Below are 45000 nucleotides of genomic sequence, written 5' to 3' on the forward strand. Positions count from 1 at the left end.
ATCCTCCAAGGCTAAATACTCCTGACTGACCGATAGTGAACCAGTACCGTGAGGGAAAGGCGAAAAGAACCCCTGTGAGGGGAGTGAAATAGAACCTGAAACCGTGTACGTACAAGCAGTGGGAGCCCTTCGGGGTGACTGCGTACCTTTTGTATAATGGGTCAGCGACTTACATTTTGTAGCGAGGTTAACCGTATAGGGGAGCCGTAGGGAAACCGAGTCTTAACTGGGCGTCTAGTTGCAAGGTGTAGACCCGAAACCGGGTGATCTAGCCATGGGCAGGTTGAAGGTTGAGTAACATCAACTGGAGGACCGAACCCACTAACGTTGCAAAGTTAGGGGATGACCTGTGGCTGGGGGTGAAAGGCCAATCAAACTCGGAGATAGCTGGTTCTCCCCGAAAGCTATTTAGGTAGCGCCTCGGACGAATACTACTGGGGGTAGAGCACTGTTTGGGCTAGGGGGTCATCCCGACTTACCAACCCCATGCAAACTCCGAATACCAGTAAGTACTATCCGGGAGACACACGGCGGGTGCTAACGTCCGTCGTGAAGAGGGAAACAACCCAGACCGCCGGCTAAGGTCCCAAAGTTCTGGTTAAGTGGGAAACGATGTGGGAAGGCTCAGACAGCTAGGATGTTGGCTTAGAAGCAGCCATCATTTAAAGAAAGCGTAATAGCTCACTAGTCGAGTCGGCCTGCGCGGAAGATGTAACGGGGCTCAAACCAGGCACCGAAGCCGCGGATTCACACTTATGTGTGAGTGGTAGGGGAGCGTTCTGTAAGTCTGCGAAGGTGTATCGAGAGGTATGCTGGAGATATCAGAAGTGCGAATGCTGACGTAAGTAACGATAAAGGGGGTGAAAAGCCTCCTCGCCGGAAGACCAAGGGTTCCTGTCCAACGTTAATCGGGGCAGGGTGAGTCGACCCCTAAGGTGAGGCCGAAAGGCGTAATCGATGGGAAGCAGGTTAATATTCCTGCACGACTTGTAATTGCGATGGGGGGACGGAGAAGGCTAGGTGGGCCAGGCGACGGTTGTCCTGGTGAAAGTGCGTAGGTGGTGTTTCTAGGCAAATCCGGAGACACAACACTGAGACACGAGACGAACGCACTACGGTGCGGAAGCCATTGATGCCCTGCTTCCAGGAAAAGCCTCTAAGCTTCAGATTACAAGTCATCGTACCCCAAACCGACACAGGTGGTCGGGTAGAGAATACCAAGGCGCTTGAGAGAACTCGGGTGAAGGAACTAGGCAAAATAGAACCGTAACTTCGGGAGAAGGTTCGCTCTTGACAGTGAAGTCCCTTGCGGATGGAGCAGTTGGGAGTCGCAGTGACCAGATGGCTGGGACTGTTTATCAAAAACACAGCACTCTGCAAACACGAAAGTGGACGTATAGGGTGTGACACCTGCCCGGTGCCGGAAGGTTAATTGATGGGGTTAGCGCAAGCGAAGCTCTTGATCGAAGCCCCGGTAAACGGCGGCCGTAACTATAACGGTCCTAAGGTAGCGAAATTCCTTGTCGGGTAAGTTCCGACCTGCACGAATGGTGTAACCATGGCCATGCTGTCTCCACCCGAGACTCAGTGAAATCGAATTCGCCGTGAAGATGCGGTGTACCCGCGGCTAGACGGAAAGACCCCGTGAACCTTTACTACAGCTTGGCACTGAACATTGAACCTACATGTGTAGGATAGGTGGGAGGCTTTGAAGGCGTGACGCCAGTTGCGCTGGAGCCGACCTTGAAATACCACCCTTGTATGTTTGATGTTCTAACGCAGGCCCATAATCTGGGTCGCGGACAGTGCCTGGTGGGTAGTTTGACTGGGGCGGTCTCCTCCCAAAGAGTAACGGAGGAGCACGAAGGTTGGCTAATCCTGGTCGGACATCAGGAGGTTAGTGCAATGGCATAAGCCAGCTTAACTGCGAGACGGACAGGTCGAGCAGGTACGAAAGTAGGTCATAGTGATCCGGTGGTTCTGAATGGAAGGGCCATCGCTCAACGGATAAAAGGTACTCCGGGGATAACAGGCTGATACCGCCCAAGAGTTCATATCGACGGCGGTGTTTGGCACCTCGATGTCGGCTCATCACATCCTGGGGCTGAAGTCGGTCCCAAGGGTATGGCTGTTCGCCATTTAAAGTGGTACGCGAGCTGGGTTCAGAACGTCGTGAGACAGTTCGGTCCCTATCTGCCGTGGGCGTTGGATGATTGAAGGGAGTTGCTCCTAGTACGAGAGGACCGGAGTGAACGAACCTCTGGTGTTCGGGTTGTCACGCCAGTGGCACTGCCCGGTAGCTAAGTTCGGAATCGATAACCGCTGAAAGCATCTAAGCGGGAAGCGAGCCCTGAGATGAGTCATCCCTGACCCCTTGAGGGTCCTAAAGGGCCGTTGGAGACCACAACGTTGATAGGTGGGGTGTGTAAGCGCAGTGATGTGTTGAGCTAACCCATACTAATTACCCGTGAGGCTTAACCATACAACACCCAAGAAGTGTTCTGGGCCTTGTAGCGAATGAGTGAACTACTTACAAATTCAGTGATAATGACAAAGCAAACTAGCCAAGTCGTTATTCACGTCAGCTTTCTGGATTAAAGAATTTGCCTGGCGGCCATAGCGCCGTGGAACCACCTGATCCCATGCCGAACTCAGAAGTGAAACGCGGTAGCGCCGATGGTAGTGTGGCATTCGCCATGCGAGAGTAGGACACTGCCAGGCACCCAATTAAACAGCATTGTGAAATATCACGGTGTTGGCCGAGAGGATGACACCTCGTTGAAACGGCAGACAATTTAGCAAAAAGCTAACCAGACAGCGGAGCGGTAGTTCAGTCGGTTAGAATACCGGCCTGTCACGCCGGGGGTCGCGGGTTCGAGTCCCGTCCGCTCCGCCACTAATTTGAAGGCCTTCCCGATTGGGAAGGCCTTTTTGCTATGGGCGATTTTTGCCCACTGATCCACATATTGCACACCAGAACCAACACAAAGCTCTGTCTGACTACTGGGCTTTGGTGTTTTTAGCGTGTTAAACAGCCAGTGTTAGCATTTATCTGCAGGAAGAGAACTAAAACCCTGTCATCTCCTCCATTTTCTATCTATATCAAGCTCTTATCTGATGGATTACTGACCATTTTAACTGGTTTACTTTTGGCCAAACTCTGTTCATGGCGCGCGATTAGGGTTGTATCTCGTTTATAACTCGGTAGAGTAAGGGCATCTTGAGTTTGCCTGTCCCGCATCGAGTTTGCCGGGTTTCAGGTGTAACTTGGCCAGTTTTTATCAACCTTAAGTCAGTGGTATCGATATGGAACAAGTAAACAAGTCCACCTTCAGCGATGTACTGGAATATGTGCGTATGTCCCGTCGCCAGAACAAACTCAAGCGTGAAATCGCGGATAACGAGAAGAAGATCCGTGACAACCAGAAGCGTGTACTGCTGCTCGACAACCTGAGCGACTACATCAAGCCGGACATGAGCATTGATGATGTGCAGGCGATCATTGCCAACATGCGTACCGACTATGAAGAGCGCGTGGATGATCACATCATCAAGAACGCCGAGCTCTCCAAAGAGCGTAAAGAGCTGAGCACCAAACTGAAGGGCATGAGCTCTCACAAGTAAGCGTACCGCTTTCGCTCAAGAGACACCGGCCACTGGCCGGTGTTTTGTTATCAGCTCGGATCTCTGCCACTCCTGCAACAATCGGCTCCCCTTTTTAGAATTGCCCTGTTACCATCACTACAGCGCAGTCAATAGTTTCAAGCCATTGACTTGAAAAGACTAAGCTTGAGTGAAACACAATAAATTGCGCAACCATGGTGGGGCTGATATGGGCGCATCAGAACAGACGGATTTGACACAAGTGGCATCTCAAGATTCATCTGTCCAGACCACGGACGGGAACCCAAAGCGCAAGCGCCGTCACTGGTGGCGTTGGCTGTTCTGTTTTCTCTTTTTATTGTGCCTGGGGGTGGTGATCGCTCTGGTTGGCTATGAGATGAAAACCTCGAAGCTGCAATCCCAGGAGATCTCCCGCTATGCCGCCAAGCTCACCTATCAGGTCGAGCCAGGCCAGAGCAAGCAGATCGCCTTCCCTGAGGATGGCCCATTCGACAAGCGGCTCGGCTATGTGCAATTGCCGATGATGCAGGAGCGTCTGCTTCAGCGGGGCTATGAAGTCAGCAAGCAGGTGCATTTCTCCGACGCACTCTATGACTATGCCAGTCGTGGCTTCTTCGTGCCCTATACCGAGAAGGTGCAGGCCGGTTTGACGCTGCACGATTGCCGCGCCGAGCCCTTCTATCAATTCAAGTATCCGACCCATCACTATCCGGATTTTGACTCCATTCCGCCGCTCGTCATCCAGTCGCTGCTGTTTATCGAGAACCGCGACTTGCTGAGCAACGAAGAGCCATTGGCCAACCCGGCGGTCGACTGGCCCCGTTTTGCCAAGGCCGCGCTCTCCCAGGTGGGCAAGGCGCTCGATATGCAGGATCAATCTGCCGGTGGCAGTACCCTGGCGACCCAAGTGGAGAAGTATCGCCACTCGCCAGATGGGCTAACCCTGTCGCCGACCGAAAAGATCCGCCAGATGGCCTCTGCCAGTGTGCGGGCCTATCGTCTCGGGCCGGAAACCCTCGAAGCGCGCAAGCTGGTCGCCTGGGCCTACCTCAACTCGGTACCGCTCTCGGCCGCACCGGGATACGGTGAGGTGCATGGTTTGGGGGATGGGCTCTGGGTCTGGTTTGGTGCCAGTGTCGATGACGTGAACCGTCTGCTGGATCCCGCCCGCAACCAGAATGCACCACTGGCCGAGCAGGGGCTCGCCCTGCGTCAGGTGGTCTCGCTGATGATTGCCCACCGCCGCCCCTCTTACTATCTGGCTCAGGGGCGAGAGGCTCTGGCCACCCTGACCGACAGCTATCTGCGCCTGTTTGTGCAGGAGGGAATGATCACGCCACCTCTGATGGAGGCGGCGCTCAAGGCCAAGATTACGTTTCGTGACTTCCTGCAGTCTCCGGCTATCACCCGGGTGAACAATAACAAGGGGTTGCAGGTTGCCCGTACTCGCCTGAGCCGTCAGCTTGGGGTGCAGCTCTATGACCTCGACCGGATGGATCTGACGGCCGATACCAGCCTCAATATGCCGCTGCAGAACGAAATATCCCGTTATCTGCAACAGCTGGCCGACCCGACGTTTGCCGCCGAGGTAGGACTGTTTGGTGAGCGCCTGCTCTCGCCGGAGAAGACGGGCGATGTGCGCTACAGCTTCACTCTGTTCGAGAAGTCGCCGGAAGGATTCAAGGTCCGGGTCCAGACCGACAACACCGATCAGCCGTTCGATATCAACGAAGGCTCCAAGCTGGAGTTGGGCTCAACCGCCAAGTTGCGGGTGCTGACTACCTATCTGGAGATCGTGGCCGAGTTGCACGACAACTATGCCGAGATGCCGGTCGAGAATCTGCGCAAACTGGCAGCCGTCTCTCAGGACAACCTCAGCCGCTGGGCCATCTCCTATCTGATGACGGCTCAGGACAAGAGCCTGCCGGTGATGCTGGAAGCGGCGCTGGATCGCAAATACTCCGCCAGCCCCAACGAGGGGTTCTTTACCGGTGGCGGTATGCATACCTTCAACAACTTCCGCCGCGAGGATAACGGGCGTATTCCCCCGATCCGCGATGCGCTGCGCGAGTCCATCAACCTGCCGTTTGTGCGGCTGATGCGCGATATCGTGCGCTACAGCCTCTACAAGGAGGGGAATCGTGCCCAGTTGCTCAAGGATGACAAGGATCCCCGTCGTCAGGAGTATTTGGCCAAATTTGCCGACAAAGAGGGTCAGACCTATCTGCTGCGCTTCTGGCGCAAATATCGCGGCAAGACCCCCGAGGAGCAGCTGGATACTTTCCTCGATGGTCTCAAGCCAAACGCAGTACGTTTAGCGGCGGTTCACCGCTACCTGATGCCGGAGGCTAATGAAGCGGTATTTGCCGCCTTCCTGGCGGAGCGGTTGCCACGCGAGAAGCTGAGCGCGAAGCGGATCAATCAGCTCTATGTCAGCTATGGCCCGGGCAAGTATTCACTGCCAGATCAGGGCTACATCGCCCGTGTTCACCCGTTGGAGTTGTGGCTTCTGGCCTACCTCAAGGAGTTTGACAAGGCGACCTTTGCTGACGCGGTGGCAGCCAGTCGTGACGAGCGGCAGGAGGTCTACAGCTGGCTGTTCAAGACCCGCCATCGCAGTGCCCGTGACAGCCGGATCCGCACCATGCTGGAGGTTGAAGCGTTCCTTGATATCCATCAACGCTGGGCCAAGCTCGGGTATCCGTTCGACCATCTGGTGCCTTCGCTAGCGACTGCCTTGGGCAGCTCCGGCGACCGTCCGGCTGCACTGGCCGAGCTGATGGGCATTATCCAGAATGGCGGTGTCCGCTCGCCAACCTTGCGTATCGAGCATCTCTCGTTCGCCAAGGGGACACCCTTCGAGACCGAGTTTGAGCCGCAGCACACCGAGGGCACCCGGGTTATGCCGGCAGAGGTGGCGGCAGCTCTGCGCAGTGCGCTCTCCAAGGTCGTTGAAGGGGGCACGGCAAGACGTATCGCCGGAGCCTTCGCCCTGCCGGATGGCACTGTGTTGCAGATGGGGGGCAAGACCGGAACCGGGGATAACCGGATTGAAACCGTGGGCCGTTATGGCAACGTGACCAGCTCGCTGGCGCGCAACCGCACCGCAACCTTCGTTTTCTATCTGGGTGAGGATCACTTCGGTACGTTGACCGCCTATGTACCGGGTAGCCAGTCCGACAAGTTCCGCTTCACCTCGGCGCTGCCGGTGCAGGTGCTCAAGGGGATGGCCCCCCTGCTGATGCCTTACCTGCAACCGGGCTCCCATACCCAGTGTCTGGCGAACCCGTGATACGAGCGAATTGCCGCTAATCACGCAGATAACAAACCAGAGAAAAAAACGGGGAGCTGACAGCCTCCCCGTTTTCTTTTCCACATCTGGCGGCCCGATGGGATCAGACGTTCAGTACGAACTGCTCGATCACCTGAGCCACACCCTCTTCATCGTTGCGGGCGGCGGTGTGCTGGGCGAGATCCTTGATCTCGTCGGTGGCATTGCCCATCGCAACCCCGAGACCTGCGTACTCGATCATGTGGCGATCGTTGCCTGCATCCCCGACGCAGATCACCTGATCGGCGGTCAGGCCCAGGTGCTCGGCCAGCGCGGCGACGCCAGTTCCCTTGTTGCTGTGCTTGTTCATGAACTCGAGGAAGAAGGGGGCGCTCTGTACCACGGTATAGCGCTCATAGAGCTCTGCAGGCAGTCGCTCGATGGCGCGGGAGAGCTGGGGCGGCTCGTCGATCATCATCACCTTCATGATCTGCTCGTCGGCAGGCAAGGTGGCGAAGTCGATCAGATTGATCGGCATGCCGATCAGGCGGGATTCGTGCTCGGTGTAGGTGCTGACACGGGGGCTGATGAGGCCCTGGGTGACCGAGAAACCATGGACGTTCACCTCCAGCTCGTCAGCCAGTTTGGCGACGGCGCTGGCGTCACTGCCGGTCAGCAGCTGGCTGCGGATGATGCGCTGATCGGCCACCTGCTGCACCAGGGCGCCGTTGTAGCAGATGACGTAGTCATGCTCTGTGGTGAGGCCGAGTTCTTCCAGATAGCGGCTCATCCCTTCCAGCGGGCGGCCGGAGGCCAGTACTACGGTTACCCCTTTGGCGCGCGCGGCGCTGATGGCGGCGTGGGTGCGGGGAGTAATCTGGCCCTGCGGGTTGAGCAGGGTGCCATCCATATCCAATGCGATCAGCTTGTACATCTCTCACTACCTGAGTCTGGGTGGCCCGCCCGGTGGGGCCAAGGAAGTGGCGAGTGTAGCGAAAATCGGCGGCGGGATCACGGCCGGTTCAGCGATGGATCCGTGCCTGTTGACCTATTTGTGCCCCTTATAGGGGTTCATCAGCAGCTGATCTTCGCGGATGCAGAAGTGGATCGGGCCATGTTCGATATCGACCCGGTTGTGGTGGTGAGCCATCTCCACCTCGACCCCGGGGAAGAGGTGCTGGGTCGCGATGATGTCCATGTCAGCCATCAGTTTCTGCAGCTCTTCACGGTTGGCGGCTAGCTGATCTTCCAGCTGGCGCAGCTCGAGTTGGTGACGCTCACGGATGGGTTTCAGTTTGCGCAAGGTATCCGGATTGCGCTTGTCGCTGGGTAGTTGCACCAGCCGCATCACCAGCGCCTTGATCTTTTCCAGCTGCTCCAGACACGCCTGTTGCTGCTGCTTGAGTTGATGCTCCTGCTCCTTGTGGGTGAAGTAACCGCCGAGGATCTGCAGCCGGGTCTGATTACCGGCACTGGCCCCCAACACGGGTGAGATGATGAGGCGATTGGCAATGCTGAGGCCACCCAGCAGGTTGCCTTTGCGCATTCCGCCGTCACCCACCTTGATATCCTGTCCGCTGCGACTGTAGCAGTGGCTGAGCTGGCTCTGGATCTGGATATCCCCTCCCGCTTCCAGTTGGGCATACTGGGCGTAGCTGGCGTGAATTTCCCTCTGGGCATTGAGCTTGCAGAGAAACTCCCCCTGATCGTCACGGCGGCCAATGATGCCGTGGCGCACTGTGATGGTGCCCCCCGCCTCGATCCACCCCCCCTCGATAAAGCCACCGATGACGATGTCACCGCTGACCGAAATCTTCATGCCCGGGTTGACGTCGCCGCTGACGATTAATCCCCCTTCAAAATCAATGTGGCCGTGGCGGGCATCCACCCGTTTGACGCTGAGCACCTCATCCACCTTCATGCCCGCTTTCTCCTGACAGGGCAGGCCAGCCCGACTGGCAATCAGCAGGTCGGGATCGTCGGGGGAGAGGAAGGTGCCCTCGCCAGCACTCATCGGACTGTCTTTGCCATCTTTGGCGGGCAACTCCTGGCCGGTTACGGTAAAACCGGGCACTCCTTGAGTGGCGGGATGGCGGCGCATCAGCGGAGCGCCGGCCTTGACGGTGACGATGGAGCCGAGATCCCGCAGGTCGACCCGGTCATGATCCAGCTCCCTGGGTTTGAGGATCCGTTCAGCCGGGGTCTCCACCAGTCGTTCATATCGGGAGTCCTGACCATTGATGGCAGGCTGGCCGCGGGCGATGACCAGTTTTAGCTGGCTGCCGGGGGCTGCCTCCTTGGCCGACAGGATGGCGGCGGTGAGCAGTTGTTCACTTACCCCCTGTTTGATGTCGCTGAGGGAGATAGCCTCTTGCAGCTGTTCGTGCGTCACATACAGGCCTCCCCAGTCAGCGGTGATCTGGGCCGTGGCGCTCATGCGGTCCTTCTCCACAATCACGGCGAGTCGGGCATCCTGACGTTTGCCGACAGGGATCGGGTGGGTGGGCACGGGGGCGGCAGGGTTGGTGAGCAGGGCATTGAGCAGGCTGATGGCCTGCTTGATCCCGTCGGGCAGTGGCTGATAGCGGCGACAGTTGGAAGCGAGCAGCAGAGCCTGCACATCCCGTTCTGCAACCGGTTTGGTGAGACCGGCGGCAATCCGTAGGCAGACCAGTTCCATATCGTTTGATAGCAGCAGCCACTCTTTGCTTAACACCGTATCTCCTTGCCAGGTGGGGAGGGTGCGCTCAGCTTGCCCCTCTACTGTCATTACATCTCTCAATGCCAAATAAAGCGAACCACCGACGGTGAGAGTGGGCAGTATTCAGATATTTCTTCTGAATGGTCAATAGATTGAGGTCAAATCGGTGATGACGGCCGGATAAATATGGGTACTGTTTGGCAATGGCGTGAAAAGGCGGATCGCAGCGCCAGCGACATAGGGTCGCTGGCAGGGGAATGGCGGTTGTTATCAGCTGCGCTGAGCTGTTCTGGCCAGGGTGAGGTAATCGCCGAGCACCGGTTCGCCCAGCAGATAGCGGCGCAGCATGTCGAGGGCGGCAAAGGCGAGGATCTTGCGGCGGCTCTCCGGGTCGGGGTGGCTGACCTTGAGGGTCTGGCCGAACGAAAGTTCATCGGCGCAGAGCAGCAAAGGCACGCCTTCAGGGCCTGCCTGGCCGATTGTCAGACTCACGCCCTTGGTGGAGCCCGCCAGCTGGTCGAGCTCGCAGCTCAATGCGTGGCTAAAACTGGCTTCCAGCGCGGCGTGTTCATGGCACATGGCAAGCAAGGCTCCCCGGCTCTCACATTCATACAGAGCGAGTGGTTTCTCTCCCTGCAGCGCGAGGATCTGCTGCGCCGGTTCCGTATCCCCGTGGCCAACCAGCCAGGGGCGGATCGTGCTCAGCAGCCGGTGCTCGGCGCTCTCCATATCAGCGGCGCTGGCGCCGTGGCCGATCAGCTTCAGCTCGATAAGGGGCATGGCGGAGCGGTAACCCAGCTCGATGCCGGTGGGCCAGGGGGCGGCATCCAGCAGGTCGCTGAGGGCCGATTCCGAGACGCCAAAGGTGTAAAAGCGGCGCAATTCGGTATCGGTTTGTGCCCCGGCCAGCGCCTTGAGGCGTGGCAGAATCTGTTCGCGCACCATTTGCTTGAACTCGAATGGAACGCCCGGGGTGAAGAAGAGCTGGCTCTGGCCCTGATCGCCGATGTGAGTGACCACAAAGCCGCAGGCGGTGCCAACCGGGTTGTCGAGGATCTCACATCCCTGCGGCAGCCAGGCCTGTTTGGCATTGCTTTGTGCCATGGGGCGGCCACGGCTGGCGTAGCGGGCCGTGATGGTGGCGAGCCAGTCTGGGAAGAGGGTGAGCGGCAGGTCAAAGGCCTCGGCGGCGGCCAGAGCGGTGAGATCGTCGGCGGTGGGGCCGAGCCCGCCGCACACCAGCACCACCTCGGCGCGGCTAGCGCTCTCTTGCAGCAGCGCTTTCAAGTCGGCGAGGTTGTCCCCCACCGTCAGGCGACGGCGCACCTGCCACCCCTGTTCCAGCAGCAGGGCGCTGAGCCAGGCCGCGTTGGTATCGACCACCAGACCCGTCACTATTTCGTCTCCGGTACTAATGATCTCGATACGCATGGCGGGCTCCTTGGGTTAAACGGGTGACAACGGTTGGCCTCGGGCCAGCACAATCAGGCTTTGTTGTGCTCGAAGTAGTAGCTGATCCGGGTCCGCGGATTGAGATATTCGAACACGGCGGGTGGCAGCCGTTTAGGGTGGATCACCTTGGCGATCGTCAGCTCGGCCTGCTGCAGATCGATGATGGCGGCTTCCTGGCGGGGAATGCGCGGATCGTAGACCAGCACCGAGGGGTAGAGCAGGCGGGAAGCGTTGACCGACATCACCAGCCCGACCTGGCCGTTGGAGAGTTGCACCACGCTGCCGGGGGGATAGATCCCCATCAACCGGATCAGCATGCTGAGGTACTCCGGATTGAACTGCGCTTTGCGCTGCTTGTAGAGACCGCTCAGGGCCGAGTAGGGCACCTTGGCCTGTATGTGGCAGAGGTTATCGTACTCGTTGATCAGCGACACGATCTGGGTCAACGGGTCGAGCTGGCCACCCTTGAGCCCTTCCGGCCCGCTGCCATCGAGATATTCGTGGTGATGGAGCACGATCCCCTTCGCCTCGGCCGGAAACGCCTTGGCCAGATTGAGCAGGTCGAGGCCATAGCGCGGGTGCTGAGCCATCAGGTTCTGCTCCGGCTTGGTCAGTGGCTCGGTCTTGCGCAGGATCTGGCTCGGGATCTTCAGCTTGCCGATATCGTGGAACAGCGCCCCCATGCCGATCTGACGGATCTGATCGGCCGACATGCAGCACTCCTTGGCCAGCAGCATGCTGAGCACGCTCACGTTGAGGGAGTGAAAGTAGAGGTTGTTGCCATCCTCACTGTCGGAGACCAGATGCAGCACCATCTCGTCCACCGCGAGCAGTTGCTCGGTCATGGCGTTGACCAGCTCCTGTGCCTCGCCGATAGCATTGAGGGGGCGGGACTGGATCTTGCTCATCACGCTGCGCACCTGTGCCAGCGACTGCTGGAACTGCTTCTCGCACTGCTGCAAATTGCGGCGATACTGTTGCAACTGCTCTATACGCTGATCCTTCTCCTGCTGCATTCGGGCTTGCCGCAGTGCGGCGTCTGCGCTCTCTTGTGGCTGAGGCTGTACCTGATTGAGGGGCTTGGGCGGAACGTCGCTCTTGTCGGGAATGATGGTGACCAGTTTCAGCCCGAGCCGGCGGATCAGCTCGATCTCCTCTTCACTTTTGATCTTGAAGCTGGAAAACAGGAACGGGTGTTCGCGCCACCCCAGTGGCAGGGAGACATAGTTGCCGACTTGCAGTCGATCTACGGAAATCTTGATACCGGTCATTATCTTGGAAGCAGGAGACACACTGAGCCGTATGCTAGTCAAAGGTGGGGGTGAATACAAAAGGTATCTGATGACAGGGCGGGAGCTTTATTATAGGCTTCTGGATGTCCAGACATATTTACCGATGCAGTACAGGGAGTAAGCATGCCGATCAAGATCCCGGATCAGTTACCCGCCGCCGAAGTGCTGGGGCAGGAGAACATCTTCGTGATGACGGAATCCCGGGCCGTCACCCAGAACATCCGCCCGTTGCGGGTGTTGATCCTCAACCTGATGCCAAAGAAGATTGAGACCGAGATCCAGCTGATGCGGATGCTCTCCAACTCGCCGCTGCAGGTGGATGTGGATCTGCTGCGTATCGATGATAGGGAATCGAAAAACACGCCGCAGGCCCACCTCGAGAGCTTCTATCACGACTTCGAGCAGGTGCGTGGCAACAACTACGACGGGATGATCATCACCGGGGCGCCGCTCGGGCTGGTGGAGTTCGAGGAGGTGGTCTACTGGCCGCGCATCGTCGAGATCATCGAGTGGTCCCATCAACATGTCACCTCCACCCTGTTCCTCTGCTGGGCGGTGCAGGCGGCGCTCAAGGCGCTCTATGGCATGGAGAAGCAGACCCACGGCGAGAAGCTCTCCGGGGTTTACCGCCACCACCGGCTCGATGAGCACGAACCGCTGCTGCGCGGTTTCGATGACGAGTTTGTCGCGCCGCACTCCCGCTATGCGGCATTCGACGGAGACCTTATCCGCGCCCATACTGACCTGCAGATTTTTGCCGAGTCAGAAGAGGCGGGGGTCTATCTGGCGGCGACCAAGGATTGTCGTCAGGTATTTGTCACCGGGCACCCGGAGTACGATGCGCTGACGCTGGACGGGGAGTATCAGCGGGATCTGGCGGCGGGGCTCGACCCGGCCATACCGGTCAACTACTACCCGAATAACGATCCGGGCCGGACGCCGCGCGCCAGCTGGCGCAGTCATGGTCACCTGCTGTTTGCCAACTGGCTCAACTACTACGTCTATCAGCTCACCAGCTATCGGGTGGAGGATATCGGCAAGGTCTTCACCTACGGCCAGGGTGGCAAGTAGTTAGTCGCCCTGTTCCAGCCGCTCGGCCAACTGGTCGAGCCATTGACGGTGTGTGGTCAGGGTGAACGCCTTGGGTCTGTGAGCCTTGATGGCGGCCATCGCCTCTTGCTGCGGCTGGCCGAGGATCATCAGCAGCGCGGCGGCGACCAGACCGGTGCGTCCGCTGCCCCCTTTGCAGTGGATGACCAGATGCTTGCCATCCCCCAGCAGCTCGCGCAACTGTGGCAGCGCCTGTTGCCAGGCGGCCTCGAAGGCGGCATCGGGGGCCAGATCATCCTTGATTGCCAGATGGAACCAGCGCATCCCTTCGTGCTCTACCTGCTGGCCGAGCTGCGCCAGTTCGAGTCGGGTCAACTCGGCGCTCGTCATCAGGGTCACCACCCCGTGGGCACCGGCCAACCGCAGCTGATCGAGCGCCAGGGTCAGCGGCACCTGCTGGGTGCCGGGGCAAGGGGTCAGCAGCAACTGGCCGTCGACACGGGGAACCTCAAGGCTCCAGAAGGGGTGAAACGGGTGCATGGCGGATCCTCGCGTGGTGGCTGCAGGGCTGCGGCCGGTGCATGGCGCCAAGGATAGGCGGGGCAGGGGGGATGTCAATGGCCGTTGTGTTTGCCCCGGTTTACGGGCAGAGTCTAAAAAACTGAGCGGTTCAAGGAGTTAAGATGAGAAACCTGGATCAACTGGATTTGGATATCCTGGCCCATCTGTTTCGGGATGCGGGCATGACTAACAAGGATCTGGCCGCGCTGGTGGGCGTTGCCCCCTCCACCTGTCTGGAGCGGGTGCGCAAGCTGCAGCAGGATGGCGTGCTCAAGGGCGCCCACTGCGAAGTGGATTATCAGGCCCTCGGTGGTCACATTCAGGCCATGGTCTCCCTGCAGCTGGCCCGTCACAGCCGCCAGATCATCGATGCATTTCGCGACGCCATTCTGGCGCTGCCTGAAGTGATCAGTCTGTTTCACATGGGCGGAAAGGATGATTTTCTGGTGCACCTGTGTGTCTCCGATACCGAGCACCTGCGCAACTTCGTGTTCGATCACTTCACCTCCCGCGAAGAGGTGGTGCACCTCGAAACCTCGCTGGTGTTCGAGCACAAATTCAGCCGCTCCCTGCCCTGTTTTACCCAGTCATAATGGCCAGTGAGTCGGCCGGGTGAGCAGAGAGAAAAAACCGCCGATTGGCGGTTTTTTCTTTTCGGCTATCTGGTCAGCATCAGCGCCATCGGGCATGGGCGGCTCAGTTGGCGGCGGTGCGCTCATCCTTTGCCGTCTGATACAACCCTTTCTGATAGGCCATGCTGCCCCACAGGGCAAGACCAAGCGCATCCTCCTTCAAGGCGTCCGGTTGCGCAGCCGGGGTCAGCTTCTCGCGGGCATCATCGTAGACATAGCCTTCCGCCGGGCGCTCCGGTTGCAGGATCACCACATCCTTGCCGCGCATCAGGGCGAAGTTCTTGTCGTACTGCATGATGGCGCGCCCCGGCCAGTCGGCGGGCATGCGGGTCAGATCCTTGCCGAGCATGGGGTAATCGGCACTGATCCCCATCAGGGAGAGCAGGGTCGGCGCCATGTCGATCTGGCTGACGATGCGCGGATCCTTCTTCGGCGTTATGCCGTCACCGACGATAACGCCGGGGATATGGAAGCGGGGGATGGGCACCAGACTGGCGCCACCGACCCGGCTGTCGTGGTCGGCGATGACCAGGAACAGGGTGTCCTGCCAGTATTCGGACTGTTTCGCCTTCTTGAAGAACTCACCGATGGCGTAATCCGCATACTTGGCCGCGTTGTTGCGGGTCTGCTTGGGCTGCTCATAGAGTTTGATGCGATTGTCCGGGAATTCGAACGGATCGTGGTTGCTGGAGCTGAACACCAGACTGAAGAAGGGTTTACCCTCTTTGTGCAGCGCCTTGAAGGTCTCGTCGGCTTTGGCCATCAGATCTTCATCGGAGGCGCCCCATGAGCCCTTGAACACCGGATTGTCGAAATCCTTCTGCTCGACGATGGTGGTGAAGCCGTTACCGAGGAAGAAGCTGCGCATGTTGTCGAAGTGGCTCTCGCCGCCATAGATAAAGCTGGTGTCGTAACCCCGCTGCTTGAGCAGATCCGCGATGGTGAAGAAGTTGGTCTGGCTCTTGCCGAGTTTGACCACTGCCTGTGCCGGAGTCGGCGTGAAGCCGGTCAATACCGCCTCGATACCGCGCACCGAGCGGGTGCCGGTGGCATAGAGCTGCTCGAAGGCCCAGCCCTGCTGCGATAGGGCATCGATATTGGGGGTGAGCGGCAGGCCGCCGAGGGAGCCGACAAACTGGGCGCCCAGGCTCTCCTGCAGCAGGATCACCAGATTCTTCGGTTTGCCCTGGAAGCTCGCCTCGTTGAAAGTCTGGCTGGGCAGCAGATCGGAGTTGAAATCCCTGGCCGGACGGCCACTCTCCTTGCGTACGACGTTGAGTACCTCCTGCTCGGTCATCTTACCGTAAAAGCGGCTGACATCCTCCTCGGCGCCCATCTGCTTGATGGCAAAGAAGAGGGAGTAGGCAGAGTTGACGGTTAGGGCGTTGACCAGCGGATCCTCGGCAAAGGCGACCATGGCGGGGTTCAGAGCACGATGGCCGAAACTGGAGCGGGCACCGAGAAAACCTATGGCCAGAATGAGCAGGGCGAAGGCCGGACGCAGATACCAGCGAGGGAAGCTAAGACCACGCACCAGACGGCCGCTCAGCCACCAGCCACCGGCCAGCACGGCGCCACTGAAAAGCACAGCCAGCAGCAGTTCGCCCTTGCGGCCCGCCCACAGCATGGAGAGCACCTCTTTCGGATAGATGAGGTACTCCACATAGAGGCGATTGGGGCGCACGCCATATTCGGTGACGAACGAGGGGGTGGAGATCTCGAGGAACAGCATCAGCCAGAGCCCGACGGTCAGCCACACTCGCATCAGTTGCAGCCAGCCGCGACCGATGGTGTGGGGGCCTGCCAGCAGCAGGGTGAGCATAGCGGGGATACCCCAGATCCAGCAGAGGGTGGCAAAATCGACCCGGATCCCTTGCAGTAGCATCTCTTGCCAACCGGCCACGGCATCCACCCGTTCCAGTTGCCAGAGACCAAGGGCGAGCCGGCTGAAAGAGAGAGAGAGAAGCGCGATCGCGCAGAAGACGGCGAAGGGCCAGAATGGGCCGAGTCGCTGTTTTAGAGCTGTCATGTTTGTTCCTGAATGAGACTGTAAATGTCTGTCCACAGACGTTTTTGACTTCTAGTCAGGTTATGACAGATCGAACGGGTTAAGGTTGCATTCAATTTTGTTAAAAGTCGTCATTAATACATTTATCATCTATAAATGTGATGTCGCGCAGCGAATGAGCACAGCATAACCTGTTGGATAAAATGTGAGCGACTGCGCGTATGGATGGGGGCCGGATGTTTATAATTGCCGCGAATTCTCTTAATCGGAGCCGAAGAGATGCCGGTCTTTATCGATGTCGAGTATTTGCGGGGATGGCGCCTGTTTCTGGTGTTATCGGATGGCACCACGGGTGTGCTGGATCTGACCCCCTGGCGAACCCAGCCGCTGTTTGCAAAGCTGGAGAGCGAGCGTCACTGCGCTCGGGTCTTCATCAACCGTCACCACCAGCTGGAGTGGCCCGTCGGATGTACCTTGTCCGCCCACGAGGTCTATCACCTGATCTCTCCCATCGATGAGCGGGAAGCCTTCCGCTAATCCCCATTTTTTGTGAACAAACGCCAGATTCATGTCACTGAAATAATTGCCATTCTTCCTTTCTTAGTCCACTTGGGTAAAACCTGCCTAGCCCCGAGCCGGGCCGTTCCTACTGGCTCTCGGTCAACTACCGTTTTGCCTCGGCAGGCGTGCTCTAACCAGTTGAGTCAGATAACGTTTTCAGTCACAGACACCGCTGTGAGGGCATCGCTATCATGGTGAAAAACAGGCGTATCAGACGCCTGCTCTCACAGCGGGAACATAACAATGAAACAGGGAACGTTACGCTATGGCGGCCTGCTCGGGGCCGCCCTGTTACTTGCAGCTTGCGGCGGTAGCGGTAGTTCAGGCGGGGAGAGCTCTCCCCCCGTCGTCAATCCGCCGGTCACCCAGCCTCCGGTCAGCACGGCCAGTCGTGCCTGCTACGGCGATGATCAACCCGCCTGCAACCTGCGCATCTATCAGGTGATGGTGGAGTCGTTTGCCGATGGTGACGGCAGTGCCAACTACGGCGTCGGCTATGGCCCCTCCCAGCACAACGGCGATCTGCAGGGGATCATCGACAGTCTCGACCACATCAAGAGTCTCAACGTCAACGCCATCTGGCTCACCCCGGTGTTCGACTCCTGCGCGGGGCAAGGCGGCGATAACAAGCTCGATGCCACCGGCTACTTCGCCTGCGACTTTTTCACCGTAGATCCCAATTTTGGCAGCAATGCCAAGCTCAAACAGCTGGTGGATGCGGCGCACCAGCGCGGCCTCTATGTCTTCCTCGACGGGGTGTTTGGCCACGTCAACAAGGTGGGGGTGAGCAAGCCCTCACCAGAGGGGCGTCTGCCAGCCCTTACCAGCGGCGGTGCGGGTTATCCTGGCCAGCTGGTGGATTACAGCAAGCCGGAGAGCCTCGCCTACTTCAAGGAAGTGGCCCGTTACTGGGTCGAGCAATACGGCATCGACGGCTGGCGCCTGGATCAGGCCTATCAGTTGGGGCTGGATGATTGGCGCGCCATTCGCAGCGAGGTGGAGCAGGCCAGCGCAGCGCGCAAGGCGGCAGGGCAGCAGTGGGGCACCCTCGGCTATATGGTGGGGGAAGTGTGGAAGGGGGCTGACGACATTCGTGCCCAGGCTTACGGCAGCAGCGACAATCCGGCGCTCTCCTCGGCGTTCGACTTCCCGCTGCGCTACGGCATCGTGCAGGCGCTGGCGGTGGAGGAGTCCGGCAAGGGCGGGCAGGGGGCCAGCGTGCTCGATGCCAGCTGGAACAGGGTGGAGAACTACCCGAATCACGCCATGCCCAACCTGATGCTGGGCAACCACGATCTGGTGCGTTTCGGCGATCTGCTGGAGCGTGGCAACTTCAAGTCGGCCGAGTACTGGCAGCGCCACAAGGCGGCCTTCAGCTTTATGGCGGCCCGCTCCGGCCCCATCACCTTCTACTATGGCAAGGAGTTTGGCGACGAGGTGCCGGGCTTTGCTGCCAAGGTCAGCGGTGACTGTGCGGCGCAGGGCTTGTGCGACGATCATGTGGCCCGCAGCGATGGCAAGGTGCCCGGTGTGACCGGTTTTGTGCCAAGTAGCGAACAGGTAGAGCTGAAAGAGTGGCTCGCCCAGCTGCTGGCGATGCGTGCCGCGCACCCCGCTCTCTATCAGGGAGAGCGAGTCAAACTGGTGGCCGAGGGCAGTCTCTATGGTGACATCAAGCAGACGGCGGGGGAGCAGATAGTCTACCTGCTCAACCTCTCCACCACGGCGCTCAGCTACAACCTGCCGACGGGCAAACTGCGCAGCGGCAGCGCGCTGGTGGATCTGCAAAGCGGCGAGAGTCTGGCCATCGGCGGCGGCAGCGTAACGGTGGAGATAATGCCCTTGAGCGGACGTTTCCTGCGTCTGCAATAAGTCAGCCACAGCACGCTTTGATATGAGAGAGGGTCCCATCGCGGGGCCCTCTCTGTCATTGTGGGGGACAAAGTCATGGCGGGATTATGCGGTGGTCTGGCCCCGGTTTTCCAGCCGCTGGCGGAAGGCGCGGGCCAGTCGCTCGTAGAGATCCTGCGCCTCCTTGTCTTCGATATCGCCGCGGATCCAGGGGTTGTCGACGATCTCCAGCAGCACGCAGTCGCGTCCCTGCTGGCGCAAATCGACCCCGAACAGGCCATTGCCGAGCTGATGGACGGCGCGGCGGGCGGTCTGCAGTGCCCGCTCCGGCACCTCGTTAAGCGGCACCGCCTCGATGCGGCTCATGTCGAGGGGGTGTTTGCGGCGGCGAATGCGGTTGCCGGGTTCGGGCCGATAGCGGCGACAGGCAAACAGCGGCGAGCCGTCGAGAAAGCCGATGCGCCAGTCGAACTCGGCGGGGATCCGGCTCTGCACCAGCAGCAGGGCGGAGCGGCCCAGCCCCTCGTCCAGCAGGTGGGCCAACTGTTGTTCGTCGCTGGCCATGGCAAGATCGCGCCCCTGCGCCCCGTCGGGTACCTTCACCATCAGCGGCAGGCCGAGCCGCTGCACCAGCTCGTCGACGTGGTGGCGGCCGCGGCGGGTCACCACCATGGTGGGCGGCATGGGCACGCCGCTGCGCACCATCAGCTCGTAGAGATAGAGTTTGTTGCTGCAGGCCAAGATGGCGCGGGAGCTGTCGATCACCGGCATCTTCAGTTGCTCGGCGCGGCGGGCAAATTCGAAGGTGTAGTGGCCGACCGCGGTTTCGGCCCGCAGCCAGAGGGTGTCGAACTCCGGCAGCCGCTCGATGGCCGACGGTGGCAGGATCTCGGCCCGGATGCCCTGGGCGGCTGCAGCCCGGATAAAGCGCTCCAGCGCCAGCCCATCACTGCTGGCACGGCCATCATCGGGATCGACTAGAATGGCAAGCTGGTAGAGCGGCGCCGCCTGCGCCTCGTCACCGGTCCCCACCAGTGCCTGAGCGTGGTGCAGCATCAACTCTTTCTCGCTCTGGCTCAGCTCCAGTGGCGACAGGCTCTGCTGCTGGCGCACCGACCAGCCGTGGCGGCCGCGCTTGAGGGTCAGCTCCTGCAGCGGCAGTTGGCTCAGGCCATAGTAGTAGCGGGCCAGCCCCGCCAGCTCGCTCTGTTCACACTGGCCGAAGATGGCGCGCACCCGAATCCTGTCCTCGCTCTGCTGGGCCAGCCATCCTTGCGCCTTGCGCCACAGCTTGGCCGGTGGCTGCTGCGGTTGCAGTCGGCTGATGGCCTGCAAACCCGGCAGGCAGTGGTGGCCGCGGGCCTGGGCCAGCAGCGAGCAGTAGTAGCCTGCGCTCAGGTGCTCCAGATTGCGGCAGAGGTTGATGATGCGGGGTCGGCCGCCGGTGGTCGGCACCCCATGTTGCAGATAGGTGCGGGCGGTCAGCAGATAATCGGCATGGCAAGGCCAGTCGCCCAGCTCTTCGACGATGACATAGGTACTCATATTTTCGGCTCCACAGATCAGACTGCCTGAACAGGCAGGATCCCCAGTGGGCTTCGATGCACCGACAAGCACGACAATGGCGCGAGGGGAAACAAGAGGTTACAGTGCCTAATATGACGCCTTGGTAACTTGTGATACAAGTCGCATTTTGGGTGCTGAAGATAAATAACCGAACAAGGACTCCCCGTGTTGACCGTACGTGCGGCCCGAACCGATGATCTGGGCGCCATCGTTAATCTTGAACGCTACTGTTTTCCCCCTGAAGTCGCCTTTGGTCGCAGCCGCTGGCACTATCTGCTGGCCCACGCCAAGGGGCGGACCCTGTTGCTGCTGGATGAGAAACATCAGCTGATGGGCTATCTCTGCCTGCTGGAACACAGAGGCTGGGATCGGCTGGTCATTCAGGCGCTGGCCATTCGTTGGACGGTGCGCCGTCTGGGCTGGGCCCGCCGTCTGCTGGAGCAGGTGATCCGCGAGGGCAAGGCCGCTGGCTGGGGGGCGATGCGTCTCGAAGTGGGGGATGCCAACGAAGAGGCGCAGGCACTCTATCAGGGATTGGGTTTTCGTCCCCAGCAGCGGTTGGCGGACTACTATGGCCGCGACCAGCACGCCCACCGGCTGGTGCTGCCGCTGGTGAGCGACGAGGAGCGTGAGCGGCGCAGAGTGGCTCGCACTCAGGCGCGCAAGCCCTCTGCGCAGGCCAACCGACAGTGTTGAACGAGCAACATCGAGGAGCAGCATGAGCTGCGACAACTGTCTTGCCACCGCCATCAGGGCCAAGCTGGGGCGCTGCCCGGTCTGCGCCGGCCAGACCTTTGCCATCGGCCTGATCGGCTGGCTGGTCTGGTGGTGGTGCGGTGCCGATACCTCGGTCAACGCCCTCACCGGCCTGCTGTTTGCGCTGGGCGGCTCGGGCCTGTTGCTGCTCCATCTGGTGGTATTTGTCTGGCGCAAGGCGACCGGACGTGAATTGAGTGATGAATGAATCTGAATAGATTCAAACAGATAAATAACAATATCGGTGTAGATATGGAGGTTCAGATGATAGCAATGGTAACGGGCGCCTCGTCCGGTTTTGGTGAAGCCATCAGCCGCCAGCTGGTGCAGGCGGGCTATCGGGTGATCGGTACCGGTCGCCGCGCCGAGCGGCTGGCCGCGCTGGCTGACGAGCTGGGCGAGCAGTTCCTGCCGCTGGCGTTCGACGTGCAGGACAAGGCGGCCACCCGTGCCGCCATTGCCGGTCTGCCAGCCGCCTGGAGCGAAGTGGATCTGCTGGTCAACAACGCCGGTCTGGCGCTGGGGCTGGAGCCGGCCCACAAGGCAGACCTTGAGGACTGGGAGCAGATGATCGCCACCAACATCAGCGGTCTGACCCTGCTCACCCGCCTGTTGCTGCCGGGCATGGTGGCGCGCAATCGCGGCCATGTCATCAACATCGGCTCCATCGCCGGCACTTACCCCTATCCGGGCGGCAACGTCTACGGCGCCACCAAGGCGTTTGTGAAGCAGTTCAGCCTCAACCTGCGTGCCGATCTGGCGGGTACCGCCATCCGCGTCACCAACGTGGAGCCGGGTCTGTGCGGCGGCACCGAGTTTTCCAACGTGCGCTTCCACGGTGACGACGCCAAGGCGGCCTCCGTCTATCAGGGGGTGGAGGCGATCCAGCCGGAAGACATCGCCAATACCGTGCTCTGGGTGAGCCAGCAGCCCGCCCACGTCAACATCAACAGCATAGAGATCATGCCGGTGGCGCAGACCTTCGGCCCGTTCAATATCAGCCGCCGCTGATCGCGGCAGGTGATGGAAACAAAAGAGGCTCCCTTGGGAGCCTCTTTGCGTTGGCGAGCCGATTACAGACTCATGATCTTCTTGAACTCCTCCTCCGAATACTTCTTCTCACTGCTCTTGGTCAGGTCGGTCATCAGCTTGTAGCGCAGATCTTTGGCCATCTGATAGGTCTGCTCCAGCTGGCCGTAGGAGTAGTCGGCGGCCAGCCCGATGGTGGTGGCCTTGTCGTTGGCGTAGGCCTGCTTGAGGCTCTTATCGAGCAGCGCGACCTCCTTGTAAAGCTTGGTGCTCTCCTTGCTCCAGACGTTTCGCAGCAGCGGCAGGTATTTGTCCGGGTTGGTGTTGGCCAGTGCGGTCAGGCTGCGGAACTGCCAGTAGGCGGAATCATCGGAGTAGCTGTCGCTACCGCTGCGATAGGGCAGGGGATAGGAGTCCAGCGTGTTGTAGAGCGGCACCATCACCGATTCGGCCAGCACGCCGTAGCTTTGCCAGATGAGCCCCTGCAGCTCTTTGGGCATCTCCTTGCGCAGCTGGATAACGTGGGATTCGAGCTGGCGATCGACCCGGATCGGCCGCTCCGCCTTGCCCGCCAGCGACGTGCCGTCATAGGTGGCGCTTAGCAGCCTGGTCACGTCCGGCACTGCGATGGGGGCATCCGGCTTCATAAAGAGCGGATATTGTGCCTGTCTGGTCGGTTGCTGGTGAGAGGCGGTCAGCATTTTCTGGCCGAGCCACTCCCGATCCACGTTATACGGGTCAGCGATGACCCCGAACGCCTTGGCGAAGTTGAACTCTTTCGGGTCGGCGTTATCCAGCAGTTTGTGTTCGCGTACAAACTCCAGCAGTTTGGGCGAGTGCAGCACATCGGCGCTGTCGAGAGCGACGCCGTGGATGCGCAAACCGTTGGCCACCATGGCGTAGCTGTCGTCCGGCACCCGCACCGCGATCCAGTGGTGGCCGGAGCCGATCTCCATCAACCAGGCCTCGTTCACATCCGCCAGATAGAGGCTGTTGCCCTCACCGGCGCCATATTGCTCCACATAGCGGCCGAGCAGCTCAACCCCCTCTTTGGCCGTTTTGGCCTGCGGCAGGATCAGGGTGGGGATGATGGCTTCAATCACTCCCTTCTCGATCAGCGGATCGGCTTTCTGGGCCTTGTCGTTGACCTCGGCACTGGTGGTGGCTGAAATGGCGACGTTGAACTCGTTGATGCCGCGCTCCTCGTAATACTTGCCGTCCGGGTCGCTGGCTGTGGCATCCCAGTCACGAATGGCGGAGTAGGCGAAGAAGGCCTTGGGCATCGGCACTTCCAGCCCGTTGCCCAGTTTCCAGACTTTGCCCTCGTTCTGTTGTGCCGGGTGGAAGGCGAGGTATTTGTTCCAGTTGTTGACGCCAAAATCCTCGTTTCTGGCGATCATCACGCTGCCATCGGCACTGGCCCCCTTGCCGACGATAAGGCCGGTACAGGCATCGGCACTGCTGCCAAGCAGGGTGAGCAGGGTGGCGGAGAGCAGACTCAAGGTGTGTTTTTTCATAGGTGTACCCGAAGGGTTGCGGTGAGTGAGAGTCAGACGAGGGGATGAGGTGTGGGGAGGCTGCAACTCCGAACTGGCAGCGGAGTGAGCACGACAGATTGGTCTGCCTGTTATTGGTTTTTCGAACAGATCATCCATGACACGGCTGGCTGGTTGTGATGTGCGCCAAAATTGTATTCCTGAGTGGTTGTTTGTTTTGTGATCGTACTGCTGTTCCTGACTTTTCTCTGGCGCCGTGACGAGCAGACGGCGAAATGTGCCAAAACAGCGGGAATCGGCAGCAGATGAGTCATGATTCTGACGCCAACTTGCGTGAGGGACGTGGTGAGATCCGCCATATCTCTGGATCTCGCACTATCTGACAAATTGGCCTGTAACTTGCTGGTTTAATTGATAATGGTGGGGCCTGACGCCCCATGTGACCGGATCAGCCCGTGCCCATTGCCACAGATGCGCACCGAATTGGAGTCCCCATGGATATCAAACCCTACAGCCAGCAGCTTGCCCAGAGCGCATCCAACAACCGTGCCCTCGCCACCCTCAACAGTGCCGGAAGTGGCGGTCAGGGTGGTGGCTGGGAGGAGATGGTCAGCCTCTCCACCCAGCGCATGACCGGTCAGGCCCAGCAGGTGCTCACCTACGAACATCTGGCCAAGAACAACAAGCTGCCGCCGGCGCTGGATATGAGCTCCGACAAGGGGGGCGTGGTGCAGCAGCTGGTGGACAAGGCGCTCGGGTTTGATCGCAAGAAGTTCAACGAGATAGAGGACAAACTCAAGACCATCGCCGACAACAAGCAGCTGACGCCGGAAGAGCGGGCGGAGCAGAGCAAGCCGCTCAACGAGCAGCGAGAGACGATGCTGAAAGAGGCGATGGATCGCCTGACCGGCAAGAAGAGCTCATCCACAGATGAGGCCAAAACCGCCTGATCATGCCGTTGTTCTGATATCTACCCGGTCGGCACCGATGGGCCAGTGTCGACCGCCGATGGGCAAGCTTCTGCCACCTCTTTTGACCTCACCTCCTCACAGGCGCACAATGTCCCCGCTCTGTTCAAGTCGAGGATTCCGCCGTGTACAACTTTCAATATGCCAACCCTACCCGCATCTGTTTTGGTGAGGGGCAGATCGCCAGCCTGCCGGAGCTGATCCCGCCCGGCAGCCGCCTGCTGGTGCTCTATGGCGGCGGCAGCATCAAGCAGAACGGCGTCTATGAGCAACTGACCCGGGCGCTGGAAGGGGTGACGTGGCAGGAGTTCTCCGGCATCGGCGCCAATCCCAGATACGAACTGTTGATGGAGGCGGTGGCGCTGGTGAAGCGCGAGCGCATCGACTTTTTGCTGGCGGTTGGTGGCGGCTCTGTGGTGGATGGCACCAAGTTTGTTGTGGCGGCGGCCTGTTATGAGGGGAGCGACCCCTGGGATATCTGCGGCAAACAGGCGAGCGTGCACAAGGCGCTGCCGATGGGCTGTGTGCTGACCCTGCCCGCCACCGGATCCGAGAACAATCCCACCGCGGTGGTGAGCCGCGGGGATGTGAAGATCGCCTTCAGAAGTCCGCTGGTACAGCCGCAATTTGCGGTGCTCGATCCGGCGACCACCTACAGCCTGCCTGCCCGCCAGACCGGCAACGGGGTGGTGGATGCCTTCATCCATATCACCGAGCAGTACCTCACCTTCCCGGTGGGGGGCGATGTGCAGGATCGACTGGCGGAAGGCCTGTTGCAGGTGCTGGTGGAGAACGGCCCCAGGGCGCTGGCAGAGCCGACCAACTATCAGGTAAGGGCCAATCTGATGTGGGCCGCCAGTCTGGCGCTCAACGGTCTTATCGGTTGCGGGGTGCCGCAGGATTGGGCCTCCCACGCCATTGGCCATCAGCTGACGGCGCTCTACGGGCTCGATCACGGCCAGAGTCTGGCGGTGGTGCTTCCCTCATTGCTCCGTGAGCGGGCGAGCCAGAAGCAGGACAAGCTGGCCCAGTTTGCCGAGCGAGTGTGGCATTCGCCGCGCGAAGACAAGGCCCTGTGCATCGAAGAGGCGATCATCCGTACCGAGCAGTTCTTCCAGAAGATGGGATTGGGCACCCGGCTGGCCGACTATGGCCTCAGCGAAAGCTGCATTGCGGCGGTCTGCTCCAACCTCAAGCGGGTGGGGCGCACCGCGCTCGGTGAGCAGCAGGATATCGACCCGGATCTGGTGGCGCGCATTCTCGCCCGGGCGCTATAAGCAGGTGACGATGGTTTTTGCCGGGTGATTCACTTCCCCAATAAAGAGGGCCGCATGTTGCGGCCCTCTTGCATGACGGGTTAGCCGATCACTCGGTGCGCGCCTTGAGATAACCGGCGTAATCCGGGATCTGTACGCTGAACGCTTGCCGCATATGGGGGCTGTCCATGATGAAGTCGGCGGTCGCTTCGTTGGTGGCGACCGGGATGTTCCAGACCGCCGCAAGGCGCAGCAGCGCCTTCACATCCGGATCGTGCGGCACCGCATTGAGGGGATCCCAGAAGAAGATCAGCACATCGATCTTCCCTTCGGCGATCAGGGCGCCGAGCTGCTGGTCGCCACCCATGGGGCCGGAGAAGAGGCAGGTGATGGGCAGTTGTGCCTTCTTGCCGAGCATGGTGCCGGTGGTGCCGGTTGCATAGAGGTGGTGCAGCTTGAGCTCCTCCTTGCGGCGCATCACCCAGTTCAGCAGAGGGGTCTTCATGTTGTCGTGAGCCACCAGTGCCACCCGTTTGTGGGGCGCCATCTCGCGTGCAATCTGTTCCATGGAAATCGTCCGTAGCATTGTTATTGGCAGAGAGTCGTATCCTAATCGAAAGCCATGACAGATGCTGTGTCGGGCGTATTAACTGTGATCCTGTCGAAAAGTTTTCGAGGCATGGCGACTCAAATATGGCGGCCAAAATGAAGAGACCCGCGCTGGCGGGTCTCTCTGCTTGCTGGCCTGCTGGCTCAGGAGCCGTGGTGCAGTTGCGACTGCTGATAGTTTTCCAGCCCGATGCGATCGATAAGATCGAGCTGGGTCTCCAGCCAGTCCACATGCTCTTCTTCATCCTCCAGGATCTCCTGAAACAGGTCGCGGCTGATGTAGTCTTGCACCGACTCGGCGTAGGCGATCGCTACCTTGAGGTCGGGGATGGCATCCATCTCCAGCGACAGGTCGCAGCGCAGCATCTCTTCAACGGTCTCGCCGATGCGCAGCTTGCCCAGATCCTGCAAGTTGGGCAGCCCTTCGAGAAACAGCACCCGCTTGACCAGCTCATCGGCGTGTTTCATCTCGTCGATAGACTCGTGATACTCCTTGTGTCCGAGCGCCTTGAGGCCCCAGTCATCGTAGATGCGGGCGTGCAGGAAGTATTGGTTGATGGCAATCAGCTCATTGGCCAGCACCTTGTTGAGGTGGGCAATGATCTTGGGATCTCCTTTCATCGACAGTGCTCCTTGGTTCGTGCCTGAGGCTTCGATCGTTAGAGCTTAGTCCAGAAAAGTGACAACAGGAGGTCTGGCGAGCCAGCTCGCCTGAGAGAAGGGGTGACCCGGTTGGCGGGTCGCATCAGAAAAGAGGTGTCCGGATCAGGCCACTTCGTAGTAGAGCACGGGTTGATCCTGCTCCATCTTGTCGAGCTCGGCTGCGATGATCTCCATGGTCATGCGCACGCATTTGCCACACTGGGCGCCCACCTCGAGCGACTGCTTGAGCTGGCGGAATTCGCTTTTACCTGACTGCACCGCTTTGCGGATCTGGGTATCTGTGATGCCGCGGCACAAACAGACGTACATGATGATCACCTCTTGTAGAATGGAGTGAAATCTAAATGAGAATGTTTCGTAATGCAAATAACCATTGGTAATAAGATCCCCTGCTTGCCACTGTGCAACCCCTTGGGGACAATGCTGGCAACCAGAGGAGATCACCATGCTCAAGAAACTGTTCAGTGCCCTGTTCGGGGGCGAGCCAGCCAAGGCACCGGAAGTCACTCCCACCGAATATGCCGGCTATCTCATCTATCCGGAGCCGATGGCCGAAGGTGGCCAGTACCGACTGGCGGGCCGCATCACCAAGGAGCTGGACGGCGTGATGCAAACCCACCGTTTCATTCGCTCCGATCTGTTTGCCAATCCGGCCGATGCCGAGCGCTTCATGGTGCAGAAGGCCCACACCTTTATCGATCAGATGGGGGAGCGCATGTTCGAGCCCCGCAAACCGGCTGACAGCCAGGCTTCATGACTCCGTCAGAACTCAACAGCCTGCGCGAGGCGTTGGCCCGCGCCGGTGAGCGGCGCCTGATCTGGCTGGAAGGGGAGGAGGCCGAGTGCATTGTCCGCGCGCAATCCCTGCTCGGCGAGCGCATCTTCTGGCTTGGCGCCGGGCCCGAGTGTTATGCCCCGCAGCCTGCCGCCAAGGCGCTGCAGCGGCTCGGTCAGGAGTGCGACACGCTGGTGTTCAACGCCTTCAGCGGCTTTCATCCCGACGCTTTCGGGGCGCTGGCAGGCACTCTGCGCGCGGGTGGCTTGCTGTTGTTGCTAACGCCGCCCAGAGTAGAGTGGCCTACATGGCCGGATCCCGACCGGATCCGGCTGGTGGCGCAGCCGGAGGAGACGAGTCGAGCCGGTCACGGCTTTATCGCCCGGCTGGTGCGGTTGCTGGAAGGTGATCCAGCCCTATCTCTGGAGCCGCCTGTTTGCTCGCAGCCGTGGCAACCGCTTGGGCCCGAGCGGCCATTGAGCTGCGACCAGGCACGGGCACTGCCCGCCATCCACAAGGTGCTGCACGGCCATCGCCGCCGCCCGTTGGTGTTGAGCGCCGACCGCGGTCGCGGTAAGAGTGCGCTGCTGGGGCTGGCCGCCGCCGAGCTGCTGCGCCAGCAGCCAGGGCTGAACATAGTGGTGACGGCCCCCTCTCAGGCGACGGTGGCGACCCTGTTTGCCCACGCCGCTCGCGGGCTAGATACTACGCCGGAGCAGCTGGCCGGGCTGATCTACTGCTCGCCGGATCGGCTGGTGCATGAGGCGCTCAATCCAGATCTGCTGCTGGTGGATGAAGCGGCCGCCATCCCGACCCCGCTGCTCGAGACCATGCTGGCCCGCCACAGCCGTATCGTGTTTGCCACCACCGAGCACGGTTACGAGGGGACGGGTCGCGGTTTTCACCTGCGCTTCAAACGGGTGCTGGATAGTCAGACTCCGGAGTGGCAGGAGATCCACCTCTCTGAGCCCATTCGCTGGAGTGAGCGCGATCCGCTGGAGCCGCTGATATTCCGCCTGCTGGGGCTTGATGCCGAAGTGGCGGCGCCTATGTCGCCGACCAACCCGAGCTGGCGTCTGGTCAGCCAAAAGGCGCTGGCGAGCGACGAGGTGCAGCTCAACCAGCTGTTCGGCCTGCTGGTGCTGGCCCACTACCAGACCACGCCGAGCGATCTCAGATCCCTGCTGGAGAGCCCGGATCTCGATATCCATCTGCTGGAGCAAGATGAGAGGCTGCTGGGGGTGGCCTTGGTGGCGCGGGAAGGGGAGATAGAACCCGAACTGGCCGAAGCGATCTGGGCCGGCCGCCGCCGCCCGCGCGGCCATCTGCTGCCCCAGTCGCTGCTGGCCCACGCCGGTTTCAAGACGGCGGGGGGGCGCAGTTACGCCCGGGTGATGCGCATCGCTATCCATCCCGAGCTGCATCGCCATGGGCTGGGTTCGCTGCTGCTCTCCCTGCTGGAAGATCACTATCGCCAGATTGACATCGACTATCTTGGTTCCGCCTTTTCGGCCAGCGCCGACCTGCTCCCCTTCTGGCGCAAGGCCGGGCTGACGGTGCTGCGCATCGGTTTGCAGCGGGATGCCGCCAGCGGCTGCCACGCCGCCCTGTTGCTCAAGGCGCTGAAACCCGAGCATGAGCCCGAACTGGTTCTGTGGCAGCAGCGTTTCGTACGCCAGCTGCCGACCCTGCTGGCGGGCGAGTTGAATACATTGGATCCCGAGTTGGTATGGCAATGCCTGCAAGGCAGTACCGTCACCGCGCCGGAGCTTGGCGAGTTCGAGCGCGATGAGGTTGAGTGCTTTGCTTTGCATCACAAGCCGTTTGAACTGAGCCAAGCCAGTTTGCAACTGTGGCTGGCGGGCAATCTGGCTCGTTTGGCCGAGCTCACCCCGGATGAGCGTTATCTGCTGATTGCCACCATCTGGCAATATGCCGATTGGGGAAGACTGGCAGCGAGATTTCAGCTGGCGGGCAAGCCCGCCGTGGTCAAGGGGTTGCGGGCGCTGCTGGCGCACCTCTTGAATTCCCCTGCCACTCTGTAGGTTTGCCCTGCTCCTATCGGGTCGAGGTCACCGCCCGGATATGGCAAAACGAGCGGCTGCGGGTGGAGAAAAAAGAGCAGATGGTGTGCGCTGGGTGATGCGCATTTCATCTCATGACTGTCTATTCATCCAGTAGTCTCTATGCCATACTGACCCGCTCAGGTTTCTGTATCGAGCGTGCAACAAGATGGAAAAGATCGTGGTCCGGGGTGCTCGCACCCACAACCTCAAGAACATCAATCTGACCCTGCCCCGCGACAAGCTGATCGTGGTCACCGGCCTCTCCGGTTCGGGCAAATCCTCTCTGGCGTTCGATACTCTCTATGCCGAGGGGCAGCGTCGCTACGTGGAGTCCCTCTCCGCCTATGCCCGCCAGTTCCTCTCCCTGATGGAGAAGCCGGACGTCGACCACATCGAGGGGCTCTCGCCAGCCATCTCCATCGAACAGAAGTCCACCTCCCACAACCCGCGCTCGACCGTCGGCACCATCACCGAAATCTACGACTACCTGCGTCTGCTGTTCGCCCGGGTCGGTGAGCCGCGCTGCCCGACCCACGCCATTCCGCTCGCCGCCCAGACCATCAGCCAGATGGTGGATCAGGTGCTGGCCCAGCCCGAGGGGAGCAAGCTGATGTTGCTGGCCCCGGTGGTGCGTGATCGCAAGGGGGAGCATGCCAAGTTGCTGGAGAATCTGGCGGCGCAGGGCTACATCCGTGCCCGCATCGACGGCGAGGTGTGCGATCTCTCAGATCCGCCCGCGCTGGAGCTGCACAAGAAGCACACCATCGAGGTGGTGGTGGACCGCTTCAAGGTGCGTGACGACCTGGCCCTGCGTCTGGCCGAGTCGTTCGAAACGGCGCTGACCCTCTCTGGTGGCATCGTGCAGGTCGTGCCGATGGATGGAGAGGAGGGGGTTGCCCCCATGACCTTCTCCGCCAACTTCGCCTGCCCGGAGTGCGGCTACTCCATGTCGGAGCTGGAGCCGCGCATCTTCTCCTTCAACAACCCGGCCGGTGCCTGCCCGACTTGTGACGGCCTCGGGGTGCAGCAATATTTCGACCCGGTCAAGGTGATCGGCGATCCTGCCATCAGCCTGGCCAACGGCGCCATCCGCGGCTGGGACAAGCGCAGCTTCTACTATTTCCAGATGCTGAAATCCCTCTCCGAGCACTACAAGTTCGATCTGGATACGCCGTGGGAAGATCTGCCGGTCAAGACCCAGGAGGTGATCCTGCGCGGTTCCGGTCGCACCGAGATCGAGTTCCGTTATATGAACGATCGCGGCGATGTAGTGGTGCGCAAGCACCCGTTTGAGGGGATCCTGCACAACATGGAGCGGCGCTACCGGGAAACCGAGTCCAACTCGGTGCGCGAAGAGCTCTCCAAGTACATCGCCAACAAATCCTGTACCAGCTGTGGTGGCAGTCGACTGCGGGAGGAGGCGCGCCACGTGTTCGTCGACAACCGCAACCTGCCGGCCATCGCCGAGCAGTCCATCGGCGATGCGCTGGCCTTCTTCGAAGGGTTGAATCTCACCGGCCAGCGCGCCCAGATTGCCGAGAAGATCCTCAAAGAGATCGTCGAGCGGCTCGGCTTCCTGGTAAACGTCGGCCTCAACTATCTGAGCCTGTCGCGCAGCGCCGAGACCCTCTCCGGTGGCGAAGCACAGCGCATTCGACTGGCCAGCCAGATCGGTGCCGGTCTGGTGGGGGTCATGTACGTGCTGGATGAACCTTCCATCGGCCTGCATCAGCGCGACAACGAGCGGCTGCTCACGACCCTCATCCACCTGCGCGATCTCGGTAACACGGTGATCGTGGTGGAGCACGACGAGGACGCCATTCGTCTCGCCGACCATGTGCTGGATATCGGCCCGGGGGCGGGTGTGCATGGCGGCGAAATTGTTGCGCAGGGCACCCCCCAGCAGATTATCGACAACCCGGATTCGCTGACCGGTGACTACCTCTCTGGCCGCAAGCAGATCGCCATTCCGGCCGAGCGCACCCCGCTCACCGGCAAGTGGCTGAAACTCAAGGGGGCGAGCGGCAACAACCTGCGCAACGTCAACCTGGATCTGCCCATCGGGGTGATGACCTGCGTCACCGGCGTCTCCGGCTCCGGCAAGTCGACCCTGATCAACGACACCCTGTTCCGCATCGCTCATCGCGAGCTTAACAAGGCCACCGAATCCACGCCGGCGCCTTATCGCAGCGTCGAGGGGCTGGAGCACCTGGACAAGGTGGTGGATATCGACCAGAGCCCCATCGGCCGCACCCCGCGCTCCAACCCGGCCACCTACACCGGTCTGTTCACCCCGATCCGCGAGCTGCTCTCCGGCACCCAGGAGGCGCGTTCGCGCGGCTACCAGCCGGGCCGCTTCTCCTTCAACGTGAAGGGGGGGCGCTGCGAGGCATGTCAGGGAGATGGGGTCATCAAGGTGGAGATGCACTTCCTGCCGGATGTCTACGTGCCGTGCGATGTCTGCAAGGGCAAGCGCTACAACCGCGAGACTCTGGAGGTGAAGTACAAGGGCAAGAACATCCATGAAATCCTCGAGATGACGGTGGAAGATGCCCGCGCCTTCTTCGATCCTGTGCCGGCGGTAGCGCGCAAGCTGCAGACCCTGATGGATGTGGGCCTCTCCTATATCCGCCTCGGCCAGTCGGCCACCACCCTGTCGGGCGGTGAGGCGCAGCGAGTCAAGCTGGCGCGCGAGCTCTCCAAGCGGGATACCGGCCAGACTCTCTACATTCTGGATGAGCCGACCACCGGGCTGCACTTCCACGATATCCAGCAATTGCTCAAGGTGCTGCACCAGCTGCGGGATCGCGGCAATACCATCGTCATCATCGAGCACAATCTGGACGTCATCAAAACCGCCGACTGGATCGTCGATCTGGGGCCGGAGGGGGGCGCCGGTGGTGGCCGCATTTTGGTGACGGGGACGCCGGAGGAGATTTGCGCCAATAAAGAGTCTCATACAGCACGCTTTTTGTGGCCGCTATTGTCGCGATAAGTCGTTATAATCGAGGGGCCTTCGGCCCCTTTTTGTTATAAAAATCGGGAGCATAGGAGGAAGCTCGTCAGATGTGGGCAGGCTTGGCATCTCAGCGTCATGGTAATGGATATATCGGGTTATGGCTCAGGCTCCGCGCACGATTGATCATCAGTTGGCTTACTCCATGTTCCCCATCTGGCTGGGGGCGATCCTGCTATTGCTGGTTCTGCTAGCGTGGGCCCAGATCCCGGCCGCCAGCCGGATTGAAGAGCAGCGAATGAAGGAGCATCTGCTGCGCGTGAGCAAGGTGGTGCAGGCGGATGTGACGGCTCTGGATGCATTCAGCCGGGATTGGGGCATCTGGGATGACAGTCACCGCTTTATGGGCACCAAAAGCAGGGCATACATCGAATCTAACCTGTTTAATGACATGCCGATGCGGGACTTCAGTCTCAACCTGATGAGCTTCATTGATCTCAGTGGCTACGAAATATGGACGCGCACCCTGCTGCCCGATGCGCCGGGGGTTAACCCTGATCAGTTTCCCTACTTCCTTGATGAACTGAAAAAGCAGTTAAGAGAGCGCTCGGTGGCACAAGGAGGCATCAATCTGCACGGGATCCGCGCGTCCCAGTGGGGGCCGCTGATGTACTCGTGGCAACCGATCAGAAACAGTGACGAGTCGGCCCCGTTCAACGGTTTCTTGCTGATCGCACGCTGGCTCGACAAGGCCTATCTCGAGCAGGTATCGGAGCGTACCGCGCTGCCACTGGCGATCTCCCACGCCAATCTGGATGTCACTGTCTCGTTCAAACCGCTGAAACCGCAAATAACCTATCGCCTGATCGATCTCGGGTTCACCCGGCTCAGGGGAGAGGTGCGACTGCTCAACAGCGATAACCAGCCGGTGTTGACCCTGGTGATTGAGGAGGAGAGAAAGATCTTGAGTGGCGTCATGGAGGGGGCGCTCTGGACCTTCATCGGCATGCTGTTCATCAGTTTTATCTGTGTCACGATCGCCATGTACCGGCTCAACGGCATTGTGCTTACCCCGTTGCAGCAACTGGTGTCGGCACTGCAGCGCTTTGGCGATCGGCCTGATGCCACCTTGATCCCCCATATCGACAGCAGCGCCGAGATGGCGACCCTGAGCAGCAAGTTCAGGGAGATGGCCACCAAGGTCAGTCAGCAACACGATGATTTGCTGGAAAAATCCAGCCAGATGGAGATGGCGGCGCTCACCGATCCCTTGACCCGTTGCTTCAATCGTCGCTACCTGGATAGCTGGTTGCAGGCCAACTGGGCCCAGCCTTGTCTGTTATTGCTGCTGGATCTGGATTATTTCAAGCGGATCAACGATCGCCTTGGCCATGACATCGGGGATCTGGTGTTGAAACAGCTGGCGGATCTGCTGCGCAAGGTAGTGACAGGAGAGCGCGAGCCAATCATCCGGCTGGGCGGGGAGGAGTTCTTGTTGTTGCTGCAGGTGGATGACGAACAAGAGCTAGCGCAGCGGGTCGAATATCTGCGCCAGCGCGTCGCTCAGCACCGCTTTGGCCAAGAGGATGCGCCACTCTGGTTGACGGGGTCGCTGGGGTTCTGCCGCTATCCGTTACACCCGGAGTGCCCGGCTTCATTCTGGAGTCACAGCTTCAAATTGGCGGATATGGCGCTGTATCAGGCCAAAGTCAGCGGGCGCAATCGGTGGTGTGGCTACGTCGGCACTCTCTCTGCGCAGGGAATGGGCCAGACTCCGGAACAGCTTGCCGAAGGGGGGAATGTCACCCTGCTGCACTCTGCCAACCCGGATTAACCCTGCCGAACCAATACCAGATAAGCCAGGGCGACAATAAAACCGAGCAGGATAAAGAGAAAGGATCCGATTCCCCACACGGCCGCGAGAAAGGCCCCCACCTTTTGCCATCTCGACTCATTCTTCATAAATAAACCATTACCTCTCAATAACTTGTGTGGCGCAAAAATACGCTTGTTTGCCCACATTAACAACAGTAAATCGCCATTCCGCCGGGTTGTAAGGTGTGGTTTGTTTGCCTCTTTTGGCAATGAGATCGGGTGGTTTCCTCCTCCTAGGATGAACACCGCGGCTTGTTATCTGGGGGTTCGGTAAAATTGGGATGGCACGCAAAGGTGTCACAGCAATCAATTTATTTCTGTGTAACCTTTGCTTCAAATCAATAACCTTGTGTTTACATGGACATATAGTCAGCGGGCTTACAGCATCAAATGAAAACAAAAAAGGGATTACGTGATGAAAAAATTACTTCCTCTGATGATTGCCGCTGCAGTGACCTCTCCTTTTGTCATGGCCCATCAGGCTGGTGATATTCTGGTTCGTGGTGGTGCTGCTTTTGTCTCCCCACAAGAGAGTACCTCCCCGATTGATCTAACCATCAATGACAATATGCAGCTTGGCTTAACACTGACCTATATGGCGACTGATAACTTTGGTGTGGAGTTATTGGCTGCAACACCGTTCTCTCACTCTGTGAAATTGGGTGATACCGAAGTTGCCAAGGTCAAGCACCTGCCGCCGACTCTGATGGCTCAATACTATTTTGGCGATGCCCAGAGCAAGGTGCGTCCGTATGTCGGTATTGGTGTGAACTACACCACTTTCTTTGACGAGAAGGGTAGTGGCCCACTGGCAAATGACGATATCAGTCTGGATAGCTCTTGGGGTGTTGCCGGACAAGTGGGTATCGATATGGCGATTACCGACCGCTGGTTTGTAAACGGTTCTGCCTGGATCATGGATATCGATACTGATGTTCATACTCAATCTGTGGGAACCATCAACGCCAAGATTGATCCTATGGTCTTTATGATTGGTGCGGGCTACCGCTTCTAATGATTTGATTCTGACTGCGGTTCTGAAAGGATCGCGGAAGATAGCAAAGTACGTCTCTTTCAGCCCGGCTTGTGCCGGGCTTTGTTCGTATGGCTGACGTTGACCGGACTGTGATCCTGCCCGATACAAATAAATTAAATACCTGCTGCTCTATTTCAGTTATTCGCCACCCCTGCCGATAGTGACTACGTACACTTTACCTTCCCCCCAATGAGTGAGGATGTCTCCATGGGCTTATCTATCGTACAGCGGATCATCGCCGGATTCGTGTTGATGCTGCTGTTGCTGATCCTGCTTGGTGTGATCAGTACCTTTAAAATCAAGGGTATAAACGACGGCCTTTCTGCCGTATCTGACCGGGCAACCCCGCTGGTGGTGGCTGTCGCAGGTCTCAAGGGGGCACTGCAGGATAGTAACCGCTGGGTGCTGGTCTACCGTACCAGCGAAGATGCCGCCCAGTTGCCGCAGCTGGCCAATCAGTTCAAGGAGCAGCAGAACCGCTTTGCCCAGCTGAGTCAGGAGATGGGGAAATTTACCGACGTAGCGGATGCCCGCACCCGTTTCCAACAGGTCGAGAGTGCTACCACCCAATTTTATGGCTTGGCGGATCAGGTGTTGGCCCAGCATCGGCAGTGGGTCAGCGCACGGGATCAGCGCCACAAGCTGGAGATGGAATTTATCCGCCTTGAGGATACCTACCAGTGGGCGGCGGATCTGCTGCTGCAACAGACCGCCAGCAAGCGCTCCATGCGCAACAAGGCGGAACTCATTACCTCAGGAATCGCCCGCGATCTGAAGAATATCCGCCGTGCCGATGCCAAAACTGACCTGAACGAGCTGGAAAAGGTGCTGAGCAAGGATATCGAGATGGCGCGCAAGCGTCTGGATCGTGTGCTGGTGCCGGATGATGTGAAAGCGCGTTTTGTTTCCAATCTGGATCGGATGCAGGAGTTGGCGCTCGGCACTCAAGGCTTGCTGGCGACCATGCGTCAGGCCCAGCAACTGGCGCTGTCGCTGGCCACGCAAAATCAACAGCTGGATGCCAGCTTGATAAATAGCCTGAACTTGCTCGATGAGATGGGCAAGTCGGCCGGTGCCATCGCCAGCGATAGCCGGATTAACGCCGATGCGGCGGTCAGCAGTGCCGGCTTCTGGATCCTGGTGGTTGCCGCAATTTCTGCTAGTGCTGCGCTGGTGATCGGCTATACCACGGCGCGCAGCATTCAGCGCCCGTTGCAGATGATCAACAAGGAGCTCGATTACATGGCGGCCGGTGACATGACCCGCCGCATCAACTACCGCAGCAGCTGCGAGTTTGGCACTCTCTCCCGCTCCATCGATACGCTGGCAGGCAAGACCGGCGAGCTGCTCTCCCAGATCAATGCGGGTTCCCGCCATCTGGTGGATGAAGCTAGCCGCACCGCCGAGATCAGCGAGCGGGCCATGTCCCGGGTGCAGGAGCAGAAGAGCCAGACCGATCAGGTGGCCGCCGCTATTACCGAGCTGGAAGTGAGCGCCACCGAGGTGGCCCGCTCGACCGATGGCACCAAGCGGGAAGTGGATCTGGCCGATGAAGAGGCGCGCAGTGGTCGCCAGAAAGTGGCCACCACTCGCCGGATCACCGAGCAGTTGGCTGGCGCCATGGAAGAGGCGGTCGGCATTACCTACAAGCTGGGGGAGTTCAGCAATAACATCGGCAGCATCCTCGATGTGATCCGCAGCATTGCCGAGCAGACCAACCTGCTGGCCTTGAACGCCGCCATCGAAGCGGCCCGTGCTGGCGATGCCGGTCGCGGTTTCGCGGTGGTTGCCGATGAGGTGCGGGCGCTGGCCAATCGCACCCAAACCTCGACCGAAGAGATCCAGGGGATGATTGAGAACCTGCAGAGCGCCAGCAAACATGTGGTTGAAGTGATGGGTCGCAGCCAGGAGCAGACTCAAAGTTGTGTCGAGCAGACTCGCGAGATGGATGTGGCGCTGCAATCCATTGCCGATCGGATGGGGGCCATCAAGTCGATGGCCGATCAGGTGGCGCACGCTGCCCAGGAGCAGATCTCGGTCAGTCAGGGGGTCGCCCGCCATATATCAGGTATCGCCGAGGTGGCCTACGAGACCGAACGGGAGGCGCGCGGATCCGCCAGCAGCAGCGAAGTGCTGGCCGACCTGGTCGCCAAACAGCAGCAATTGATCGCACATTTCAAGGTCTAGGAGGGCTTATGTCTAACAAGTGGATTGGAGCCCTGAGTCTCCTGTTGTGTAGCCAGCTGATGGCTAGCGAGCTGGTGATCGAGAGCTGGCGGATTGATGACAAGGCATTGTGGGAGCAGAAGATCATTCCTGCTTTCGAGGCCTCCCACCCGGGCATTCAGGTGAAATTCAACGGGGTACAAAACGTCGACTACATGCCGACCCTGTGGGAGAGCCTGAAAGGGGGCAAGGCGGGGGATCTGATCACCTGCCGCCCGTTTGATGACTCACTCGCCCTGTTCAAGGCGGGCCATCTGGCCGAGCTGACCGAAATGGCGGGGATGGAGAACTTCCCGAGTTTTGCCCAGTCACCCTGGCAGACGGATTCCGGAGCCCAGACCTTCTGCGTGCCGATGGCCTCGGTGGTCCATGGCTTCTTCTATAACAAGAAGATCTTCAGTGAGTTGGGGCTGACATTGCCGCAAACCCGCGATCAGTTCTTCGCCGTGCTGGACAAGATCAAGGCCGATGGTCGCTATGTGCCGCTGGCCATGAGCGGCTCCGAGAGTTGGGTCGCCTCCGAGCTGGGGTTCCAGAATATTGGCCCCAACTACTGGAAGGGAGAAGACGGTCGTCTGGCGCTGATCGGTGGGCAGGAGCGGTTGGACAACCCGCAATATGTGAAGGTGTTCGACGAGCTGGCCCGCTGGCGTTCCTACCTTGGCGAGGGGGCCGAGAGCCGCGATTATGCGACCAGCAACGAGCTGTTCACCTCGGGCAAGGCGGCTTTCTATGTGGCGGGCTCCTGGGAAATTGCACCCTTCACCGGCAAGGTCGATTTTGGCGTTATGCGTCCGCCGGTGGCCAAACAGGGGGATGGCTGCTTCTTTACCGACCATACCGATATCGGTATGGGGATGAACCCGGCCAGCAAGAACAAAGCGGAGGCGATGGTTTTCCTGCAATGGCTGACCACGCCGCAATTTGCCGAGCTCTATACCAACTCGTTGCCGGGATTTTTCTCCCTCTCCAACCACTTCTTCGATGTCACCAATCCGGCGGCCAAAGAGATGATGGAGTGGCGTGATCAGTGTGACTCGACCATTCGGGTGGCGACCCAGATCCTCTCCCGTGGTACGCCCAAGCTGGGGGATGAACTGGCCGAGGTGAGTCAGGCGGTACTGCTTGGCAAGATGGCGCCCAAGGCTGCCGCAGATCGACTGGAATTTGGCTTGAAAGGCTGGTATGCCCCTCATCAGGGCAATCAGGCCAAGAGCGCGGATTGTCAGTGTGATGCGGTTGTCCCGGCCCCGGTTTCAGCGCCGGCTGCTGTGGTGTCCGCGGCACCCGCGACCAGTGAAACGCCTGCCGTGATGGCACCGGCGGTGACTCCCGCAGAACCTGCATCAACAACGACGGTACCAGTCCCCGCTCCTGCGGCTGATATGGAGCAGGCGCTCTCCAACGAGCTGGAAGCGCCGCAGCAATAGGTCATCGGCATCAATAAACACGGGAGGCATCAGCCTCCCGTTTTTATTGATGGCTCGCGGCCAGCCAGCACCGCTTTATTGTGCATCGTGGGGCCAGCGACAGAGGCTGCCGATGCGGGCAACCGGGGCGAATCCCAGCGAGCGATAGATCCGCTGGGCATGGTAGTGCTCATCGGCGACGATGATCAGCTGTTTGGCGCGGCACAATCCTGCGCGCGCCACTTGACTCAGTAACTGGCGGCATAACCCCTGGTTTCGCCACGCCTGGTGAGTGCGTACCAACTGGAAACGACCCAGCGGGCCGCAGAAGAAGAGACCACAACTGGCGACCAGTTGCCCCTCTTGCCAGATCCCCCACCAGTCCCCGAGACCATCAGCAATCATCGCCTGATAGAGCGCCTGGCGAGATTGCAGATAACGGAGATAGCGTTGTTCCGAGTGGCCCTCATCTCGCTCATGGAGTTCGAAGCCGAGCCATTCAGGCCAATCAGCAATGGTGAAGGGACGTGCCTGAAGCTTGTCTATGTCGCCGTTAGGGGGCTGGCAGCTCTGCTCATCCAGCGCTAGCACCACGCACTCCATGTATAAATATCCGGTTGCAACAAAACCGGCGATCCGGCTGTTTTGCCCGGCCGCCAGTGGCCACTGAAAGGTGCGGTGGCGCACTCTGGGATCCTGGCCGATCAGCTGATCAAACGCGGCTTCCAGCCAGCCTTTGTCACGGTCGCTGGGTGGGGTGGGGAGCAGCAGGTAGTTGCCGAAGTAGTAGTCGGGTGCATTCGGTGTGCGAACCGCCCAGAACTGCTCATGCCGAATGACCTCGCCCTGATAGCGATCGAACAGCAAGTCGGTGGCAAAGCCGGGGTGGGTATCCATGATGATGCTCCTGCAAAGACGCATTCAGTTATCGGCAGGAGTGGGAAATAGATGAAAAGGGGCCGGAGAAACCTCCGGCCAAACAATCACACGCAGATTAAGAACGTCCAGGACGATCTGTCCCCATCATAACTCGACTAGGGCGATTTTGGGATGCACGCTCCTGTTACGTACCGTTAATTTTGTAAATATGAAGTTCGTCAGATCGGATGTGAGGTAAATCCCTGTTGACTTTGTATCGTTTTACTCATAAATATAAAGACGTTTAGACGTCCAAACATCCGTTTCGACGTAGGCCGATGGATTGTAGGACAGGGAGAAGAGCAGATGGGATTTCACAGTGCACGTCAGGTTGAGGCGCTCAACCAGAGCTTGGCAGATTTGAATGGCGATATTTCGGTCAGTTTCGAGTTTTTTCCGCCCAATAGTGAAGGGATGGAGAATACTCTCTGGCAGTCCATCGAACGGCTGAAAGTGCTGGAACCCAAGTTCGTCTCCGTCACTTATGGTGCCAACTCCGGCACCCGAGATCGCACCCACAAGGTGATCAAGGACATCAAGGAGCGGACAGGCCTGATTGCGGCACCGCACCTGACCTGTATCGATGCCAGCCGCGACGAGCTGCGCACCATCGCCCGCGACTATTGGAACAGCGGTATTCGTCATATCGTGGCGCTGCGCGGTGATTTGCCGCAGGGGCTGGACAAGCCGGATATGTATGCCACCGATCTGGTTGCCCTGCTCAAGTCAGAGGCCGATTTCGATATCTCGGTTGCCGCCTATCCGGAGGGGCATCCAGAGGCCAAGAGTGCGCAATCCGACCTGCTCAGCCTCAAACGCAAGATCGATGCCGGTGCCAACCGTGCTATCACCCAGTTCTTCTTCGATGTGGAGACTTATCTACGCTTTCGGGATCGCTGCGCCGCCATCGGCATCGATGCCGAAATCGTGCCGGGGATCCTGCCGGTCTCCAACTACCAGACGCTGGCCAAGTTTGCCGGTTTCACCAATGTGAAGATCCCGCGCTGGATGCATCAGCGTTTCGAGGGGCTGGATAACGATCAGATGACCCGTAATCTGGTGGGGGCGAGCATCGCTATCGACCAAGTGCGCGTGCTGAGTCAGGAGGGGGTGAAGGACTTCCACTTCTATACCCTGAACCGTTCCGAACTGACCTATGCCATCTGCCACACACTAGGGGTTCGTCCTAAAGGCTGATCCGTGGTTACCGCGATAAAAGCAAAAAGCCAATGAGTTGTTCATTGGCTTTTTCGTTATGGCCGATGAGCAAGGTCTGGCCTGGGCGCCCTGTTCGGGAAGCGTGGTGCCCAGGCTCCACTAGGGGAAAATTAGGTTCATGGCCTAAGATTTATTCGACTCCCTAATCGATATGATTGGAACCAATAGATGGTCAGGCCAACCAGCAGACCCCAGCAGGCTGCCGCGATGCCGAGCAGGCTGATCCCAGACGCGGTAATGATGAAGGTCAGCAACGCAGCTTCGCGAGCTTCATCCTGTTGCAAGGCAGAGTGCAGACTACTGCCGATGGTGCCGAGCAGGGCCAATCCGGCGATACAGGTGACAAGGGCTGCCGGAAAGGCGCTAAACAGGGCGGCGACGGTCGCGCCAAAACAGCCGGTCACAAGATAAAAGCAACCTGCCCAGACCGCAGCAGGCCAGCGGCGTTTGAGATCCGGGTCGACCTCTTTGCCCATGCAGATGGCGGCAGTGATGGCGGCCAGATTGAAGGCATAGCCGCCAAAAGGGGCGAGCAGCAGGCCGGTCAGGCCGGTCCAGCTGATCAGCGAGGAGGTGGCAGGTTGATAGCCATGGGCTCGCAAGATGGCGATCCCCGGCATGTTTTGCGATGTCATGGTGACAATGAACAGCGGCAGCGCGATGCCAAACAGGGCATCAAGGGAGAAGACTGGCCATGTCCAGACCGGGGTGGCGAGTTGCCAGTGAAGGGTGCCCAGTTGCAAATCCCCCCGCACGCTGCAGATCAGCATCCCCACTCCCAGTACTAGCACCATGGTATAGCGGGGCCAGAGATGACGACCCAGCAGGAAGGCCAGCAGCAGGGTGCCAAGCAGCAAGGGATCTTGCGGGGCGACCTTGAACAGATCCAATCCGAATCTGAGCAGCACGCCAGCCAGCATGGCGGCGGCCAGTGGAGCCGGGATATGTTTCATCAAACGGTCGAACCAGCCGCTGATGCCACACAGCGTGATCAGCAGGGACGAGATCACAAAGGCGCCGATCGCTTCCGCCAGAGTGAAGTTGCCCAGCGTGGTGATCAGCAGTGCCGCGCCCGGGGTAGACCAAGCGGTTAGTATGGGTATGCGGTAATAGAGAGAGAGGCCGATGCAGCTCACCCCCATGCCGATCCCCAGCGTCCAGAGCCAAGAGGCGACTTGAGCTGTATCAGCACCTGCTGCCGTGGCGGCCTGGATGATCAGGATGACGGAACTGGTGTAGCCGACCATCACGGCGATAAAGCCTGCGACCAGATGGGGGATGGCGAAGGGCATGACTCTTCCTCTTGGCGTTGTGACGCGCTGTGCGTTATTACGTACAATACAGCTTTGACTATATCGCTGTGCGCTATAGCGTACAAGGCGCATCGTGCAAGAGTAATAAAGAGGCAGTTATGCAAGAGATGAGTCAGCATCTGGCTGCTCGACTGAAGGGGCTGCGCAGCGAGCGCGGCTGGAGCCTGGATGCCGCCGCGCGCGAAACGGGTGTCAGCAAGGCGATGCTGGGGCAGATTGAGCGGGGAGAGTCCAGCCCGACAGTGGCGACGCTGTGGAAGATCGCCACCGGTTTTCGAGTCTCCTTTTCCAGTTTCATTGAGCCCATACCCGCTGCGCAGGCAGAGGTGCTCTATCGCACCGCCGATGCCATTCGCCAGCAGCCAGCGGGAGAGGGCATGCAAGTGGCACCGCTCTTCCCTTATGAAAACCGGTTTGGTTTCGAGTTGCTTGAGCTAACCCTGTTGCCGGGTTACCAGCGTGAATCCGAGCCCCATGAGCCGGGAGTGACCGAGCATGTCATCGTCATCAGCGGCATGATGGAGGTGCTGGTAGAAGGGGAGTGGCGCTCATTTGAGCAAGGGGAGGCGGTGCGTTTTGCTGCCGACCGTCCCCACGGTTATCGCAATCTCGGCATAGCCCCGGCTATTTTCCACAACTTGATCCACTATCCGGTGGTAACACCCTGAACATGTTCCGCAGTCATCAACCTGGACGACCATCTGCTCTGGGGCGGATCAGTATCGGGGTATAGACCCAGACAAACAGACCATAGGCAGCGATCCAGGCAAGCGCGCTGAGGTTCCAGCCATGCAGGGTATAAGCAGGCCAGAACAGCGGAATCACCACCCGCATTGTGGCGGCGGCGATAACCAGGGCGAATGCGCCAGTGATCCTGCGCCCCACCTGCAAGGCCCGACCGCTATGACCGAGGGAGACTCGCGCAATCATGCCTAGGATCATGGTGCCCATACAGCCTGCGCTGAGCAGATGGCTGGCCATTGACAGCGTGATGGACAGACCTGCGCTATGTGCCGCAAGAGCGAGCAGGCCAAGTGGGATAAACAGATAGGCGAGATGCAGTGACCACAGCAGTGGATGCGCAATGGTCGATGGCAGATGCCAACGCAGTTGTCGCCACAGATGCAAACTCGCCGCCACTATATAAAGAGGCACTATATATATGTTGGTGACCCATTGGGTGGGGAGCAGCAGCCAGCAGAGCAAGATAAGCCACAGTGTCGCGAGCGCCGCCCGTTCCAGCCAGAGCTGAGGTACGGCTTTCTCCTGACCGGTTGCCCGAGCGGTGAAGAACGGAATCACCCTTCCACCCATCACGGCGATCAGGGTGGTAAACAGCAGCACAGTGGTGATCAGCAGATGCTCAACGGTGTTCCACTCTGCATGCCATAACCAGCTGGCGCCATTGAGCAAGGTCAGTATCAGCAACAGGGGCACGAAGAAGAGGTTGCGCCATTGCCGGGTCATCAAGATTGGCTTGGCAAGGAACCAGGCGCAAAGCGGCAACCAGAGCAGGTCTGCCACCATCAGGAGCGTATTCTCCTCACCCAGCCAGGGTAACAACGTCCTTGGCAACATCCACAATCCCACAACCAGCGCCAATGGCCAGCTCCGAACACCGGGATGGGCGGTCCAGTTCTGCACCGCGGTGAGCAGAAAACCCGCGACGATGGCAGCCCCGAAACCAAACAGCATCTCATGACCATGCCACCAGATCGGGTTGGCAATCCCTGGCAAGGTTAGCCAACCGTTGAGCTGCCCCAGCCAGAGCAACATGGCGACGGCAGCAAACAGAGCCCCGAACAAGAAGAAGGGTCGGAACCCCAAGCGGAACAGCGGGACGATTTGCTCTTCCTTATGGC

34 protein-coding genes, 1 tRNA gene and 2 rRNA genes (2 of these 37 only partly in view) are annotated in these 45000 nt (G+C 59.5%); 23 read left to right on the plus strand and 14 right to left on the minus strand.

Annotated elements, in window-relative coordinates; translation table 11 throughout:
- The 5 genes from NMD14_01450 to NMD14_01470 form a co-directional block, all read left to right on the plus strand.
- Positions 1-2482, plus strand: a 23S ribosomal RNA gene (locus NMD14_01450); it begins 407 nt to the left of the window's first position.
- Positions 2483-2606: 124 nt separating this feature from the next.
- A 5S ribosomal RNA gene (gene rrf, locus NMD14_01455) occupies positions 2607-2721 on the plus strand.
- A 98-nt stretch (positions 2722-2819) separates the two neighbouring features.
- Positions 2820-2896 (plus strand) — tRNA-Asp (locus NMD14_01460).
- Between the two features lie 410 nt (positions 2897-3306).
- On the plus strand, positions 3307-3624 hold the full coding sequence (gene tmaR, locus NMD14_01465) for a PTS system regulator TmaR (GenBank protein ID XEI33181.1): 318 nt from the start codon (positions 3307-3309) through the stop codon (positions 3622-3624).
- A 208-nt stretch (positions 3625-3832) separates the two neighbouring features.
- The gene (locus tag NMD14_01470) at positions 3833-6916 is read left to right on the plus strand and encodes a penicillin-binding protein (GenBank protein XEI33182.1); all 3084 of its coding nucleotides are present in this window, start codon (positions 3833-3835) and stop codon (positions 6914-6916) included.
- Between the two features lie 103 nt (positions 6917-7019).
- Here the strand turns inward: NMD14_01470 and yidA are convergent, their stop codons facing one another.
- The 4 genes from yidA to NMD14_01490 all read right to left on the minus strand — a co-directional run bounded on the left by yidA (position 7020) and on the right by NMD14_01490 (position 12319).
- Positions 7020-7829, minus strand: a complete 810-nt coding sequence (gene yidA, locus NMD14_01475; GenBank protein ID XEI33183.1) for a sugar-phosphatase — start codon at positions 7827-7829, stop codon at positions 7020-7022.
- Positions 7830-7943: 114 nt separating this feature from the next.
- Entirely contained in the window at positions 7944-9611 is a 1668-nt protein-coding gene (locus NMD14_01480; GenBank protein XEI33184.1) for a FapA family protein, read from the minus strand.
- 255 nt (positions 9612-9866) lie between these two features.
- Positions 9867-11027 carry a molybdopterin-binding protein gene (locus tag NMD14_01485; GenBank protein XEI33185.1) on the minus strand — a complete coding sequence of 387 codons (1161 nt, stop codon included), beginning with the start codon at positions 11025-11027 and terminating at the stop codon, positions 9867-9869.
- Positions 11028-11080: 53 nt separating this feature from the next.
- Positions 11081-12319, minus strand: coding sequence for a DUF3391 domain-containing protein (locus NMD14_01490; protein ID XEI33186.1), 1239 nt, complete (start codon positions 12317-12319; stop codon positions 11081-11083).
- 144 nt (positions 12320-12463) lie between these two features.
- Here NMD14_01490 and metA point away from each other — a divergent pair, with 144 nt between their 5' ends.
- On the plus strand, positions 12464-13411 hold the full coding sequence (metA, locus tag NMD14_01495; GenBank protein ID XEI33187.1) for a homoserine O-succinyltransferase: 948 nt from the start codon (positions 12464-12466) through the stop codon (positions 13409-13411).
- On the opposite strand, the gene NMD14_01500 is transcribed toward metA, so the two are convergent.
- Positions 13412-13930: a cyclin-dependent kinase inhibitor 3 family protein gene (locus NMD14_01500; protein ID XEI33188.1), complete on the minus strand. Its 519-nt coding sequence runs from the start codon at positions 13928-13930 to the stop codon at positions 13412-13414.
- Positions 13931-14073: 143 nt separating this feature from the next.
- On the opposite strand from NMD14_01500, the gene NMD14_01505 reads away from it, so the two are divergent.
- Complete coding sequence (locus tag NMD14_01505; protein XEI33189.1) at positions 14074-14544, plus strand: Lrp/AsnC family transcriptional regulator; 471 nt, start codon at positions 14074-14076, stop codon at positions 14542-14544.
- Between the two features lie 103 nt (positions 14545-14647).
- Here the strand turns inward: NMD14_01505 and NMD14_01510 are convergent, their stop codons facing one another.
- Positions 14648-16612 carry an LTA synthase family protein gene (locus NMD14_01510; GenBank protein XEI33190.1) on the minus strand — a complete coding sequence of 655 codons (1965 nt, stop codon included), beginning with the start codon at positions 16610-16612 and terminating at the stop codon, positions 14648-14650.
- 258 nt (positions 16613-16870) lie between these two features.
- Here NMD14_01510 and NMD14_01515 point away from each other — a divergent pair, with 258 nt between their 5' ends.
- Entirely contained in the window at positions 16871-17128 is a 258-nt protein-coding gene (locus NMD14_01515) for a DUF2442 domain-containing protein (GenBank protein ID XEI34691.1), read from the plus strand.
- A gap of 267 nt (positions 17129-17395) precedes the next feature.
- Positions 17396-19024 (plus strand): alpha-amylase family protein, encoded by a 1629-nt coding sequence (locus tag NMD14_01520; GenBank protein XEI33191.1) that lies wholly within the window; start codon positions 17396-17398, stop codon positions 19022-19024.
- An 84-nt stretch (positions 19025-19108) separates the two neighbouring features.
- Here the strand turns inward: NMD14_01520 and NMD14_01525 are convergent, their stop codons facing one another.
- Positions 19109-20548, minus strand: coding sequence for a RimK family protein (locus NMD14_01525; protein ID XEI33192.1), 1440 nt, complete (start codon positions 20546-20548; stop codon positions 19109-19111).
- Positions 20549-20734: 186 nt separating this feature from the next.
- Here NMD14_01525 and NMD14_01530 point away from each other — a divergent pair, with 186 nt between their 5' ends.
- From NMD14_01530 to NMD14_01540, 3 genes are read left to right on the plus strand one after another with little or no spacing between them, the layout of a single operon-like run.
- Positions 20735-21265, plus strand: a complete 531-nt coding sequence (locus NMD14_01530) for a GNAT family N-acetyltransferase (GenBank protein ID XEI33193.1) — start codon at positions 20735-20737, stop codon at positions 21263-21265.
- Positions 21266-21287: 22 nt separating this feature from the next.
- Positions 21288-21533 (plus strand): DUF3624 domain-containing protein, encoded by a 246-nt coding sequence (locus NMD14_01535; GenBank protein ID XEI33194.1) that lies wholly within the window; start codon positions 21288-21290, stop codon positions 21531-21533.
- Between the two features lie 56 nt (positions 21534-21589).
- A complete protein-coding gene (locus tag NMD14_01540) occupies positions 21590-22336 on the plus strand; it encodes an SDR family oxidoreductase (GenBank protein ID XEI33195.1) in 747 nt (248 codons plus the stop codon).
- Between the two features lie 62 nt (positions 22337-22398).
- Here NMD14_01540 and NMD14_01545 read toward each other — a convergent pair whose 3' ends face one another.
- Complete coding sequence (locus NMD14_01545) at positions 22399-23871, minus strand: C69 family dipeptidase (GenBank protein ID XEI33196.1); 1473 nt, start codon at positions 23869-23871, stop codon at positions 22399-22401.
- A gap of 473 nt (positions 23872-24344) precedes the next feature.
- Here NMD14_01545 and NMD14_01550 point away from each other — a divergent pair, with 473 nt between their 5' ends.
- Positions 24345-24800: a hypothetical protein gene (locus NMD14_01550; protein ID XEI33197.1), complete on the plus strand. Its 456-nt coding sequence runs from the start codon at positions 24345-24347 to the stop codon at positions 24798-24800.
- Positions 24801-24943: 143 nt separating this feature from the next.
- Entirely contained in the window at positions 24944-26095 is a 1152-nt protein-coding gene (locus tag NMD14_01555) for an iron-containing alcohol dehydrogenase (protein XEI33198.1), read from the plus strand.
- Positions 26096-26183: 88 nt separating this feature from the next.
- On the opposite strand, the gene NMD14_01560 is transcribed toward NMD14_01555, so the two are convergent.
- The 3 genes from NMD14_01560 to NMD14_01570 form a co-directional block, all read right to left on the minus strand.
- Positions 26184-26642 (minus strand): methylglyoxal synthase, encoded by a 459-nt coding sequence (locus NMD14_01560; protein ID XEI33199.1) that lies wholly within the window; start codon positions 26640-26642, stop codon positions 26184-26186.
- A 185-nt stretch (positions 26643-26827) separates the two neighbouring features.
- A complete protein-coding gene (gene bfr / locus NMD14_01565; protein XEI33200.1) occupies positions 26828-27304 on the minus strand; it encodes a bacterioferritin in 477 nt (158 codons plus the stop codon).
- A gap of 144 nt (positions 27305-27448) precedes the next feature.
- Positions 27449-27655 (minus strand): bacterioferritin-associated ferredoxin, encoded by a 207-nt coding sequence (locus NMD14_01570; GenBank protein XEI33201.1) that lies wholly within the window; start codon positions 27653-27655, stop codon positions 27449-27451.
- Between the two features lie 136 nt (positions 27656-27791).
- On the opposite strand from NMD14_01570, the gene NMD14_01575 reads away from it, so the two are divergent.
- The 7 genes from NMD14_01575 (at position 27792) to NMD14_01605 (ending at position 39710) form a co-directional block, all read left to right on the plus strand.
- Positions 27792-28103, plus strand: a complete 312-nt coding sequence (locus tag NMD14_01575) for an HlyU family transcriptional regulator (GenBank protein ID XEI33202.1) — start codon at positions 27792-27794, stop codon at positions 28101-28103.
- Positions 28100-30166: a GNAT family N-acetyltransferase gene (locus NMD14_01580; protein XEI33203.1), complete on the plus strand. Its 2067-nt coding sequence runs from the start codon at positions 28100-28102 to the stop codon at positions 30164-30166. The genes NMD14_01575 and NMD14_01580 overlap by 4 nt, the downstream gene beginning before the upstream one ends.
- A gap of 187 nt (positions 30167-30353) precedes the next feature.
- A complete protein-coding gene (uvrA, locus tag NMD14_01585; protein ID XEI33204.1) occupies positions 30354-33182 on the plus strand; it encodes an excinuclease ABC subunit UvrA in 2829 nt (942 codons plus the stop codon).
- Between the two features lie 121 nt (positions 33183-33303).
- A complete protein-coding gene (locus NMD14_01590; protein ID XEI33205.1) occupies positions 33304-34977 on the plus strand; it encodes a diguanylate cyclase in 1674 nt (557 codons plus the stop codon).
- A gap of 456 nt (positions 34978-35433) precedes the next feature.
- Complete coding sequence (locus tag NMD14_01595; GenBank protein XEI33206.1) at positions 35434-36033, plus strand: outer membrane beta-barrel protein; 600 nt, start codon at positions 35434-35436, stop codon at positions 36031-36033.
- Between the two features lie 228 nt (positions 36034-36261).
- Positions 36262-38241 carry a methyl-accepting chemotaxis protein gene (locus NMD14_01600; GenBank protein ID XEI33207.1) on the plus strand — a complete coding sequence of 660 codons (1980 nt, stop codon included), beginning with the start codon at positions 36262-36264 and terminating at the stop codon, positions 38239-38241.
- 8 nt (positions 38242-38249) lie between these two features.
- The gene (locus tag NMD14_01605) at positions 38250-39710 is read left to right on the plus strand and encodes an ABC transporter substrate-binding protein (GenBank protein ID XEI33208.1); all 1461 of its coding nucleotides are present in this window, start codon (positions 38250-38252) and stop codon (positions 39708-39710) included.
- Between the two features lie 75 nt (positions 39711-39785).
- Here NMD14_01605 and NMD14_01610 read toward each other — a convergent pair whose 3' ends face one another.
- Positions 39786-40586, minus strand: coding sequence for a GNAT family N-acetyltransferase (locus NMD14_01610; GenBank protein ID XEI33209.1), 801 nt, complete (start codon positions 40584-40586; stop codon positions 39786-39788).
- A gap of 327 nt (positions 40587-40913) precedes the next feature.
- Between NMD14_01610 and metF the strand changes: the two genes are divergently transcribed.
- Positions 40914-41804: a methylenetetrahydrofolate reductase gene (gene metF, locus NMD14_01615; protein ID XEI33210.1), complete on the plus strand. Its 891-nt coding sequence runs from the start codon at positions 40914-40916 to the stop codon at positions 41802-41804.
- A 137-nt stretch (positions 41805-41941) separates the two neighbouring features.
- Here metF and NMD14_01620 read toward each other — a convergent pair whose 3' ends face one another.
- On the minus strand, positions 41942-43117 hold the full coding sequence (locus NMD14_01620) for a benzoate/H(+) symporter BenE family transporter (GenBank protein ID XEI33211.1): 1176 nt from the start codon (positions 43115-43117) through the stop codon (positions 41942-41944).
- Between the two features lie 119 nt (positions 43118-43236).
- Between NMD14_01620 and NMD14_01625 the strand changes: the two genes are divergently transcribed.
- A complete protein-coding gene (locus tag NMD14_01625; GenBank protein XEI33212.1) occupies positions 43237-43806 on the plus strand; it encodes an XRE family transcriptional regulator in 570 nt (189 codons plus the stop codon).
- 16 nt (positions 43807-43822) lie between these two features.
- On the opposite strand, the gene NMD14_01630 is transcribed toward NMD14_01625, so the two are convergent.
- A protein-coding gene (locus NMD14_01630) for an NnrS family protein (protein XEI33213.1) crosses the window boundary here: on the minus strand, positions 43823-45000 show its 3' portion. The gene runs 19 nt beyond the window's last position; the window shows 1178 of its 1197 coding nt (coding positions 20-1197); its start codon lies off the right edge, out of view; its stop codon occupies positions 43823-43825.

It is taken from the genome of Aeromonas veronii (assembly GCA_041319085.1).
Lineage (GTDB): Bacteria > Pseudomonadota > Gammaproteobacteria > Enterobacterales > Aeromonadaceae > Aeromonas > Aeromonas veronii_F.

Excerpts from the sequence above, each read along its gene's own strand:
- tmaR (XEI33181.1), top strand. The coding sequence starts at position 3,307 with ATGGAACAAGTAAACAAGTCCACCTTCAGCGATGTACTGGAATATGTG.
- NMD14_01470 (XEI33182.1), top strand. The coding sequence starts at position 3,833 with ATGGGCGCATCAGAACAGACGGATTTGACACAAGTGGCATCTCAAGAT.
- yidA (XEI33183.1), bottom strand. The coding sequence starts at position 7,829 with ATGTACAAGCTGATCGCATTGGATATGGATGGCACCCTGCTCAACCCG.
- NMD14_01485 (XEI33185.1), bottom strand. The coding sequence starts at position 11,027 with ATGCGTATCGAGATCATTAGTACCGGAGACGAAATAGTGACGGGTCTG.
- NMD14_01490 (XEI33186.1), bottom strand. The coding sequence starts at position 12,319 with ATGACCGGTATCAAGATTTCCGTAGATCGACTGCAAGTCGGCAACTAT.
- metA (XEI33187.1), top strand. The coding sequence starts at position 12,464 with ATGCCGATCAAGATCCCGGATCAGTTACCCGCCGCCGAAGTGCTGGGG.
- NMD14_01500 (XEI33188.1), bottom strand. The coding sequence starts at position 13,930 with ATGCACCCGTTTCACCCCTTCTGGAGCCTTGAGGTTCCCCGTGTCGAC.
- NMD14_01505 (XEI33189.1), top strand. The coding sequence starts at position 14,074 with ATGAGAAACCTGGATCAACTGGATTTGGATATCCTGGCCCATCTGTTT.
- NMD14_01510 (XEI33190.1), bottom strand. The coding sequence starts at position 16,612 with ATGACAGCTCTAAAACAGCGACTCGGCCCATTCTGGCCCTTCGCCGTC.
- NMD14_01515 (XEI34691.1), top strand. The coding sequence starts at position 16,871 with ATGCCGGTCTTTATCGATGTCGAGTATTTGCGGGGATGGCGCCTGTTT.
- NMD14_01520 (XEI33191.1), top strand. The coding sequence starts at position 17,396 with ATGAAACAGGGAACGTTACGCTATGGCGGCCTGCTCGGGGCCGCCCTG.
- NMD14_01525 (XEI33192.1), bottom strand. The coding sequence starts at position 20,548 with ATGAGTACCTATGTCATCGTCGAAGAGCTGGGCGACTGGCCTTGCCAT.
- NMD14_01535 (XEI33194.1), top strand. The coding sequence starts at position 21,288 with ATGAGCTGCGACAACTGTCTTGCCACCGCCATCAGGGCCAAGCTGGGG.
- NMD14_01540 (XEI33195.1), top strand. The coding sequence starts at position 21,590 with ATGATAGCAATGGTAACGGGCGCCTCGTCCGGTTTTGGTGAAGCCATC.
- NMD14_01545 (XEI33196.1), bottom strand. The coding sequence starts at position 23,871 with ATGAAAAAACACACCTTGAGTCTGCTCTCCGCCACCCTGCTCACCCTG.
- NMD14_01550 (XEI33197.1), top strand. The coding sequence starts at position 24,345 with ATGGATATCAAACCCTACAGCCAGCAGCTTGCCCAGAGCGCATCCAAC.
- NMD14_01560 (XEI33199.1), bottom strand. The coding sequence starts at position 26,642 with ATGGAACAGATTGCACGCGAGATGGCGCCCCACAAACGGGTGGCACTG.
- bfr (XEI33200.1), bottom strand. The coding sequence starts at position 27,304 with ATGAAAGGAGATCCCAAGATCATTGCCCACCTCAACAAGGTGCTGGCC.
- NMD14_01570 (XEI33201.1), bottom strand. The coding sequence starts at position 27,655 with ATGTACGTCTGTTTGTGCCGCGGCATCACAGATACCCAGATCCGCAAA.
- NMD14_01575 (XEI33202.1), top strand. The coding sequence starts at position 27,792 with ATGCTCAAGAAACTGTTCAGTGCCCTGTTCGGGGGCGAGCCAGCCAAG.
- NMD14_01580 (XEI33203.1), top strand. The coding sequence starts at position 28,100 with ATGACTCCGTCAGAACTCAACAGCCTGCGCGAGGCGTTGGCCCGCGCC.
- uvrA (XEI33204.1), top strand. The coding sequence starts at position 30,354 with ATGGAAAAGATCGTGGTCCGGGGTGCTCGCACCCACAACCTCAAGAAC.
- NMD14_01590 (XEI33205.1), top strand. The coding sequence starts at position 33,304 with ATGGCTCAGGCTCCGCGCACGATTGATCATCAGTTGGCTTACTCCATG.
- NMD14_01595 (XEI33206.1), top strand. The coding sequence starts at position 35,434 with ATGAAAAAATTACTTCCTCTGATGATTGCCGCTGCAGTGACCTCTCCT.
- NMD14_01600 (XEI33207.1), top strand. The coding sequence starts at position 36,262 with ATGGGCTTATCTATCGTACAGCGGATCATCGCCGGATTCGTGTTGATG.
- NMD14_01605 (XEI33208.1), top strand. The coding sequence starts at position 38,250 with ATGTCTAACAAGTGGATTGGAGCCCTGAGTCTCCTGTTGTGTAGCCAG.
- NMD14_01610 (XEI33209.1), bottom strand. The coding sequence starts at position 40,586 with ATGGATACCCACCCCGGCTTTGCCACCGACTTGCTGTTCGATCGCTAT.
- metF (XEI33210.1), top strand. The coding sequence starts at position 40,914 with ATGGGATTTCACAGTGCACGTCAGGTTGAGGCGCTCAACCAGAGCTTG.
- NMD14_01620 (XEI33211.1), bottom strand. The coding sequence starts at position 43,117 with ATGCCCTTCGCCATCCCCCATCTGGTCGCAGGCTTTATCGCCGTGATG.
- NMD14_01625 (XEI33212.1), top strand. The coding sequence starts at position 43,237 with ATGCAAGAGATGAGTCAGCATCTGGCTGCTCGACTGAAGGGGCTGCGC.